Source organism: Dechloromonas sp. ZY10, from assembly GCF_041378895.1.
Taxonomy (GTDB): Bacteria; Pseudomonadota; Gammaproteobacteria; order Burkholderiales; family Rhodocyclaceae; genus Azonexus; species Azonexus aquae.
Genome location: NZ_CP144212.1, coordinates 1 through 55,599 on the forward strand (window position 1 = coordinate 1; position 55,599 = coordinate 55,599).

Below are 55,599 nucleotides of genomic sequence, written 5' to 3' on the forward strand. Positions count from 1 at the left end.
CCCTTCGCACCCTTCCTGGGTTGCTTTAAATCTCTGTATTTTCCTAATAAATCAAATAATTAACCGTTGCCAATCGGCACCGGCCGGAGTCTTTTTTCCTATGGCTGCATTCTGGGAATCCTGTCTCGCACGTTTTGAACAGGAACTGCCAACGCAACAGTTCAACACCTGGATCAAGCCCTTGCGGCTGGAAGGCGAAGCCGCTCCCCAGGAAGAAGGCCTGCGCCTGATCGCGCCCAACAGCTTCATCCTCAAATGGGTGCGCGACCGCTATCTGTCGCGGATCGAGGAATACGCCCGCAGTTTCTACTCGGCGCCGGTCAGCATCGCGCTGGTCATCGGCAACACCAAGCCGCCGGTTGCCCGCAGCGAACAGCCGGCAACGGCAGCCCCCGCAGCCGCTCCCGGAGCCACCGAACCCGCAGCCGGCCCCCTCGCTTCGACCAAGGCCACGCAACGGGCGGTTTCACCGGCGGCCCCGGCTTCCGGCAGCGACAAGCCGCGCGGCCGGATGAGCAACTACGAAAAATCGCGCTTGTTCTCGACCTTCACCTTCGACAATCTGGTCGTCGGCAAGGCCAACGATCTGGCCCGTGCCGCCGCCGTGCAGGTTGCCGGCAACCCGGGCGGTGCCTACAACCCGCTGTTCATCTACGGCGGCGCTGGCCTCGGCAAGACCCACCTGATCCACGCCATCGGCAACGCCATCCTCCGCGAAAATCCGGACAAGGTCGTCCGCTATGTGCATGCCGAAGACTACTACTCCGACGTCGTCCGCGCCTATCAGCAGAAGTCCTTCGACAGCTTCAAGCGCGCCTACCGCACCCTCGACGTGCTGCTGCTCGACGACGTGCAATTCTTCAACGGCAAGAACCGCTCGCAGGAAGAGTTTTTCTTCCTCTTCAACGCACTGATCGAAGCGCGCAAGCAGATTATCCTGACCTGCGACACCTACCCCAAGGACATCAACGGTCTCGACGACCGGCTGGTGACCCGCTTCGACTGGGGCCTGACCGTGCAGATCGAGCCGCCCGAACTTGAAATGCGGGTCGCCATCCTGAAAAAGAAGGCCGAAGCCGAAGACCTGCAGCTGAACGACGAAGTCGCCTTTTTCATCGCCAAGCACCTGCGCTCCAATGTGCGAGAACTGGAAGGGGCGCTGAAGAAAGTTCTGGCCTATTCCTCCTTCCATGGTCGCCCGATTGCCCTCGATCTGGCCAAGGAAGCACTCAAGGACGTAATCGGTGCGGTCCGCAACGTCGGCATGGACTACATCCAGAAGACCGTTGCCGACTATTACAAGATCAAGGTTGCCGACCTCTTTTCGAAAAAGCGCACGCGCGCGATTGCTCGACCGCGCCAGATCGCGATGTGGCTATGCCGCGAAGTGACCTCACACAGCTTTCCGGAAATCGGTGATGCCTTTGGCGGCCGCGATCACACCACCGTGATCCATGCGGTCAAGACCATCGACTCGCTGCGCACCAAGGAAAACGAACTCAACCACGATCTGCATGTGTTGTTGCAGGTTTTGAAGGGCTGATTTCAGCCGCCGGGTCGAACAAGTCTGGGGAAAAGCTGTCGGCCAACTGGGGAGAGAAGGAGCATTGCCCTGACCGGAAAAAATTGTCCGCAATTCATCCACAGCCAATTCAGTACCTTTCTCAGACCCTTTTTTATCAAACAAGCAACTGAAATAAAAGGGAAAATTTTACTTATCCACAGACTAGTTCCTGACTTATTCCTTATAGTCTTTTTGTATACAGCGTTTATTAAAGAATCAGGGGAAAACCTGAAAACGCTCAAAAAGAGCTGACGTATCGAACAAACGAAGGAAAGGCCGAAAGTTCACCGCCAAGCCGCAGTCATGCAGATTGTTGTAGACAAGTCTGTGAACAAGCTGTCTTTGCATTGGGGATGAAACGACTTAAGCCAGTTTGTGGGAAAATTGTCCCGTTTTCGTCCACAGCCAGTTCAGAGGCTTTTCCAGACCTGAAAATTGATGGCAAGTTACTGATTTTTATTTGAAATTCTGAGTTACCAACAGACTTGTTCCCGATATAGTCTTAGAAGGAATTTTATATATGGTTCTTATTAAAACCTTAAGAGACACGCTCCTCGCGCCTTTGCAGTCTGTGTCGGGGATTGTTGAACGCCGCCATACGCTGCCCATTCTGTCGAACGTGTTGCTGGAAAAACGCGGTGACCAGATGACCTTGCTGGCGACTGACATCGAAATCCAGATCACCAACCACGCTACCGGTGTCGGTGGCGACGGTGAAGGCGCTGTCACGGTTGGCGCCCGCAAATTGCAGGACATCCTGCGCTCGCTGCCGGACAGTACCGAAATCAGCCTGGTACTCGAGGACAAGCGTTTGCAGGTGCGTGCCGGCAAGAGTCGCTTCAGTCTGCAAACCCTGCCGGCTGACGATTTTCCCCGGATGACGCTGACCGAGGACGAAACCAGGCAATTCACCATTCCCCAAAAGGCCTTCCGCCAGTTGATCGGCAAGACCCAGTACGCAATGGCGGCACAGGATGTGCGTTATTACCTGAACGGCCTGCTACTGCTGGTCGAAGGTAACGAACTCCGTGCAGTGGCCACCGATGGTCACCGTCTGGCATTTGCCAGCGTCGGGATCGAAGCTGACCTGGCCCGTCAGGAAATGATCCTGCCGCGCAAGACGGTGCTTGAACTCAACCGCCTGCTTTCCGATAACGAAGAGCCGTTGACCGTGACTCTGGCCAGCAACCAGGTGCGTTTTTCCTTTGGTTCCATCGTTCTCGTGTCCAAGCTGATCGACGGCAAATTCCCCGACTACGAACGGGTGATTCCGCAGAGCCTGCGCAACCACATGACCGTTTCCCGCCAGACGCTGATGCAGGCGATGCAGCGTGCCGCGATCCTGACCAATGAAAAATTCCGTGGCGTGCGCGTCGTCCTCGCGGATAATGCGCTCAAGCTGATCGCTGCCAACGCCGAGCAGGAAGAAGCGCAGGAAGAAATCGAAGTCGCTTACGGCGGCGAAGCCATCGACGTTGGTTTCAACGTCAGCTACCTGCTCGACGTGCTCAACAACGTGCATGCCGACGAAGTGCAGTGGAGCTTCAACGACGCCAACTCCAGCGCCCTGGTCACCCTGCCCGGCAACGACCGCTTCAAGTACGTCGTGATGCCGATGCGCATCTGATCCCTGCCCGTCCCCACCCGAAGACCCGTTTCACCTGGAACAGCAAGCAATGAGCGAAGAAAGCCAACAGAACAACAGCCCGCAGGAAGCACCCGCCTACGGCGAATCCAGCATCCAGATCCTTGAAGGCCTGGAGGCGGTCCGCAAGCGGCCGGGCATGTACATCGGCGATACTTCGGACGGCACCGGCTTGCACCATCTGGTCTTCGAGGTGGTCGACAACTCGATTGACGAGGCCCTTGCCGGTCACTGCGACGACATCATTGTCACCATCCACACCGACAACTCGATTTCGGTGATCGACAACGGTCGCGGTATCCCGACTGGCGTCAAGATGGACGACAAGCACGAGCCCAAGCGCTCGGCGGCCGAAATCGCGCTGACCGAACTGCACGCCGGCGGCAAGTTCAACCAGAACTCGTACAAGGTCTCGGGCGGCCTGCACGGCGTCGGCGTTTCCTGCGTCAATGCCCTGTCCAAATGGCTGCGCCTGACCATCCGCCGGGATGGCAAGAAGCACTTCATGGAGTTTTGCCGCGGGGTGCCGGTCGACCGTGTCATCGAGCAGCGTGACGGGGTCGAGATTTCACCGCTCAAGGTGCTGGGCGATACCGAAAAACGCGGGACCGAAGTGCATTTTCTGGCCGATGAAGAAATCTTTGGCCACGTCGAATTCCACTACGAAATCCTCGCCAAGCGCCTGCGCGAACTCTCCTTCCTCAACAACGGCGTCAGCATCAAGCTGGTCGACCAGCGTTCCGGCAAGGAGGAACTGTTTGCCTTTGCTGGCGGTGTGCAGAGCTTCGTTGAATACGTCAATCGCACCAAGAGCGTGCTGCACCCGAAAATCTTTTACTCAGCCGGCGAAGCCAAGGTCGGCGGCGACGGCGTCACCATCGGCGTCGAAGTGGCGATGCAGTGGAACGATTCCTACCAGGAACAGGTACTCTGCTTCACCAACAACATCCCGCAGTCCGACGGCGGTACCCACCTGACCGGCCTGCGCGCGGCGATGACGCGGGTGATCAACAAGTACATCGACGAGAACGAGATCGCCAAGAAGGCCAAGGTCGATATTTCCGGCGACGACATGCGCGAAGGCCTGGCCTGCGTGCTCTCGGTCAAGATGCCCGACCCCAAGTTTGCCTCGCAGACCAAGATGAAGCTGGTTTCCTCGGAAGCCCGTCCGGCGGTCGAAGAAGTCGTCGCCCAGAAACTGGCTGATTTCCTGCTGGAAAACCCGATTGACGCCAAAACCATCTGCGGCAAGATCGTCGAAGCTTCGCGTGCCCGCGAAGCTGCCCGCAAGGCCCGCGAAATGACCCGCCGTAAAGGCGTGCTCGACGGCGTTGGACTGCCCGGCAAGCTCGCCGACTGCCAGGAAAAAGACCCGGCCCTGTGCGAAATCTACATCGTCGAGGGTGATTCCGCCGGCGGCTCGGCCAAGCAAGGGCGCGACCGCAAGTTCCAGGCGATCCTGCCGCTGCGCGGCAAGGTACTCAACGTCGAAAAGGCCCGCTTCGACAAGCTGATTTCTTCCGAGCAGATCGTGACTCTGATCACTGCGCTCGGCACTGGCATCGGCAAGGACGAATTCAAGATCGACAAGCTGCGCTATCACCGCATCATCATCATGACCGATGCCGACGTTGACGGCGCCCACATCCGCACCCTGTTGCTGACCCTGCTCTACCGCCAGATGCCGGAACTGATCGAGCGCGGCTACGTGTATATCGCCCAGCCGCCGCTGTACAAGGTCAAGCACGGCAAGACCGAGCGTTACCTCAAGGACGATCAGGAATACCACCAATTCCTGCTCAACATGGCGCTCGACGAAGCCGTGCTGACGCCGCAAACCGGCGCCGAGCCGATCAGCGGCAGCGCGTTGGAAAACCTCGCTCGTTCGTGGCTGGCCACCGAAGCGGTGATCGAGCGAATCGCCCACCTGATCAACCCGGACGTACTGCACGCCATCGTCCGTCACAATCTCACGGTCAACCTCGAAAACGAGCAAAAAGCCCAGGAAAGCGGCGAACAGATCGCTGCCCACGTTGGCAACGGCATCCGCATCGTGCCGCGCTTCGACGACATCCAGGAACGCTGGACCCTGCGCGTCGAACGCATGCACCACGGCAACCTCAAGGTCGGCCTGATCGACGAAGACCTGCTGCTCTCGGGCGACTTCCTGCAACTCAAGCGCACCGGCGAAACCCTCGCCGGTCTCTTCGGCGCCGGCGCGATCATCGCCCGTGGCGAGAAAAAGGCCGTCATCAGCAACTTTGGTGATGCGATGAAGTGGCTGTTGAACGAAGTCGAACGCGGCATCAACAAGCAGCGCTACAAGGGCCTTGGCGAAATGAACCCCGAGCAACTGTGGGAAACCACCATGGACCCCACCGTCCGCCGCCTGCTCCGGGTCCAGATCGACGACGCGATTGCCGCTGACGAAATCTTTACCACGCTGATGGGAGAAAATGTCGAACCGCGCCGGGAATTCATTGAAAACAATGCGTTGAATGCGAAGATCGATATTTAAATTAAATTTTTATTTTGATATTACACAATTTACTTGATTTTTATAAAAATCTATATTTTGTGATAATTAAAAATACGAAGAGGCCGCTTGCAAAGAGTGGCCTCTTTGTATTGGAGCGTCAAGATTGAATGTAGTTGTTTGTCCAAAGTAGCCAGATAGAGTGCGGATGAGCTACTTCTGAGCGCTTCCCTTAAACAGTGCCACCGGCAATTTGATGAAGGTTAGCATCCGCCGGGATAATCAAATTTTTTCCAGAAATCAGGAAATTGTCATGTTGCGATCCGGACTGCGCCTGTGCGCTGCCCTCACCTTCCTTCCCCTCGCCGCCTGCACCCTGTTCCAGCCCGGCTGGCATTGGGAGAAGGCCGGGGCTTCGGTGGCGGATTACGAGGCGGATTTGCGGTTTTGCAAGAGCCAGACCGGCCAGTACAACGATGGCACGGTGACCGGGGCTTCGGTGCGGCGGATTCAGACCTGTCTCGAGCAGCATGGCTGGCGCAAGCGCCAGGATTGAGCGGGTGGATGCCGGATAAAACAAAGCCCCCCGCCCTGGCTGGGCGGGGGGCTGGGTGATTCAGCGCCTAATTACTTGCTGGCGGGAGCCGGGGCTGCGGCTGCGGGCGCAGCGGGCGCTGCCGGGACGGCCGGCTTGGCTTCGGCCTTGCCGTGTTTCTCGTGCTTTTCGCCCTTGTGCGCGTGTTCCTTGGCCGGCTTGCCGGCAGGCTTGCTGGCTTCGGGCTTGGCGGTTTCTGCCTTGACCTCGGCTTTGGCCGGTTCGGCCGCTCTGACAGCTTCCACCTTCTTTTCGCCGGCTGTTGCGGCCGGGCTGGCGGCGACTGCGGCCTTGGCGGCAGGGGCGGCCTGGGTTGCCGGAGCGACCGGGGCAGTCAGCTTGGCTGCCGGGGCAGCGGCGGCGGCCGGAGTTGCCGGCGTGGCCGGGGCGGCATTGCCCTGGGCGAAGGAGGCGGAAGCGAAGCCGGCGGCAACGGTCAGAGCGACGATCAGTTTGGAAACTTGCATTTTTGTATCTCCTGGATTGGGTAGGTTGTTGGTTCGTTTTCTGGTGCTGACAACCTGATGCAGCGCCATGTGCCGAATAACGCGGGGGGTGACGCGGCCGATGTCAGCAGAAAAGTAATCCTGCGTATCCAAACGTAACCGGCTTGTGGCAAAGCGTTTCCGCCGGGTCCGGCCCGGTCGGTCTTGCCGTGCTCAGTTCGGACATCTCGGCGGCCTGGCTGCGCCGGGCACGGGCTTGCTGCGTAGCGGCCAGATGCTTGCGCACGGCCGCTCTGGCGACGTTGCGTGATCGCGCGGTAACAATTCGTATCTCCGGCGGTGTGCCGTCGGCGGGGGACGCTTGGGGGGCGTTTACACGGTCAACCCTTGTTTTGAGGAAAAAAGCCGTGAAAGCCAGTCGCAAAACCTTGTTGCTCACCCTGTTGCTCGCCGTACAGGCCAGCGCCTGCACCGTGGTGCCGGTCAGCCGGCCGTATTACTACCCGCGTGAAAGCGTTTATGTCGCGCCACCGCCGCGTGTCGAATATGTTGCACCGGCTTACGTTGCGCCGGCGCCAGTGGTCGGCCAGGTGTGGATCGGAAGTGCTCCGGGTTGGGGGCCGGGCTACCGCGATTTCCGGCATCACCGTCACGAGCATCGCCACGAACACCGTGGCTGGCGCTGAGCGTTGCCGGCCGGTTGCTTGCCTACTCGTCGGCCGGCCAGCCGGCTTCGAGCGCCGGGAACAGTTCGCGTTCCTCGAAATGCACGTGGCCGCGCAGCAATTCGCCAAGGCGTTGCAACCTGACGGCATCGTCTGGGCTGGCCAGCAAAGCACTTAATTCCCGGTGTTCGGCCAATAGCCGCCGGTGCAGTTCGGTGAGTTGGTGGGCGGCCAGTTCGGGGAACAACTCTTCTTCTTCGGCGGCGAAGTGGCGCAGCAATTCGGTACGGACGCCGGCGACTTCGGCGGCGACCTCGGCCACCGGCAGGCTGCTACCGGCGGCGCTGGCGTGTTTGGCTAGGCGCAGGGCGAGATGGTGTTCGCGCGAAAAGTGGAGCAGGCGGGGGTGACGGCGCATAAGGGGCGCTAGGCAGCAAAGATGCGAAGCCTGACTATAGAAAGCTGCCGGAGTGGCGTCAATCGGCCGCCGGCAATCTTTGGCAGTACGTATACTGGCCGCATGGATCAATCGTCAGGGAGTGCCAAAATGGCCGGTTTTGAAAACTATGCCCGCGATACAGCCGAGATCGAGGCCGAAATAGTTCGCAAGGGGATTGCCCTCGGGATCGACTGGGGCGACGACGTCGCGCTGCGCCTGCTGGCCCGCGAAGCGCTGGCCTTCAATCCGGCAGATGTTCATTTGTCGGCGAGTGCGGCGCTTGATTACCAGCAACTGGCGCGGATCGAACTGTTTGGCCTGGCGGGGGTAATGCTCAAAACCATGACTGAAAGCGCCGGGCAGGGTCTGGAAACGCATGGCGGGCCGGCCTGGAAGGCTTTTGCCCGGGCCCTGTGGGCGGAAGCCCGGAGTCGCGGTTTGCTGAGTTGAAGGCGGCCAACCTTGCGGATGGCCGCCTTCAAGCTGTTTGCGCTGCTTACAGCAGCGGTGCCAGCCAGCGTTCGGCTTCCTTGAGCGGCATGCCCTTGCGCGCGGCCCAGTCTTCCAACTGGTCGCGGCCGATTTTCGGGATCGCGAAATAGCTGGCGGCCGGGTGGCCGATGTAGAAGCCGGAAACCGCCGCCGCCGGGGTCATCGCGCAGGATTCGGTCAGTGCCATGCCAATCGCCGGGGCGTCGAGCAGCTGGAACAGCTCGCGCTTGGCGGTATGGTCCGGACAGGCCGGGTAGCCGGGGGCCGGGCGGATGCCCTGATACTGTTCGGCGATCAGCGCGTCGTTGTCGAGCTGTTCATCCTTGGCGTAGCCCCAGTACGTGCTGCGTACCTGCTGGTGCAGCCATTCGGCGGCGGCTTCGGCGAGGCGGTCGGCCAAGGCCTTGAGCATGATTGCCGAGTAATCGTCGTGCGCCGCCTCAAAACGGGCGACGTGCGCGTCGATGCCGAGACTGGCGGTGACGGCGAAGGCGCCAGCGTAGTCCTGCTCGCCGACATAGTCGGCCAGCGCCACGTTAAAGCGGCCCTGCGGCTGCTTGTGCTGCTGGCGCAGGCCGACCCAGCGGGCGGCTTCCTGGCGGCGCGACTCGTCGGTGTACAGCACGATGTCTTCGTTCTCGCCGCGCGCCGGGTAGAGCCCGAACACCGCTTTCACGGTCAACCAGCTTTCGGCAACGATTTTGCCCAGCATCGCCTGCGCGTCGGCAAACAGCTGACGCGCAGTTTCGCCGACGGTTTCATTCTGCAGGATGGCCGGGTAGCGCCCGGCCAGGTCCCAGGTCTGGAAGAACGGCGACCAGTCGATGTAGGGCAGCAAATCGGCGAGCGGGATGCTGAGTTCCTGGCGGCCAAGCTGGGCCGGCTTGATCGGGGTATGGGCCGCAGTGAAACGGTTGGCGCGGGCCTCGGCCAGCGTCACCAGCGTCGCCCCCTTGCGCCCGGCGTGTTCGGCGCGCACTGCTTCGTATTCGGCGGCGATTTCGCTGACGTAGCCGGCCTTTTGCTCGGTCGACAGCAGCTTGGTGGCGACGCCGACGGCGCGCGAGGCGTCTGGCACATAAACCACCGGGCTTTCGCTATTCGGCGCGATCTTGATCGCGGTGTGGGCGCGGCTGGTCGTCGCGCCACCGATCAGCAGCGGCTGTTTGAGGCCGAGGCGCTGCATTTCGCTGGCGACGTGCGCCATTTCTTCAAGCGACGGAGTGATCAGCCCGGAGAGGCCGATGATGTCCACCTGATGTTCCTGCGCCGCCTTGAGGATGTTGTCGCAGGACACCATCACGCCGAGGTCGATCACATCGTAGCCGTTACAGCCGAGCACCACGCCGACGATGTTCTTGCCGATGTCGTGCACGTCGCCTTTAACGGTGGCCATCAGGATCTTGCCCTTGGAGCCGAGGCCGGAGCGGGCTTTTTCTTCCTCGATGAACGGGACCAGATGCGCGACCGCCTGCTTCATCACCCGCGCTGACTTGACCACCTGCGGCAGGAACATCTTGCCGGCGCCGAACAGGTCGCCGACGTGGTTCATGCCGTTCATCAACGGCCCTTCGATCACCGCCAGCGGCGGCTTGCCGGCGGCGGCGAGCTGGGCGCGCACTTCTTCGGTGTCGGCGACGACGAAATCGGTGATGCCCTTGATCAGCGCATGTTCCAGCCGCTTTTCCACCGGCTGCTCGCGCCAGGAGAGATCGGGGCCGCTGTCCTTGCTCTTGCCTTCCTTCACCGTCTGCGCAAACTCGACCAGCGCCTCGCCGGCACCGGGGTTTCGGTTCAACACCACGTCCTCGACCTTGGCCCGCAGTTCCGGCTCCAGATCGTCGTACACGCCGAGCATGCCGGCGTTGACGATGCCCATGGTCATGCCGTTTTGGATCGCGTGGTAGAGGAAGACGGTGTGGATCGCCTCGCGCACCGGGTCATTGCCCCGGAAAGAGAACGAGACGTTGGAGACGCCGCCGGAAATGTGCGCGTGCGGCAGGTTCTCCTTGATCCAGCGCACCGACTCGATGAAGTCGACCGCGTAGTTGTCGTGCTCGGGAATGCCGGTGGCGATGGCGAAGATGTTCGGGTCGAAGATGATGTCTTCGGCCGGGAAACCGGCGCCGCCAGCGGCTACCGGCTTGGTCAGCAGTTCGTAGGCGCGGCCGCAGATTTCGGTCTTGCGCGCATAGGTGTCGGCCTGGCCTTTCTCGTCGAAGGCCATCACGATCACGGCGGCACCGTAGCGGCGGGCGAGCTTGGCCTGTTCGAGGAACTTGGCTTCGCCTTCCTTCATCGAGATCGAATTGACGATGCCCTTACCCTGGATGCACTTGAGGCCGGCCTCGATCACTTCCCACTTCGACGAGTCGATCATGATCGGCACCCGCGAAATGTCGGGTTCCGAAGCGATCAGCTTGAGGAACTTGTCCATCGCGGCGAGCGAATCGAGCATCGCCTCGTCCATGTTGATGTCGATCACCTGGGCGCCGTTTTCCACCTGCTGGCGGGCGACGGCCAGTGCGTCGTCGAAGCGGCCTTCGAGAATCATCCGCGCAAAGGCGCGTGAACCGGTGACGTTGGTGCGCTCGCCGACGTTCACGTACAGCGAATCGCGGGTGACGTTGAACGGCTCCAGCCCGGAAAGGCGCAGCGCCGGGGCGATTTTTGGCACTTGACGCGGGTTGACCGTGGCCACGCGCTGCGCGATGGCGGCGATGTGCTCGGGCGAGGTGCCGCAGCAGCCGCCAACGATATTGACGATGCCGGCCTTGGCCCAGCTTTCGATCTCGTCGGCCAGCATCTCGGCGGTTTCGTCGTAGCCGCCAAAGGCATTCGGCAGGCCGGCATTGGGGTGGGCCGAGACGAAGCAGTCGCAAACGCGCGACAGTTCTTCGACGTACTGGCGCAGTTCCTGCGCGCCGAGCGCGCAGTTGAGGCCGAAGGACAGCGGCTGCACGTGGCGCAGCGAGTTCCAGAAGGCTTCGGCGGTTTGCCCGGACAGGGTGCGGCCGGAGGCATCGGTGATGGTGCCGGAAATCATCACCGGCCAGCGGCGGCCGGCAGCGTCGAAAAATTGCTCGATGGCGAACAGCGCCGCCTTGGCGTTGAGCGTATCGAACACGGTTTCAACCAGCAGGATGTCGGCGCCGCCATCGACCAGGCCGCGAATCGCTTCCAGATAATCGCTCACTAGCGCATCGAAAGTCACGTTGCGGTAGCCGGGGTCGTTCACATCCGGCGAGATCGACGCGGTGCGGCTGGTCGGGCCGAGCACGCCGGCAACGAAGCGCGGCTTGGCCGGGTTGGCAGCGGTGAATTCGTCGCACAGCGCGCGTGCCAGCGCGGCGCCTTCCTTGTTCAGCTCGTAAACGATGGCTTCGAGCTTGTAGTCGGCCTGCGAAACGGCGGTCGAGTTGAAGGTACAGGTTTCGAGAATGTCGGCGCCGGCTTCGAGGTACTCGCGGTGGATGCCGCCGATCACGTCCGGGCGGGTCAACACCAGCAGGTCGTTATTGCCCTTGAGGTCGTGCGGGTGATCCTTGAAGCGTTCGCCGCGATAATCGGCCTCCTGCAGTCCGTGGCGCTGGATCATCGTCCCCATCGCGCCGTCGAGCACCAGCAGGCGCTGCGCAAGCAGGGATTGGAGTTCGGCGGTTTTGTCGGAAATTCGGCGATCTGGCTGCATGGCGATGACCTCGGCAAGAGTGCGGGCCGGGAACGCAGACGCCAGACAAAGCAAAACGGCGTCGCAAACCGGCCAATGAAAACAGGGTTTGCGAGCGCCGTTGATCGTTGCCGAGCCTGGCCTGAATCAAGTCAGGTCGCAGCGCTCCTCGGCAGAGGCGCGCAGTTTACCGCCTTGGCCCCTTGCTTGCCAAGCTTCAACTGTTTGTTTTTGCGTGAAAGTTGCGGGTTGACCGTGATTTTTGGCCTGGCTGCGGAATCTCGATGGGGTTGGCCATGGCGGCTGATTTCAGCTGTGCCGGCGCTATCCAGGTATTGAGGCAGGGACCAGTCGACCAATGTGCGAGCTTTAGGAGTGTGACCGGACAGGCGTACTTCAGAGTCTGCCGGTCAATCTATGTAACGTTGGAGTTCAGCGGATGGCAAAAGCGCAGCTTTTCGCGCAGGTCCGGTGGAATGATGGGTTCGGCGTCTCATAGCTGGACTATTGAACAGATGCAGGCCGCTCACGACGAGGCTTGGGTCTTTCGTTGAAATCGTGATCCTTCCTTATTGCTTGGAGAACGCGTTCAACGGCTTGGGTATCTAAGTTGATTGAAGAACGGGAAAATAGCCGGTCAAGGTCAAGAGCGTCGATAGTCGCCACGGCATCAACAGTGATGTTTTTCAGATCACCGAGGCGCGAGGAGTCGTGCGAAAGGACGACCGCCCGATGAACACGACTGACATTGACTCGCTTGGCGAGAAAGGATTGAAGCAAATCTGCGGAGTCGTTGAGTTGCTTGCTGGGGCCGCGTCCGCGTTTGTCAGCGAGAGGCTTGTTTGTCTCGACGAGATTTCCGTACCGGTCGTATTTGTCGCTCCACCAGCGATCTCCGTCACAATGGACGACTCCGTTGATGAACTTGATTTCGATAGCAAAGACTCCTCGCGGGCCAAGAAGCACCTGATCGATTTCGCCTTTCGCATTTCGATACCCAGATACCAATATCCATTCATCTGACAACCGGGAGAGGTAAGCGGCAACCTTTCTTTCGCCCTCGTTGCCACTAGCCCAGACTATCTCTTCTCTGTCGGCTCCACGCTGAACGGGAGCGCGAGGTTTGCCCGATAGATGAGCAATGCCAAGTTGGAAGACGGAAGCCAATGTCGAAAATATCTCTCTGTTGCGCCAAGCTGCCGCAACAGCTTTTCGATGCGATTCGAGATCTGCCTCACGTGCATTCAACGCACTTCGATATGCCTCGGAGGCAGCGATGTATTCTGCTTCTCGCTTAGCAGCAGCGGCAGATGCTTTGTCGGCCGTGTGGTCGGATAGTGTAAGAGTCCTCATGATTCTCGCAAAAGTTGTGGGGGATGAAGCATGTAAGACGCCGAACGTTGAGGTAACCTGCAACCGCGCGGGGCGGCCTGTTCGAAGAGCGCCCCGCTTTCGGTTGTCAGGTTGACCGTAATGTTAGGGAGCGTTTTGTTCATAGCGATGCGGGAGTTACCAAAGAATAGGGTCAACAAGCCTGGATCCCTTTGATGCGCTTGGCCTTGCACCAGGAATTTGTTTGGCCAGCAACTCCCCTTCATTGACAATGTTCTGAAGAAGGTTTGGAAAATACTCTGCGTCATTAGTATTTGCCCGGAGTTTTACAACGGTGCCTCTTGATGGAGTTGCGAGCCAGCTATCGGCCTCCTGGGTTCTATGAAGCATCGCGCCATTGCTAAGAATGGAGAAGCTACCTAGACGCTTTCCAACTTCCGACACTACATAGAGACCAAATCCCGAGTTCTGCCACTTATCGTCATTAACCGGGTCCGTTATTCGGGAGATTCCTGGCATCAAGGCCATTCGTAAGGCGGACCTGGAACTAGTTACGTTGTGCGCTTGGGACAAAGTGTACGGTATGCCGACACCCTCGTCCGCAATAGTGATTTCAGCTAGCCCCGTATTCCATCGCTGAGCCATTACAAAACACTCGCGCGCCTGTGAATGCTCAAACACATTACGAATTATTTCTCGAAGACAGAAAGTGAGCATGTCTGCTCTTGAAAAATCCGCCTCTCTTGGATAAAGGACGGTTGTTAATCGTGCGGAGTGCCGCGTGATTTGTTCCTGAATCACAACCCCGTCTTCGCGAAAGTCCTCGTGTCCTATGCGGGTTATTGGAAGGTAGCTTCTGCTTCCTGGCGCGACACCGATTGGATTTCCTTGGTCTACCCCAATGAACTGGAAGAATCCGAAATGCATTAGATAGGAACAGGCACTTCTTGGCGTCTGATGCCCATTTACATGGGTACCGAGATTGAGGTGTGCTCGTTGCCTCACCATGTCCCGTGCGCCGAGAGCGAGAATTAACGCTCCCGCAGGATAGACAAAGCGCAAGGTGGAGAAATTGAGAACAAGCTCCGGCTCCTCTCTGGCGCGCCAGAACTCGTTTATGTATCTAGCAGCCTGCTCGTCGTCTAGCTGAGCAGGACAATAAATTTGCATTGGCCAAGTCTCCCTAACGTTGAAAATCACCGGACGCAGGCAAGCGCAGCTTGCCGGAGGTCCGGTGGATTGTGATGTTAGGCATTGGTTTCTGCCTCATTTTCGGTTGGGTACACCGACAGACATAGAGAAATGCCGGCCTGACCTGACAACGACAACAACGCAGGTGGAAATGTGAATGAGGACCAACCAGGCGGATATATTTCAGCCCCGAAATCAAGAACCAACCACTCAACACCAGGGAACAAACTCAGGCGTTTTAGGTTTTCAAGGTTGCTTTGAAGGAACGAAATTACATCTTCGATTTGCTGCGGCAATTCAGAGAGGCTGGCTTCGCTGGCCACAATTCGAATGCCCGAGGATTCATTGATTTGTTCGTTTGTAGTGCTATTCGGGAAGCGCCTCTCACCCTTGCGCCACATTGAATCAATGAGAAGCGGGACGCTAGCGATGAAGCCGTCCGCATTGAAATTTGTGCCACCGGCTCGGAGCATGCAACTCATAGATGCCTAACGTGCAAGGTAAGGGGCGGCCCGCTTGCGGGACGTCCCAGCGGCCGAAGGCCGCGCCTTGACCGGAATGTTAGGTTTTTTATTCATTCGGATTGCACACAACTATATCGGGCCACTCTTTTTTCCAAGCATCACTTTCGTCTTGCATGTGTAAATGCCCATAGCTCTCTCCCATTCGGTCCATTTCATCAGCAGCTGCCATGAGGAATTGAGCAACAGCACGAACCGTTTTGGAGTCTGCGGAGAGCGAGATCTCATTTAGCTCAAGCAATCCGTACTCGTTGAGCGGTTCACCCGTTGGGTATGCGTATGCCTTCATGGAAAGAACCTAACGTAAAGTCGATGGCGGAATCGCCAAACATTCTGGAATGCCGCCATCCATGCTCGATAGGGTGTCCGCTTGAAAGCCGCAGCCTGTGCTGCGTTGGACTGGGGAGGACATATTATTTCCGGGAATGGATGGCGGTGAAACATGGCGCGGAGCCGGGATACGCGGCGCGAGCACCATGTATCCCGGCTTTGCGCCGTTTACGCTGGCGAATAGGGTGCCTCCAAAGGTTCTTGTCATAAGTAAAACACGATATGCTGTGTTTATATACAGTCAATTTTCGTTGGCAGGTACGGCATGAAAATAAGCCAATCCTCGACCTTGCTTGGGCGCGTTCGGGAAGCGATTCGCTATAAACACTACAGCATAAGGACTGAACGTTTTTATGTCGAGTGGCTGAAATAATTGGAAGCACAGACCACGATTGATTTTGAGGGCCGTCGATCAGGCCCTTTCTACGGTCCACCGCGCCATTCGGGCCATTTTCAGCGCGATCAGGCCCAACTGTTGCCGGCCGCCGCCCGCCCCTACGGGCAAGGTGGCGGCCGGGCAAGCCTGCTTTCACCGTCCGCGCCGGGTTTCTCCCTGCGGCAGCAGCACAAAGCGGGTTGCCGAAACGCCGTGCTGGGTGCGGGCTAGCGCTAGGTCGGTGGCCGCTTGGTGTACCGGCTCCGAGGTGAGCGGGAAGCTGCCCCAGTGAATGCCGAAGCTCCACGGCTGGCCGAGGTCACGATGCATATGCACGGCGTCGTCGGGGTTGACGTGTTGCTGGACCATGAACCAGCGCGGTTCGTAAGCACCGATGGGTAGCGCGGCGACGTCGAAGGGGCCGTAACGGCGGGCGATTTCCTTGAGTTGGGCGGCGTAGGCCGGGCTGTAGCCGGTGTCGCCGGCAAAGAACAGGCTGAAGCCGGGGGCGGTGGCTGGCTGGTGGCTCGCCGCCGCTGGCGAAGCGGGGGCGGCGTGGGGCATGGCCGGCGATTTGGCCGCTGTCCTTGTCGTCATGCGCCGGATCACCCAGCCGCCCCATAGCGTGGCCAAGGTGTCGGTCAGCGCCCGTTTGCTCCAGTGCTGGGCCGGGACGAAGGCGAATTGCGTCTCGCCGCTATGCCAGCTGCCCCACCAGTCGAGCGCCTTGACCCGCGTTGCCGGAATGCCTTGCTCGGCAAACCAGCGTTCGACGCCGAGCGGCACCAGGTAAATCGGTTGGCCGGCTTGCTCCAGCGCGGCGATGCTGGCGCGGTCGAGGTGGTCGTAGTGGTTGTGCGAGATCAGCACATAGTCGATGGCCGGCAATTCGGCGATGCTCAGTGCTGGCGGTAGCAGGCGCTTGGGGCCGAGCCAGGGGAGCGGTGAGGCGCGTTCGGAAAAGATCGGGTCGGTGAGGATGTTGAGGCCGCCGGTTTGTACCAGCAGGGTCGCGTGGCCGAGCCAGGTGACGCTGTCCTCGCTACGGTTGGCGTGCAGGAAATCGCGGTCCGGTTCGGCGCGCGGCACCTGCGACAGATCGTGTACCACGTCCGGGCCAAGCCAGCGTTCGAGATTCCAGCGGATCAGGTCGCTGAGCGGCGGCAGGGAAAACTCGGCGCTGGCATTGCGGAAGCCGGTCGGGGTGTGGTGCGCCAGTCCGGCATCGTAGTGCGGGTTGAGGCTGCTGCAGCCGGCGAGCAGGCCGGTGATCAGGGCGAGTCCGGCGGGCAGCGGGCGCCTCAGGCAATCAGGCAGCTTGGTCGGCATCTTGCGGTTTCCAGAGCAGGCAAAACAGGGCAATCCAGACGGCGTTGAACATCGGGAAGGCGGAATGCGACCAGCTGACGTTGCCGGTGAGGGTGTGGAACAGGCCGGCACTGAGGTCGATCAACTGGATGTAGCCCATCAGGCGGATCCACAGCAGGTGTCGGGCCGGATCGCGGCTGATCAGCCACAGGCCGGCACCATAAACCAGAAAGCGGGCAGCGAGCATCGCGAACGGATAGGCCAGATCGGGCGGCAGCGGGCTGTGGCCCATGCGGGCGAGGAAGGCGGCGGGGGCGAAGGCATAAGCCAGACCGAGCACAATCTGGATCACGGCGACCAGGCGGAGGAAGAAGCGGAACATCGAAAACCTCGGTGAGTGGATGGAATGCGCGGCACTATAGGCGCTATACTTCACTTTATGAAGTAGTTACCAAAAGTGAAGTTTGAAGTGAAATTTAAAGGCCGGTCTGGGCGGCATGGGGCCGGCCGCCGGGCAACCAGCAGGGGCAGCCGTGCCTGCGCCCGGTAGCTCGGACCATGGCGACGCCGGCCGCAGATGACCCCGGACCGACCGATCAGGAGAAATAGCGCATGCACACCGAGCCACTGACGCCGGAACTGGAAACTGAATCAAGGCCGGAACTGGCACCGGAACTGAATACCGCGATTGCCGGTGAGTGCCCCGGCGCTTGTCCGGTACGGCGTACTGCTGAGTTGATCGAGGGCAAATGGACGACGCTGATCATCCGCGACCTGATCGGCGGCAAAAAGCGCTATTCCGAATTGCAGCGCAGCCTGAGCGGAATCAGCCCGCGCCTGCTCGCCGACCGCCTGCGCCTGCTGGAACAGCGCGGGTTGGTGACGCGCACGCAATATCCGACCGTGCCGCCGACCACCGAGTACGCGCTGACTGCGCTCGGGCTGGAATTGCTCGACGTGATTGCGGCGATGGCCAAGTTTGGCCTGCGTCTGGCCGAGCAGGAGGCGGCCGCCGCCAGCAGCGGTGAGGCAAAGGAACCGTCACCGGTTTGAGCCTTGCTGCCCGCCACGGGGGCGTATTCCAGAGCTTGGTCGCTACTGGCGGGGTCGGGTGGGCCGGTTGCTCGGCGCTGACCGGGTTGCCACGGTCAACCCGGAAAAACGGCCAATTTACTCAATCGGCTCGCAGCGCAGCCAGACGGTGAAACAGGCGCCCTGGCCGGGCGGGCTGGCGGCGGTGAGGCGGCCGCCGTAGCGTTCGATCAGGGTTTTGCTGACCCACAGGCCAAGGCCGTTGCCGCCGGGCTTTTTGGCGGTGAAGAAGGGCTGGAACAGGCGTTCGAGGTCCTTGGCCGGGATGCCGGAACCGCTGTCGCTGACCGACAGACGCAGGCCGACCGGCATGTCGGCTTCGTCCCAGTCCTCGGCGGCGAGCTTGAGCAGGCCGCCGCTCGGCATCGCTTCGATGGCATTGACCAGCAGGTTGATGATCACCTGCTGCACCTCGCTCTTGTTGCACAGAATCTGGCGGCTGCTGTCGAGTTGCTGCTCGATGGCGATGTGGCCCTTCTTGAGCAGGTGGCGGACCAACAGCAGGCTGTCCTGCACCAGTTGCGGCGCGTTGACCGGCTCCAGATAGCCGGCGTAGTCGTGCGGGCGGGCAAATTGCAGCAGCTTGGTGACGATCAGCCGGATGCGGTGCACCTGTTCGTGGATCAGCTTGATCTCCGGCTCGACCGGCTCGGCCTGCGGCCCGAGCAGCGCGCGCAGGACTTCGAGGTTGCCCTGGATCACCGCAATCGGGTTGTTGATTTCGTGGGCGACGCCGGCAGTGAGCTGGCCGATGGCGGCGAGTTTTTCGTTCTTGACCAGTTGCGATTGCGCCGCCTTGAGATTGGTCACCGCCTGTTCCAGTTCGGCGGTGCGTTCGGCGACCTTGCCGTCGAGCGAGTCGCCCCAGCGCTTCAGCGAATCGGTCTGTGCCTGCAACTGGTCGAGCAGGCGGTCGAAATGGGCGGCGACGATGCCCAGTTCGTCGGCGCTGCCGACCGCGCCGACGCGGGCATGCGCGTCGCCGCGCTCGATCGCGTGCATCGCCGCGTGCATCCGCTCGACCGGGCGGAAGACCCGCCGCGCCCACAGTGCGGCCAGGGTGCCGGCAACCAGCATGACCAGCCCGAAGAGCAGCGCAATGCCGGCAAACACCTGGCGCCGGGCGCCGCTGAACGGGCCTTCGAGAAAGCCGACGTAGAGCATGCCAATCCGTTCGCCAGCGCCGCTGACCAGCGGTTCGTAGGCCGAGACATACCAGTCGCTGACGACGAAAGCGCGGTCCAGCCAGGTCTTGCCATCGCCGAGCACGGCGCCATGCACGGCGTTGGAAACGCGGGTGCCGATGGCGCGGTCGCCGGCAAACAGGCGGACATTGGTGGCCACCCGCACATCGCCGAGGAACAGCGTGGCGGTGCCGGCGCTGCCGAAAGGCAAGGCACCTTCGGGGTAGACGATGGCGTTGAGGCGGTCGATGAAATCGAGGTTCTTGTTGAGCAGCACACCGCCTTCAAGCACCCCGACGATCTTGCCGGCCGCGTCGCGGACCGGCGCGGCGGCATGGATCACCAGCCCCCGGTTTTCGCTGGCGCGATTGTCGGGGCGGGCGTTGGCGGTGGCGATCAAGGGCGTTTGCGCGCGCTGCGCGAGCTCCGGCGAGAGCGCCGCGAGTTCTTCCGGCGAAAAAACCTCGCTGCTGGTCAGCGGGCTGCCGGCAAGGGCCGAGGCAATCGCCGGTCGCTGCGGTTTTTCGCGATTTTCACGGTCGACCGTGACAAAGTGCAAAAAATCGAGCCGCTGCTCGCCGCGAATCGACAGCAACAGGTCGTTGATTGCCCGGTCGCGCGCGGCCGGGCTCAGGCGCAGGCTGCGCGCCAGGCGTTCGGATTCGGCCAGCGCTGCCAGCGAGCGGCCGGTTCCATCGCTGACCCGCTCGAAATAGCCGTGCGCCACCGCCAGGTCGGAACGCACCTTGGTCACCAGCAAGCGGTCGAAATAGTCGCCGCCCCACCAGCCGAGCACCGCGACCAGCAAAGGCAGCACGACACCGAGCGGCAACAGCGCCAGCAACAGCAGCCGGGTGCGCAGCGAACGGCGGGCCGACGGCTGGGTGTCGGCCGACGGCGTCAGATGCCCCAGGCCTGGCATTTGCGGTCCATGGTCTTGCGTGAAATGCCCAGCCGCCGGCTGGCTTCCGATTTATTGCCGTCGCAGGCGGCGAGCACGGCGAGAATATGGCGCTTTTCGACCGCCTCCAGGGTTTCGTCGAGCGAAGCGACGCTTGCCGGGACGCCGATTTCCGGCTCCGGGCCGATGTCGAACCAGCCGAGGATCAGCGAACGTTCGACCAGATTGCGCAATTCGCGGACATTGCCCGGCCAGTCGTAGTCGTCCATCCGCGCCAGGGTGCGGCCATCCAGGACCAGCGGCGGCATGCCCAGGCTGGGTGCCAGTTGGGCCATGAAATGGGCGACCAGCGGCGCAATGTCTGCCGGCCGCTCGCGCAGCGGCGGCAAGGTCACTTCCAGCACCTGCAGCCGGTAATACAGATCCTGGCGGAAGCGTTGTGCCGCGACCTCGGCCTTGAGGTCGCGGTTGCTGGCGGCGATCACCCGCACATCGACCTCGACCTCCTGCTCCGAGCCGACCGGGCGGATGCGCCGTTCTTCGAGGGCGCGCAATAGCTTGGCTTGCGCCGCAGCCGGCATTTCCGAGACTTCGTCGAGGAAGAGCGTGCCACCGCGCGCGTAGTAGAAAAGACCTTCGCGGCTTTGCTGGGCGCCGGTGTAGGCGCCTTTGACGTGGCCGAACAGCTCGGATTCGAGCAGTTCGCCGGCAATCGCCGCGCAATTCACCGGCACGAACGGCCCGCTGCGCCCGCTCATGCGGTGCACCGCCCGCGCCGCGACTTCCTTGCCGGTGCCCGATTCGCCGGTCAGCAGCACGGTCGCCGGGGTCGGCGCGATGCGTTTCAGGCGGTCGCAGACCTTGAGCATCGCCTCCGACTGGCCGATGATGCCCTGCACGTCCGAGGCGTGGCTGCTGACCTCCCGGCGCAGCACGAAGTTTTCGCTGGCCAGTTGCGCGCGCTCGAAACAACGCTGGATCGCGTTCAGGGCCAGCGCCAGCGAAAAAGGCTTGAGCAGAAAATCGGCAGCGCCGGCGCGCAGCGCGCCAATCGCGGTATCGAGGTCGGCGTAGGCGGTCATCAGGATCACGTCGCCGGCGTAGCCGTCGGCACGCAACTCGTGCAGCCAGTCGATTCCCGAGCAGCCGGGCAGCGCGATGTCGAGCACGATCAGGTCGTAACGCCGGCGTTCGAGCAGCGGTCGCGCGGCTTCAACGCTGCCGGCGCAATCGACCGCCGCGCAGCGCGGGCTCAGCGCCCGCTGCAAAAAGCTCTGCATCCCGGGCTCGTCGTCGACGATCAATACCGAATTCTGCTGCCAGGACGCCTCGCGCCCGCTGCCGGTGTTATCTGCCATCTGTCTTCTGCGGTGTGCTGTCGTTTATCGGCGAATTGTCGCATGTTCGCTGCCAGCGGCGCGGTGGCGACGCTGCGCTGCGGTTTACGCTAAGGTGGCCGTTTCGGGCCGCCGGCCTGTTTTTATGGAGATCGCCCATGCAGAACATCCTGATCATCATCCACGCCGGCCCCTACGGCAGCGAGCGTTGCCTTTCCGGCCTGCGTCTGGCAACCGCGCTGATCGGCCATGAAGCGGCACCGCAGCTGCGCATTTTCCTGATGTCGGACGCCACCGTGCTCGCCCTGCCCAACCAGATCGACGGCGCGAGCAACGGCCTGCAGGGGATGGTCGAAACCCTGGTCGGCCACGGCGTCGATATCCGTGCCTGCCGCACCTGTGCGCTGGCGCGTGGCCTCGGCGAACTGCCGCTGATCCCCGGCGTGGTGATCGGCACGCTGGCGGAACTGGCGCAGGCGACGCTGGACGCCGACAAGGTGGTGACTTTCTGAGTTTTTCACGGTCGACCGGCTAAAATCGCGGTTTTTCGCCGCATCCTGCGGCGCTTGATGGGTTTTCCGATGACTTTTGCCGAACTCGGCCTCACCGCGCCGCTGCTGCAGACTCTGGCCGAACGCGGCTACGACACCCCGACGCCGATCCAGGAAAAGGCGATCCCGGTCATTCTCGCCGGCCGCGACCTGATCGCCGCCGCCGAAACCGGCACCGGCAAGACCGCCGCCTTCGCCCTGCCCTTGCTGCAAATCCTTGCCCAGGGCGAGCCGGCGCCGGTCGCCGCAACCCAGGTGCGGGCGGTGGTTCTGGTGCCGACCCGCGAACTCGCCGAACAGGTGCTGGCCAGCCTGCAGGCTTACAGCGCCGGCCTCGGTCTGAGCAGCTACGCGGCTTACGGCGGGGTCAGCCTCAATCCGCAGCAAAGCCGGCTGGCGCAGGGCGTCGATGTGCTGGTGGCGACGCCGGGGCGGCTGGTCGACCTGTTCACCAAGGGGGCGGTGCGCTTTCGCGAATTGCGCCTGCTGGTCCTCGACGAAGCCGACCGCATGCTCGATCTCGGCTTTGCCGAAGAATTGTCGATCCTGTTCTCGGCCTTTCCGCGCCAGCGCCAGACTCTGCTCTTTTCGGCAACCTTCCCCGACGCGGTGCGCGGCCTCACCCGCAGTCGCCTGCGCGACCCGCGCAGCGTCGAAGCCGGCCCGCGCAACGCCGCCGCCCGCACCGTCGAACAGGCGCTGATCCCGGTCGACCGGGCGCGCAAGCGCGAATTGCTGCTGGCGCTTTACCAGCGGCGCGGCTGGCAGCAGTTGCTGGTCTTCGCCAAGACCAAGAAAGGCTGCGACGAACTCGCCGCCGCGCTGGCCGCCGCTGGCATCGCCGCCGACTGCATCCATGCCGACCGGCCGCAGGCCGCGCGCAGCAAGGCGCTGGCCGGGTTCAAGGCAGGTTCGGTCAAGGTGCTGGTGGCGACCGACATCGCCGCGCGTGGCCTTGATATCGGCGGTCTGCCGCAAGTGCTCAATTTCGACCTGCCCTTGCAGGCCGAGGATTACATCCACCGGATTGGCCGCACTGGCCGCGCCGGCCAGCCGGGCACCGCGATTTCGCTGGTCGCCGCCGATGAAATGCCGCAACTGTGCGCCATCGAAGCCCTGCTCAAGGCGCCGCTGCCGCGTATCGACGAGCCGGATTTCGCACCGCAAAGCGCCCTGCCCGGCGCCGCTGCGAGTGCTCCGGCGCCCGCCGCAGCGCCCACCAAAAGCAGTAGCGGCGGGCGCAACAAAGCACCCAGCCACTGGGAAGGCCTCGACGATTTTCCCGATGATTCCTCTGCCAAAACGTCGCGCCGCCGGGGCGGCCGGCGCGGGCGGGGCTAAGGAACCGGCATGCGCAAAACCACCATTTTCACCACGCCGCTGCTCAACAGCGTTTTGCACCATCTGGCCCGCGTCTGGCTGCGCCTGCTTGGCTGGCGCATCGTCGGCACGCCGCCGGACGTGCCGCGCTACGTGCTGATCGGCGCGCCGCACACCAGCAACTGGGATTTTTTCTACATGTTGCTGGTCTGCTTCAGCCTGCGCCTGCCGGTGTACTGGATGGGTAAGGACAGCCTCTTTCCGTGGCCAGTCGGCGGGCTGATGCGCTGGCTCGGCGGCATCCCGGTTGATCGCGCCAAGCCCGGCGGCCTGGTGCAGGACACCATCGACGCCTTCGCCCGCGAAGAACGCCTGATCGTGGTCATCCCGCCGGAAGGCACGCGCTCCCGCGTCCGCCAGTGGAAAACCGGCTTCTACCGCATCGCCAGCGGCGCCGGCGTCCCGATTGCCCTCGGCTACCTCGACTTCCGCAAAAAGGAAGCCGGGCTGGCGACCTTGTTCACCCCCAGCGGCGACCTCGACGCCGACATGGTCAAGATCCGCAGCTTCTACAGCGGCGTGGTCGGGCGCAACCCGGAGCTGTTTTCGGCGGATTGAGTCCGGAAGTCGAACAAAAAGCCCGTGGTTCACGGTCGACCGTGAACCACGGGCTTTTTCTCGTGCCGTGCCGGCAGCGGCTTACTTTTCGGCGCTGAGCAGGCGTTCGCAGTAGCGGGCGATCAGGTCGACTTCGAGATTGACCTGGGCGCCGGGCTGCAGGTACTGCAGGGTGGTGTTTTCCAGCGTGTGCGGGATCAGGTTGATGGTGAAGTCGGTGCCGTCGACGTCGTTGGTGGTCAGGCTGGTGCCGTTGACCGTGATCGAGCCCTTGCGCGCGATGTACTTGGCCAGGGCTTGCGGGGCGCGGATGGCGAGCAGGCGGTTGTCGCCGATCGGGTCGAAGCGCAGCACTTCGCCGACGCCGTCGACGTGGCCGGAAACCAGGTGGCCGCCGAGGCGGTCGGCGAGGCGCAGCGCCTTTTCCAGATTGACCGGGCCGGGGGCGGCGAGGCCGACGGTGCAGGACAGGGTTTCCGGCGAGACGTCGACCATGAAGCAATTGCCTTCCTTGGCGACGACGGTCAGGCAGACGCCGTTGTGGGCAATCGAGTCGCCGAGCGCGACGTCGTCGAGGCCCAGCGTGGCGGCATCGACGGTGAGGCGGAAACCGGCTTCGCGCGGGGTGATTTGGGTGATGCGGCCGACCGCCGCGATGATTCCGGAAAACATGGCTGCAACCTGTGGGGCAAAAAGAGAAACTCTAGCATGGGGCCGCCTTTCCCGGGCTTTGCCGGGGGGCGCTTGCAAAGATCGTAGTGTTTTTTGCTGCGTCCCCGGCTTTGGAGTAACCTACGGGGTTTTCCCTCATTGCCGAGATCCGAGGAGTTTTCGTGGAAAAGGATTTGCGCGAAGCCGCACTTGAATATCATCGCTGGCCCACCCCGGGCAAGATTTCCGTCCGCCCGACCAAGGGGCTGACCAACCAGCGCGACCTGGCGCTGGCCTATTCGCCGGGCGTGGCTGCGGCTTGTGATGCAATTGTCGAGGACGAAGCGACCGCTGCGCTGTACACCTCGCGCGCCAACCTGGTCGGCGTGGTCACCAACGGGACCGCCGTGCTCGGCCTGGGCAATATCGGCCCGCTCGCCGCCAAGCCGGTGATGGAAGGCAAGGGCTGCCTGTTCAAGAAATTCGCCGGGATCGACGTCTTCGATATCGAACTGGCCGAGAACGACCCGGACAAGCTGATCGACATGATCGCCGCGCTCGAACCGACGCTCGGCGGCATCAACCTGGAAGACATCAAGGCACCGGAGTGCTTCTACATCGAGCAGAAGCTGAAGGAACGGATGAACATCCCCGTCTTCCACGACGACCAGCACGGCACCGCGATCATCTCTGCGGCCGCGATGTTGAATGGCCTGAAGATCGTCGGCAAGAAGATCGACGAGATCAAGGTGGTCTGTTCCGGTGCCGGCGCCGCCGCGATCTCCTGTCTCAACTTGTGGTGCGATCTCGGCGTCAAGCGCGAGAACATCACCGTTTGTGATTCCAAGGGCGTGATCTATGTCGGCCGTCCCGGCGGCATGGACGAGACCAAGGCCCGCTACGCGCAGGAAACCGACCAGCGCACGCTGGCCGATGCGATGGTTGGCGCCGACGTTTTCCTCGGCCTGTCGACTGCAGGCGTGGTCAAGCAGGAAATGATCAAGACCATGGCTGCCAAGCCGATGATCTTCGCGCTGGCCAATCCGACCCCGGAAATCATGCCGGAACTGGTCAAGGAAGTCTGCCCCGAGGCGATCATCGCCACCGGCCGTTCCGACTACCCGAACCAGGTCAACAACGTCCTCTGCTTCCCCTTCATCTTCCGTGGCGCGCTCGATGTCGGTGCTACCCGCATCACCGAAGAAATGAAGATGGCCTCGGTGCGCGCGATTGCCGAACTGGCCGAAGCCGAAGTCACCGACGAAGTGGCGATGGCCTACCCCGGCCATGACCTCAACTTCGGTCCGGAATACCTGATTCCCAAGCCTTTCGACCCGCGCCTGATCGTCAAGATCGCACCGGCGGTGGCTCAGGCCGCGATTGATTCGGGGGTTGCCACCCGCCCGATTACCGATTGGGACGCCTACCGCGCCAAGCTCTCCGAGTTTGTTTATCACACCGGCGTTGGCATGCGCGCAATCTTCCAGGCTGCGCGTCAGGCCAAGGGCAAGCGCATCATCTTCGCCGAAGGCGAGGAAGAGCGCGTGCTGCGCGCCGCACAGGTGGTGATCGAGGAAAAATTCGCGCGTCCGATCCTGATCGGTCGCCCGGAAGTGATCGCCCACCGCCTCGAAAAGGCCAAGCTGCGGATCAAGCCGGGCGTCGATTTCGACGTCGTCAATCCCGAATCCGACGAACGCTATCGCGAGTGCTGGACCGCCTATCACAAGCTGATGGCGCGCCGTGGCGTGACGCCGGCGATTGCCAAGGAGGCCCTGCGCAAGAAGCCGACCGTGATCGGTGCGATGCTGCTCAAGCTCGGCTACGCCGACGGCCTGATCTGCGGCATGAGCGGCCAGTACAGCCACCATCTGGGCGTGGTCAGCCAGATCATCGGCAAGCGCCCGGGCGTGAATACCCTGGCGGCGATGAACTACCTGATGCTGCCCGGCCGTTCGTTGTTCATTTGCGATACGCACGTGAACGAGAACCCGAATGCCGAAGAAATCGCGGAAATGACGCTGATGGCGGCCGAGCAGGTCAAGCGCTTCGGCAGCCAGCCGAAGGTGGCGCTGCTGTCGCACTCCAATTTCGGCTCCGGCAGTTCCGAGTCCTCGCGCAAGATGAGCGCTGCTGCGCAGCTGGTGGCCGCCCGTGCCAGCGGCGAACTGGAAGTCGATGGCGAAATGCACGGCGACTCCGCGCTGTCCGAAGTCATCCGTCAGGAAGCCAACCCGGATTCGCCGCTCAAGGGCGAAGCTAACCTGCTGGTGATGCCGAATATCGACGCCGCCAACATCAGCTACAACCTGCTCAAGATGACCGGCGGCGAAGGCGTGACCATCGGCCCGATCCTGCTCGGTGCCGCCCGTCCGGTGCATGTGCTGACCTCGACCGCCACCGTGCGCCGCCTGGTCAACATGACCGCGCTGGCCGTGGTCGAGTCGATGGAGCGCTGATCGCGTTCCCGGTCTTTCAAGGCCAGAAGCCGGCTCCGCAATGGGCCGGCTTTTTTATACCCGGCGCTTGCCGGGGGCGGACGAACGGTGGTGGATCGGGCGGATTTTCACGGTCGACCGTGAATTTGTGAAAAATCCGTAATCAGGGATTTTCCTGCTGCAATTGCTGCAGATCGGCGACGATATCGGCTATTTTGGCGTTGTCGGCGATGAGAAGGCGGAGTTTTCCCCGTCGGTCGAAGACATAGGCGCCGCTGCTGTGGTCGAGGCTGTAGCCGATTCCGCCGCCGACCTCCTGGCGGATTGCGGTGACCCGGAACTGCCGGGCAACGGCGGCAATCGCCTCCGGGCTGCCGTGCAGGCCGAGCAAGCTGGCGTCAAACCAGCGCAGGTAGTCGGCCAGTCGGGCTGGGGTGTCGCGCTCGGGATCAAGCGTGATGAAAACCACTTGAACCTGGTCCGGCCCCAGGCCAGGCTGGCGCAGCAATTCAGTGTATTTGGCGAGGGCGGTCGGGCAGATGTCCGGGCAACTGGTGTAGCCGAAGAAGAAGATCACCAGCTTGCCGCGAAAATCGGCCAATTTCCACGGTCGACCGTGGAAATCGCGGATTTCTGCCGGCAACTCCCCGGAAATCCGGCTTTCCCCGAGGTCGGTGGCATGAAAGCGCGGGGCGCTTGGCCGACAGCCGCCGAGCAGGCCGCTGGCCCAGGCCATGCCACCCGCCAGCAGTAAACGTCTTTGCATGCGGGTCTAGCCGGCGAGCGCCACCAGCAGCTTCCCGTGGATGCCACCGAAGCCGCCGTTGCTCATCACCAGCACATGATCGCCGGGGCGGGCGGCGGCGGCGACGCGGGCGACCAGCTGGGCGAGGTCGGTGTCGACCTGCGCCCGCTCGCCCATCGGTGCCAGCGCTTCGTCGGCATCCCAGCCGAGATTGGCGCCGTAGCAGAAGGCAAGGTCCACGTCGGCCAGGCTGGCGGGCAGCTGGCTTTTCATCGTGCCCAGCTTCATGGTGTTCGAACGCGGTTCGAAGACGGCAAGAATGCGGGCGTTGCCGACTTTTCGCCGCAAACCGGCGACCGTTGTCGCAATTGCGGTCGGATGGTGGGCAAAATCGTCGTAAACCGTAATGCCGTTGGCCACCCCGCGTACCTCCATCCGCCGCTTGACGTTTTCAAAGCGGCTTAGGGCTTCCAGCCCCTTGTCGAACGGTACGCCGACATGGCGGGCGGCGAGCAGGGCGGCACAGGCGTTGGCGCGGTTATGGTCGCCGGTCAAGGTCCAGCGGCAACGGCCGATTTCGCCGTCGGCGCCGTGCAGGATCAGTTCGCCGCTGGCATCGTCGCCGCTGACCCGGTAGCCAGCCGGGTCATTGAAACGCTGTACCTCGCTCCAGCAACCGCGCTGCAGTACCCGTTCCAGGCTGGGTTCGGCGGCATTGCTGACGATCAGCCCGGATCCCGGGAGGGTGCGTACCAGGTGGTGGAATTGCGTCTCGATTGCTGCCAGATCGGCGAAGATGTCCGCGTGATCGAATTCAAGGTTGTTGAGGATCGCAGTTCGCGGGCGGTAATGGATGAACTTCGACCGCTTGTCGCAGAAGGCGGTGTCGTATTCATCGGCTTCGATCACGAAGAACGGGGTGTCGCCGAGTCGGGCCGAGACGCCGAAGTTGAGCGGCACGCCGCCGATCAGGAAGCCCGGGGCCATGTTCGCGTCTTCAAGGATCCAGGCCAGCATCGAGCTGGTGGTGGTCTTGCCGTGAGTGCCGGCAACCCCGAGCACCCAGCGCCCCTGCAGGACATGGTCGGCCAGCCACTGCGGCCCCGAGACATACGGGAGGCCCCGGTCGAGGAGGGCTTCAAGCAGCGGGTTGCCGCGCGAGATGGCGTTGCCGATGACAAACATGTCGGGCGCCAGTGCCAGCTGTTCGACGCCGTAGCCTTCGATCAACTCGATGCCCGCAGCGCGCAGCTGGTCGCTCATTGGTGGATAGACGTTGGCATCGCAGCCGGTAACCTTGTGTCCGGCGGCGACAGCGAGTTGCGCAATACCGCCCATGAAGGTGCCGCAAATCCCGAGAATATGTATATGCATGTTTCGATCCTGGCCGGCGGCAAGCACCGCCGTCCTGTCCGGAACTCGTCGCCGCCCGCTCGGCGGGAGCGGGATGCAAGCTCCGGGATGGTTGAAAAACTTCGTGCGGCGTGGGCACCTCGGCCTGTCATCCGGCTGCCGCACGCTTTCGCGTAGAATCGAAGAGGATTTTAACCCGAGCCTTTGATCATGCATCGCCCCGACCGCACCCGCGCCGACTTGCGCGCCAGCATCGCCAGCGCCGCTGCCCGTCTGATGGCCGAGGACGGCATCGTCGATTACCGGCAGGCAAAAAAGAAGGCCCTGCGCCAGCTGGGGCTGCCCGAGCATACCGCGTTGCCCGACAACGCCGAGGTCGAAGCCGAGTTGCGGGCCTGGCGCAGCCTGTATCAGGGCGAGGAGCATGCTGAATTGCTGTTCGAATTGCGCCAGACGGCACTCGATCTGCTCGAGTTCCTGGAACGTTTCCATCCCTACCTGACCGGCTCGGTGCTCGAAGGCACGGCCGGTGAGCATTCGCGTATCGACATCCTGCTATTTCCGGATAGCGCCAAGGAGGTTGAGATTTTTCTGCTCAACCACAACCTGAATTTTGCCCACGGTGAGCCGCGCGGCGAAAAGGTCGAAGCGGTGCTGATCCTGGAGACCGATACTGCCGACGCCAACCTGATTGTCCTGCCGCCGCAGCTGGAACGGGTTGCGCTCAAATATCGCGACGGGCGGCCGCGCGAGCGGGCTCGCGCCGAGGCGGTGCGCGACTTGCTCGAACACGGTGAGTTGCCGCGATCTGGCGAATAACTGGTTGCCAACATCCGGGTTTTTACCAGGCTTGGCAGGGGTAAGTACTTGTCTCGCTGGACAACTTGCTGCGAAATGCGGCAAACTTGCAGGGATGAAAGAGCAAGAAATCCCTGTCGGATCGGCGCAAAGTCGGCAAACCGGGCCGCAGATTCTGGTTTTGCACGGCCCCAACCTGAATCTGCTGGGCACGCGCGAACCCGCAACTTACGGCCACACCACCCTGGCCGACATCGACGCTGCCCTGCTGGCGCAAGCCAAGGCCGCCGGTGTCGAACTGGCATGCTTCCAGAGCAACCACGAAGGGGCTTTGGTCGAGCGCATTCATGCGGCGCGCTGCGAGGGCGTCAAGGCGATCATCATCAATCCCGCTGCCTACACCCATACCAGTGTCGCGATTCGCGATGCATTGGCCGGTGTCGCGATCCCCTTTGTCGAAGTGCATCTGTCGAACGTGCATGCGCGCGAACCTTTCCGCCATCACTCGTATTTTTCCGATCTCGCCATCGGCGTGATCTGCGGGCTCGGGCATCGCGGCTACCTGCTGGCGCTGGATTTCCTGCTCAACCGAATCAACAACGATTAAGCGGCATCAAGCCGTCTTTTGGCGTCTAACCGACGTGAAAGGGAAGAACTCATGGATTTGCGCAAACTCAAGAAACTGATCGACCTGGTCCAGGAATCCGGAATCTCCGAACTGGAAGTCACCGAGGGTGAGGAAAAGGTCCGTATCGCCAAGCATTACGGCGTTGCCGCCGCCGCGCCGGTGCAGCACTACGCGATGCCGGCGCCGATGCCGGTGGCCGGTAGTGGCGGGGTTTCCTCGGTCAACCTCGACGACGAGGACGACCTGCCGGAAGGGCATGTGGTCAAGGCGCCGATGGTCGGCACCTTCTACCGCGCTGCTTCGCCGGGCGCCGATGCTTTTGTGCAGATCGGCAGCACGGTGAAGAAGGGCGACACGCTGTGCATCATCGAAGCGATGAAGCTGCTGAACGAAATCGAAGCCGACGCCGACGGCGTGGTCAAGGCGATTCTGCTGGAAAACGGCGAGCCGGTCGAATACGGCGAGCCGTTGTTTGTTATCGGTTGATCGTAGCAAGATCGCTGCTTTTTCCCGCTGATTCGCGGTGAAAAACCGGCGGGTGGCAGGTTGACCGTGAAACATCGGCCGCTTGCCATCCTGCTGCTGGAGAAATCCCATGTTTGAAAAAATTCTGATCGCCAATCGCGGCGACCAGGCGCCGGCAGGCGCCGCAGCGGCGAAGCCAAATTGCGCTGCAGCCGCAGGCTGCCTGGGCGGTTTTGCCGCGGGAGAGACAAATGTTTGAGAAGATTCTGATCGCCAATCGCGGCGAAATCGCGCTGCGCATCCAGCGTGCCTGCCGTGAACTGGGTATCAAGACCGTGGTCGTGCACTCCGAGGCCGACCGCGATGCGAAGTACGTCAAGCTGGCCGACGAGTCGGTGTGTATCGGCCCGGCGCCGTCCGCGCAAAGCTATCTGAACATTCCGGCGATCATTTCCGCTGCCGAAGTGACCGATGCCCAGGCGATCCACCCCGGCTATGGCTTCCTCTCCGAGAATGCTGACTTTGCCGAGCGCGTTGAAACCTCGGGCTTCGTCTTCATCGGCCCGCGCGCCGAAACCATCCGCCTGATGGGTGACAAGGTTTCGGCCAAGGACGCAATGAAGGCAGCCGGCGTTCCCTGCGTCCCCGGTTCCGAAGGCGCCCTGCCCGACGATCCCAAGGAGATTATCGCCACTGCCCGCCAGATCGGCTATCCGGTGATCATCAAGGCTGCCGGTGGCGGTGGTGGTCGCGGTATGCGCGTGGTGCATACCGAGGCGGCCCTGGTCAACGCGGTGCAGATGACCCGGCAGGAAGCCCAGACGGCTTTCGGCAATCCGACCGTGTACATGGAAAAATTCCTGGAAAATCCGCGCCACGTCGAAATCCAGGTGCTGGCCGACCAGCACAAGAACGCGATCTACCTCGGTGAGCGTGATTGCTCGATGCAGCGCCGCCACCAGAAGGTGATCGAGGAAGCGCCAGCGCCGCATATCCCGGCCCGCCTGATCGCCCGCATCGGCGAGCGTTGCGCCGATGCCTGCCGCAAGATCGGGTATCGCGGTGCCGGTACCTTTGAATTCCTCTACGAAAACGGCGAGTTCTACTTCATCGAGATGAACACCCGGGTTCAGGTCGAGCACCCGGTGACCGAAGCGATCACCGGTGTCGACATCGTTCAGGAGCAGATCCGCGTTGCTTTTGGCGAAAAGCTGCGGCTCAAGCAGCGTGATGTCGAGTTTCGCGGGCATGCAATCGAATGCCGTATTAACGCCGAAGATCCCTTCACTTTCGTGCCTTCTCCAGGCAAGATCGAGTTTTATCACCCGCCCGGCGGCCCCGGGATTCGGGTCGACTCGCACATCTACCAGGGGTACAAGGTGCCGTCGCATTACGATTCGATGGTCGCCAAGGTCATCGCCTACGGCGATACCCGCGAGCAGGCAATCCGGCGGATGCGCATCGCGCTGTCCGAGATGTCCATTCAGGGGATCAAGACCAATATTGCGCTACACCAGGAGTTGATGCTCGACGCCCGTTTCGTTGAAGGCGGCACCAGCATCCATTATCTGGAGCACAAGCTGGCGGCCAAGAACGAAGTGAAGCAATAAGATGGCCTGGCAAAACGTCACCCTGCTTTCCGACGCCGAGCACGCCGACCCGTTGTGCGATGCGCTGATGGAGGCCGGCGCACTGTCGGCCTCGATCGAGGATGCCGATGCCGGCACGCCGGACGAACAGCCGCAGTTCGGTGAACCGGGTTCGGTGACGACGCCCGGCTGGCAGCGTTCACGAATCGTCGCGCTGTTCGAGCCGGACGCCGATGTGGCAGCGATCGTCGGCGAAGCAGCTGCCAACATCGGGTTGGCAGCGGTCCCAGAATGGCGGAGCGAGCCCTTGGAAGAACAGAACTGGGTGCAATTGACGCAATCCCAGTTTGACCCGATCCGGGTTTCCGGGCGTTTGTGGATCGTGCCCTCGTGGCATGAATCGCCCGATCCGGCGGCGATCAACCTGATTCTCGATCCGGGCATGGCCTTTGGCACCGGTTCGCACCCGACCACCCGTCTCTGCCTTGAGTGGTTGGAGCGCGAGGTGCAGCCGGGCGACAGCCTGCTCGATTATGGCTGCGGCTCAGGGATTCTCGCGATTGCCGGAGCCCGTCTCGGTGCCGCCCGCGTCGCCGGGGTCGATATTGACCCGCAGGCGGTCCAGGCTGCCCGCGACAACGCCGAGCGTAATGGGGTTACGGCACTGTTTGCCGACTCGGCAGAACCGGTCGCCGGGGAGTATGATCTCGTCGTGGCCAATATTCTCTCCAACCCGCTCCGTGTCCTGGCCCCCGCCATCTGTGCGCATGTGCGCTCGGGCGGGCGTCTGGCGCTGTCCGGAATTCTCCGCGAGCAGGCCGAGGAAATCATTGGCATCTACGCCAGCTGGCTGCCGCTGGCAATTGCCGACGTGCGCGAGGATTGGGTATGTCTGGCAGGTCGCAAGCCCTGATGCGGACCCGCTGTCCGGTGTGTGGCACGATTTTTCGTGTCACCTCCGAGCAGCTGCGCCTGAAGGCCGGCAAGGTTCGTTGCGGACATTGCCAGGCGCTGTTCAACGCCTTCGATTCGTTGATGCCGGATGAAACGCCGGCGCCAGTGCCTGCGACCCTGCCGGAAATCAACGATGAACTGGTCCTGCGTTCGCAAGCTGCGACGCTGATCGGGCGGGCCGTGCCCGATGAACTGCTGCCGGTACCGAGTGTCGAGGCCATTGCCGACGCCTGGCACGCCGCCGGGCTGGCTTCGCTGGCGCCGGAGAACGAAGCGCCGCCGGAATTGCATGCTGACCCGGAGGAGGTGCAGGCAGAATGCTCGGAGCAGGCCGCAACCGCTGCAGCCAGTGCTGCGGTTGGGGGGGGCGAGGCGTTGTCACGGTCAACCGCCGCGCAGGACGATTTTCCGGAGGCGTCCCGCTTGCCCGAGGCGCTGCCAGCAGATGTGAGCGATCCGCTGCGCCTTGAGCCGCAGTTGCTGTCAGCCCCGGAAGCCGCCGAAGCATCGCTGGAGCCGACCTTCGAACCTGCGCTGGCATCCGATATGCCGGCTGCGGCGACACTGGAAACGCCGGCCGAGATGTCGGGTGAGACGCCGGAACAAAGCACTCAAGCGGCGCGCGATGCCGGCTTGGTCGCCGCGCGCGAACTAAGCGATACGCCAGCCTTCAACCGCTGGGCTGCCGGTACGCTGGCGAATGATGGCTATGGCGGTTTCGCGCCGGAGTCCGCGCGTCCGCAATGGCCTTTTGTGGTCATGGGGCTGGTTTTGCTGCTGCTGTTGCTGGCTCAGGCGGGGCATCATTTCCGTAGCGAAATTGCCCGTAAATGGCCGGAAACGGAAGCGATCTATACGGCTCTGGGCGTGGTCGTCCCCTTGCCGCGCAATGCTGACCTGGTCGCGATTGAAACCTCTGACCTGCAGTCGGATGCCCAGCGCGGATTGTTCGTACTGCAGGCCACGCTGAAAAACCGCGCCGCCTTCCGCCAGGCCTGGCCGTCGCTGGAACTGACACTGACCGATACCCTCGACGGGGTGGTTACCCGGCGGGTTCTGGCGCCGGTCGAATATCTGCCGCCCGGGACTGCAGCCGAGTTTTTTGCCGCCGACAGCGAAATCGGCATCCGCCTGTGGCTGGAGTCGAGCGGCGCGGCTGCGGCTGGCTACCGGCTCTATCTTTTCTATCCCTGATTTTCGAGATTCCTTCATGCGCACGCTGATCTGCGGCTCGCTCGCCTTCGACAACATCATGGTCTTTCCGGACCGTTTCAAGAACCACATCCTGCCGGAACAGATCCACATCCTGAACGTTGCCTTCCTGGTCCCGGAAATGCGCCGCGAATTTGGCGGCTGTGCCGGCAACATCGCTTACAACTTGATGCTGCTCGGTGGTGATGCGCAGATCATGGCCACTGTCGGTGACGATGCCGCACCTTATCTTGCCCGCCTCGACCAGCTCGGTCTGTCGCGTCAGCACGTCCGCCAGGTACCGGGCAGCTTTACCGCGCAGGCCTTCATCACCACCGACCTCGACGACAACCAGATCACCGCCTTTCATCCTGGTGCGATGAGCTTCTCGCACCTCAACAAGGTAGCCGAGGCCGGTGCGCAACTGGGGATCGTCGCGCCTGACGGTCGCGACGGCATGCTGCAGCACGCCCGCGATTTCGCTGCCGCCGGGGTGTCTTTCATCTTCGATCCGGGCCAGGGCCTGCCGATGTTCAGCGGCGACGACTTGCTCGATTTCATCGGCTTGGCCGACTACGCCTGCTTCAACGACTACGAAGCCCGGCTCGCCTGCGACCGCACCGGTCGCAGCCTCGAACAGCTGGCCGGCGAACTGAAAGCGCTGATCGTTACCCGGGGTGGCGAGGGGTCAGAAATCTACGCCGACGGTCAACGCTACGTGATTCCGTGCGTTGAAGCAGATCAGGTGATCGACCCCACCGGCTGCGGTGATGCTTACCGCGCCGGCCTGCTCTACGGCATTGCTCACGGTTATGACTGGGAAAAGACCGGACGGCTGGCGGCGGTGATGGGCGCGATCAAGATCGCGCATCGCGGCGGCCAGAATCATCAGCCGTCCCGCGAAGAAATCGCAGCTCGTTATCAACGCGCCTTTGGCGCCCTGCCCTGGTAAGAAGCGCATATGAAAACTGCCCTGATCCTGCTGTCGACCGTAGCATTGCTGGCCGGCTGCGCCAGCAGCAAGTCCGGTGATGTCTATACCCGCGACCAGGCTCGTTACGAGCATACGGTGCGGGTTGGCTCGGTCGAAGCGGTGCGCGAGGTGCAACTCGAAGGCACCAAGACCCCGGTTGGCGGCCTGGCCGGCGCGGCAATTGGCGGGATTGCCGGCAGTACTGTCGGTGGCGGCAAAGGTTCGGCGATTGCTGCGGTGGTTGGCGCAGTCGCCGGCGGCTTGCTTGGCGGCAATATCGAGGAAAGCGCGACGCGCAAACCGGCGCTGGAAATCACCGTCAAGCTCGACAACGGCCAGCTGGTGTCGATCGTGCAGGAGGGCCACGCCGCTGAATTCCGCCCCGGTGACCGGGTGCGCGTGCTGTCCGGACGTGGCGAGTCGCGCGTCAGCCGTTATTGAAATTTTTCCGTAAAACGCCGGCAATCGGCGTGTAACCTGCGGCCGCCAGACTCTCCTTGCACATCCAAGGAGAGTCAAATGGAACAGAAACAGGCCGGAGTTGAGCGCCGGCGTAGCCCCCGGCCGGCACTGAGCGTCGGCTTTGCCCGCACGGCGGGCGATATTCTCGAAGCGCAGCGTTTGCGCCACCGTATTTTTGCCGGCGAAATGGGGGCTCGTCTGCCCAGCCGTACGCCCGGCGTCGATCACGACATTTACGATCCCTATTGCGAACACCTGGTCGTGCGCGATGCGCAAAGCGGCGAAATCGTCGGCACCTATCGCATCCTGCCGCCAGAAAACGCCCGCCAGATCGGCTATTACTCGGAAAACGAATTCGATCTGACCCGCCTGCATCACCTGCGTCCGCGCCTGGTCGAGATCGGCCGCTCCTGCGTTCATCCCGACTACCGGACCGGGGCGACGATCACCCTGCTCTGGTCGGGCCTGGCGCAGTACATGCTCGAAGGTGGCTACGACTATCTGATGGGTTGTGCGTCGATCAGCATGGCCGATGGCGGACATGCGGCGGCCAGCCTGTATACTCGCCTCGCCGAGGAACATCTCGGGCCGGCCGAATACCGCGTCTTTCCGCGCTGCCCGCTGCCGTTGGCCGCCTTGCGGCGCGATCAGGCAGCCGAAATCCCGCCGCTGATCAAGGGTTACCTGCGGGCTGGGGCGTGGATTTGCGGCGAGCCGGCTTGGGATCCCGATTTCAATACCGCCGATCTGCCGATCCTGATGCCGATGTCGCGGATTTCAGACCGTTACGCGAAACACTACCTGGGATAAATTCTGGATAACTCGACCTCTTCCTGGCAGCGGGCCTGGCGCCTGCTGTGTCTGGGGCTCCTGCTCTTGGCTGGGGCCCTTGCTGCTTTATTGCTCTTCCCGTGCTGTGCCGAGCGCCGGCGTCTGGCGCTCAAGGCGCGCTGGTCGAAAGCACTGCTGGCGGCGCTCGGGGTCGAGATTGATGCCGACCTGGAGCACGCCGCCGCCGGGGTGATGCTGGTCGCCAACCATATCTCGTGGATCGACATTTTCGTGCTCAACGCCGTGCTCCCTGCCGCCTTTGTCGCCAAGGAAGAGGTTCGGCGCTGGCCGTTGATCGGCTGGCTGGCGGCGAAGAACGACACCGTCTTCCTGCGCCGGGGCAGCCGTGGCCACGCGAAAATTATCAATGGCGAAATTGCCGCAATCCTCGCCGCCGGCAAGCTGGTTGCGGTTTTTCCCGAAGGTACGACCACCGACGGTACTCATCTGCTGCATTTTCACGCCGCCTTGCTGCAGCCGGCGCTGAGTGCCGGACGCCCGATTTTGCCGGTGGCTCTTTCCTACTGGGAGCCGACAGGTGAGCGCAGCCTGGCGCCGCGGTACGATGGCGAGATTTCGCTGGGACAATGCACGCAGGCGATTCTGGCGCGACGCCGGATCATCGCTCGTTTGCGGACCACTCCCCTGCTCGGGCAGCAAGGCGAAGACCGGCGGGCAGTCGCGCTGGCCGCGCGTCGGGCCATCCTGGCGGCCTGTTCCTTGCCGGTCGAACCTGAGTCGCAGCAGGATGCAGCTGCGGGCCCAATTGCAGCCTAAGGGTTTACCCGTAGACGCGGTACCCGGCCGAGCATTGATGCGCGTGCTAGACTCGCGCCCCTGAACAACGTTTTTATCGGGGGTCCAATGCGTAGCAAGCTGTCCTTGGCGGTTCTCGCCGCCCTTTCCACGCTTTCTTCGGCCGTGCTGGCCGAGATCAATGTCGGGGTTTCCGTTTCGGCAACCGGTCCGGCGGCCTCGCTGGGGATTCCCGAGAAAAACACGATTGCCCTGCTGCCCACCACCATTGGCGGCCAGAAGGTTAATTACATCGTTCTCGACGACGCCACCGATCCGACGGCCGCGACCAAGAACATCAAGAAGCTGATTACCGAGAACAAGGTCGATGTGGTGATCGGTTCGACCACCACGCCGAATTCGCTGGCGATGATGGATGTTGCGGTCGACAACGAAACGCCGCTGATTTCGATGGCCGGTTCGGCAATCGTTGTCGAACCGATGGATGCCAAGCGCCAGTGGGTGTTCAAGACCGCCCAGAACGATGCGCACATGGCGACCGCGATCGTCCAGCACATGACCGACAAGAACGTCCAGAGCGTTGCCTTCATCGGCTTTGCCGATGCTTACGGTGAAGGCTGGTTCAAGGAATTTGCCAAGATCGCCGAAGCCCGCAAGCTGAAGATCGTCGCCAGCGAGCGTTATCAACGTAACGATACTTCGGTGACCGGCCAGATCCTCAAGATCATTGCCGCCAAGCCGGATGCCGTGCTGGTTGGCGGTGCCGGTACGCCGGCTGTGCTGCCGCAGAAGGCGCTCAAGGAAAAAGGTTACAAGGGTCTGATCTACCAGACCCACGGTGTGGCCAACAACGATTTCCTGCGCGTTGGCGGCAAGGATGTCGAAGGTGCTTTCCTGCCGGTCGGTCCGATGGTCGTTGCTGCGCAATTGCCGGCTGACAACCCGGTCAAGAAGTCGGCGCTCGAATACGTCACCAAGTACGAAGCTGCCAACGGCAAAGGCAGCGTTTCCTCCTTCGGCGGCCACGCCTGGGATGCCGGCGTACTGCTCGGCGCGGCGATTCCGCAGGCGCTCAAGAAGGCCAAGCCGGGTACTGTCGAGTTCCGCCGTGCCCTGCGTGAGGCGCTCGAAGGGGTCAAGAACGTACCCGGAGCACACGGTATCTTCAATCTGTCGGCCAGCGATCATCAGGGCTTCGATCAGCGCGCCCGAGTGATGGTGACGATTGAAAACAATGCCTGGAAGTTGCTGAAGTAAGTCCGGCCGGGAGGATTCCCGGCTGCCGCCTCGCCCGGTCGGGTTTTGTATCGACCGGGCGCTTTGTTTTTTCCCTCCGTTTTCCGGGAGCCCGGCTCCCCTGCTCCGCATGGATCTGCAGATACTTCTCCTGCTCGGCCAGGACGGCATCACCAACGGTGCCATCTATGCCTTGCTCGCCTTGGCGCTGGTACTGGTCTTTGCCGTCACCCGCATCATTTTCATCCCCCAGGGCGAATTCGTCGCCTACGGTGCGCTGACCTTGGCCAGCCTGCAAGCCGGCAAGGTCCCGGGCACAGTCTGGTTGCTGCTGGCGCTCGGCCTGGTGGTGATCGTCCTCGATGGCATCCAGATGTTGCGCGAAGGGCGTTACGGCAGGCTGCCGTCGTTGCTGATTTTCAACCTTGGCTGGCCACTGCTCTGCGCTGCCGTGCTCTTTGCCTTGCCGCCGGGTGATCTGCCGCTGGCGGTGCAGGTGCTGCTTTCCCTGCTGCTGGTGGTGCCGCTCGGACCGATGGTCTATCGCGTCGCTTACCAGCCGCTGGCCGGCGCTTCGGTGCTGGTGTTGCTGATCGTTTCGGTGGCCGTGCATGTGGCGATGATCGGGCTCGGGCTGTTGTTCTTCGGCGCCGAAGGCTCGCGCACGCCGGCGTTCACCGAGGTCAGTTTCGAACTCGCCGGGGCGCCGCTGCAGGGCCAGACCCTGCTGGTGGTGGCGGCTTCGGCAGCGCTGATCGTCGGCCTCTATTTCTTCTTCGAGCGCACCCTGTATGGCAAGGCGTTGCGCGCTACTGCGATGAACCGTACCGGTGCCCGCCTGATGGGCATTGCGCCGGCTCTGGCCGGCAAGCTCTGCTTCACGCTGGCGGCGGCGATTGGCGTCTTCTCCGGCATCCTGATCGCGCCGATCACCACCATCTACTACGACTCGGGCTTCCTGATCGGTCTCAAGGGCTTTGTCGGTGCGATCATCGGCGGCCTCGCCTCGTATCCGGTGGCGGCGCTCGGCGCCGTGCTGGTCGGCCTGCTTGAATCGTATTCGTCGTTCTGGGCCAGCGCCTACAAGGAGGTGATCGTGTTCACCATGATCATCCCGGTGCTGCTGTGGCGGTCGCTGACTACCCGCCACGTCGAGGAGGAAGAAGAATGACGCGCCACCTGCCCCTGATCGTTTTTGTTGCGCTGTTGGGCGCCGGGCCGCTGCTGTTGCCCGAATTTACCGTCACTTTGCTCAACTATATCGGCCTCTATGCCATCGTCGCGGTCGGTCTGGTGCTGCTGACCGGCGTCGGCGGCCTGACTTCCTTCGGCCAGGCCGCCTTTGTCGGCCTCGGCGCTTACACCACGGCCTGGCTGACCACCGTGCACGGCGTGTCGCCGTGGCTGACGCTGTTGATCGGCATCGCGCTGACGGCGGCGGTGGCTTTGTGCCTGGGGTTCATTACCCTGCGCATGGGCGGCCACTATTTGCCGCTGGGGACGATTGCCTGGGGGATCAGCCTCTACTTCCTGTTCGGCAACGTCGAGTTTCTCGGCGGCCATACCGGGATCACCGGGATTCCGACGGTATCGCTGTTCGGCTGGGAATTGAAGTCCGGGCGCGAGTTTTATTACCTGATCTGGCTGGTCGTGCTGCTGGCGATGTTGAGCGTGCGCAATCTGCTTGATTCGCGGGTCGGCCGTTCGATCCGCGCGCTCAAGGGCGGCGCGGTGATGGCCGAGGCGATGGGGGTGAATACGCCGCAGGCCAAGATCGTGATCTTCCTGATCGCGGCAGTGCTGGCGGCGATCTCGGGTTGGCTCTACGCGCACCTCCAGCGTTTCGTCAATCCGACGCCGTTCTCGATCAATCAGGGCATCGAATACCTGTTCATGGCGGTGATCGGCGGTGTCGGTCACGTCTGGGGCGCGGTGCTCGGCGCTGGGCTGATCACCGTACTCAAGCAGTGGCTGCAGGATTTCCTGCCGCAGTTGCTGGGCCAGAGCGGTAATTTCGAGATCATCGTCTTCGGCATCGCGATGGTGCTGATCCTGCAGCGCGCCCGCGACGGTCTGTGGCCGGTGATCCTGCGCTGGCTGCCGCTGCGCAGTGCTGGCGGGCCGCGTCAGCTGCTTGCCGCCGAGCCGTTACCGCGCCGCGAAAGGCCGGCGCCGGGTAGCGTTCTGCTCGATGCCAGCGAAGTGACCAAGCGTTTTGGCGGACTGGTTGCCAACAACCGCATGTCGCTGTCGGTCAAGGCTGGCGAGGTGATGGCGCTGATCGGCCCGAACGGCGCCGGCAAGAGCACGATGTTCAACTGCGTTTCTGCGGTCAACCCGGCGACCGAGGGCAAAATTGCCTTCCTGGGCGAGTCGACCGTGAATCTGGTGTCGCGCGACATTGCCAGTCGAGGCATGAGCCGGACCTTCCAGCACGTCAAACTGCTCGGCCAGATGAGCGTGCTCGAAAACGTTGCCATCGGCGCCCATCTGCGTGGCCGGCAAGGGACGCTGGCTGCCGCGCTGCGTCTGGATCGCGGCGAAGAGGCCCGCTTGCTCGCCGAAGCGGCGCAGCAGATCGAACGGGTCGGGCTCAAGGAGCAGATGTTCGAAGCCGCCGGCAGCCTCGCGTTGGGCCAGCAGCGGATCGTCGAAATCGCCCGTGCGCTGGCCTCCGATCCCTGCCTGCTGCTGCTCGACGAGCCGGCCGCCGGCCTCCGTTACATGGAGAAGCAGGCGCTCGCCGACCTGCTGCGCAAGCTGCGCAGCGAAGGCATGGGCATCCTGCTGGTCGAGCACGACATGGAATTCGTCATGGGCCTGGCTGACCGCATCGTGGTCATGGAATTCGGCGAGAAGATCGCCGAAGGCACGCCGGCTGAAATCCAGAGCAATCCGCGCGTTCTTGAAGCCTATCTGGGCGGGGTGGAGTCCGCAGCATGAGTCACGTCATTCCTTCGCATCTGCACGATCACGAAGTCATCCTCGATGTCCGCGATCTGCGTGTCGCCTACGGCAAGGTCGAGGCGCTGCACGGCGTTAGCCTGAGCATCCGCCGCGGCGAGATCGCGACCGTGATCGGCCCCAACGGCGCCGGCAAGACCACGCTCCTGTCGGCCTTGATGGGCCTGCTGCCAGCCAGCGGCGAAATCGTCTATATGGGCCATGCCCAGGGCCGCGAGCGCGAGGTCGAGGCGCTGGTGCGCCAGGGTATGACCCTGGTCCCGGAAAAGCGCGAGCTGTTCGCCGAAATGAGCGTCGAGGACAACCTGCTGCTCGGCGCCTTCGACCGCTATCGCACTGGCCACCGCGACCATCTGGAAACCCTCGACGAGGTTTTCGAGTGGTTCCCGCGTCTGGAAGAGCGACGCGGCCAGCTGGCCGGCACCTTGTCCGGCGGTGAGCGGCAGATGCTGGCGATGGGCCGCGCGCTGATGGCCAAGCCGAAGCTGCTGATGCTCGACGAACCCAGCCTGGGGCTGGCACCGCTGATCATCAAGGAAATCTTCCGCATCATCGGCGAACTGAAAAAAACCGGGGTTGCGATTCTGTTGGTCGAGCAGAACGCGCGCGCTGCGCTGCAGATCGCCGACGTTGGCTACGTGTTGGAAACCGGCGAGGTCACGCTCTCCGGCCCGAGCAGCGAACTGGCCGCCGACCCGCGCGTGGTTGAGGCTTACCTCGGGTTCGGCAAAAAGCACTGAGCGCGCCCCGGCGGGAGGTTTGCCGTGCGCGGCAAGCCGGCCGGTCGGCGCTGCGGGGGCCGCGCACACCGATGGTTCCGTGCTGGTGTGGAGCCCGGCCAACAGGGCCTAGACCGGCTGGTGGGGCGCCGCTGGTGAGCGGTCGGCAACGATCCTCAGCTGGCTCGCCGGAGGCTCGCTGTCCCTGCCTTTGGCAAGGAAAAATCCCGCTTTTTCACGGTCGACCGTGTTTTTCGCCGATTTTCAGGCTTGCCGGACATCGACGCCGTGCTTGCGCGCAGCAGCGCTGCGCAGCAGCCGTGCGGCATTGATCTTGGGGCTTTCCGGGTCTTTCATTTCGGCGCGTTGCAAGTAGTCGTCGGCGCGTGCCGCCAACTCGCTGTTCCAGCCTTCCTGGTCGAGCAGCGAGTAAATCGCCTTGGCGGCGTTGAGCAGGAACTGCAGGTTGGGGGCTTCGTCGGCGGCCTGCATCAGCAGTTCGACCGCGCCGCGCAGGTTGCCGCTGCGGGCGGCGATGATGCCGCGGTTGTTGAGCACGACCATTTCCTTGTCTACCTGAGCGAGCAGGTCGCGGCCGCTGTCGCGATGGCCGGTTTGTTCGAAAACGCGGCGAATTTGCGCCATCAGGTGGCTGTCTTCGTTGTTTTCACTGGCAACTCGGCGCATTACCTGCTCTGCTGTCGCATCCTGTCCGGTGGCGTAGCAGGCTCGGGCGAGATCGACCGCCAGGCGCTGTGACTGCGGCCGGGCGGTCAGCACGTGCTGGCTTTCCTTGTCCAGCGTGGTTTGTAAGGCGAGTGCCTGCTCGACCAGCGGTGCGGCCCGCTCGCTGCGGCCTTCGGCGTGCAGGCACAGGCTTTCGCCGATCAGCACCGCCATTTCTGCCTGCTTGTCATTGCGCCATTCGCGCTGCAGATTGCCGAGCACGCGGCGGGCCGATTCGACGTCGCCGCGCTCGATCAACACCCGCGACAGGTTGGTGAAATCGTCGATGCTGCGCAGGGTTGAGCCCCGGCTGCGCTCAAGCACCGTGCCATAGGCTTTTTCCGCCGCCAGCAGGTCGCCGTTGCGGCTGGCCAGATCGCCGACCTGGCGTTGGCGGCGGGTGTTGTAGGGCGAGCGGTCGGCGGCCACCTGCAGGATTTGCTGGGCGGTCTCCAGGCGGCCGAGTTCGCTCAGCGTGGTTGCGAGAAAATCGTTCACCGCAAGGAAGTCAGGGGCATCGCGCAGCAGTTCGCTGGCCAGCGCCGTTGCATTGTCGGCCTGACCCTGATCGCGCAGCGCGCGGGCCAGGCCCATCTTGGCCCAGGGCTGTTCGCGAGCGGCCAGAACATTGCGGAAGACGCGCTCGGCCTCTTCGGCGCGGCCGATCTGCAGCAGCAGTTCGCCCTTGTAGCGCAGCGCATCGTAAAGAAAATCGCTGTCCTGCTCGGCCAGTTGGTCGCAGGCGTCGATGGCGGCTTCCGGATTGTTGCGTTCCAGTTGCTGCAGGATGTGGCGCAGCTGGTGCTTGCGATAGGCGGCGCGAACCAGGCGCCCGTGCAGGTCGTCCGGGGTGAAGGGGCGCAGCAGGTAGTCGTCGGGCGACAGTTCAGCCAGAGCGACGACGTTGCTGTAGCCGCGTTCGCTGGTAACCACGATGTACACCGTCGAGCGCGGAATCAGATGGGTCAGGCGCATTTCTTCCAGCAGCTGCTGGGCATCGCGTCCGTCTTCGAGGTAGTAGTCGGAGAGGATCAGATCGAAGCGGTGGCTGCGCACCTGGCGCAGCACTTCGGCGGCAGTGCCGACGCCATGGACCGAGATGATGCCGAGTTCGGCGAGCATCAGGCGCAGCGACTCGCGGGCAGCTGGGTGACGGTCTACGATCAGTACGCGCTTTTTGTGCAGCGATTTTTGCAGCGCTGCCAGCATCTTGTCATTATCGGGGTGAGGCATGCGTCATGAACCGAACGGAAAGCAGTGGCCCAAGGTACTTGAGTTCCCGTTTGAGGTAAAGGCAGCTGCGTAAAAACTTCGATTTTTCAGCGCCCTGTCGTAAAATCCGGCACCTTGTGCTGCACTGCGGCAGACCCCGGAATGCCTGAAAGAGAACCTCCGTCCCATGCTTTATCCCACCCGTTTTGATGTCATTGTGATTGGTGGCGGCCACGCCGGTACCGAGGCCGCGCTGGCGGCCGCGCGGATGGGGGCGCAGACGCTGTTGTTGACCCACAATCTCGACACCCTCGGGGCGATGAGTTGCAACCCGTCGATCGGCGGCATCGGCAAGGGCCACCTGGTGCGAGAAGTCGATGCCCTGGGCGGGGCGATGGCGGCGGCGACTGACGAAGCCGGCATCCAGTTCCGCATTCTCAACGCCTCGAAAGGCCCGGCGGTGCGCGCTACCCGCGCCCAAGCCGATCGTGTGCTGTACAAGCAGGCGATCCGTACGCGGCTGGAAAATCAGCCCAATCTGACCATCTTCGCGCAGGCCTGCGACGACCTGATCGTCGAAGGCGAGCGCGTGGTCGGTGCGGTGACGCAACTGGGCATCCGTTTCATGGCCGAGGCGGTGGTACTGACCGCTGGTACCTTCCTCAACGGCAAGATCCACGTCGGGCTGGAAAACTACACCGGTGGGCGCATGGGCGATCCGCCGTCGGTCTCACTGGCGGCCCGTCTGAAGGAATTGAACCTGCCGCAAGGGCGCCTGAAGACCGGCACGCCGCCGCGCCTCGATGGCAAGACCATCGATTTCTCGGTGATGGAAGAGCAGCATTCGGACGATCCGCTGCCGGTGTTTTCCTTCCTCGGCAACGCCGCGCAGCATCCGAAGCAACTGCCGTGCTGGATTACCGAAACCAACGAGAAAACGCACGACATCATCCGCAGTGGCCTCGACCGCTCACCGATGTACACCGGGGTCATCGAGGGCGTCGGCCCGCGTTACTGCCCGTCGATTGAAGACAAGATTCATCGTTTTGCCGACAAGGACAAGCACAACGTCTTCCTCGAACCGGAAGGCCTGACCACGCACGAAATCTACCCCAACGGCGTGTCGACCAGCCTGCCCTTCGACATCCAGCTGGCGCTGGTGCGCTCGATCCGTGGCATGGAAAACGTGCACATTCTGCGCCCCGGTTACGCCATCGAATACGATTTCTATGACCCGCGCGGCCTCAAGGACACGCTGGAAAGCAAGGCGATCAACGGCCTCTTCTTCGCCGGCCAGATTAACGGCACCACCGGCTACGAGGAAGCGGCGGCGCAGGGCCTGCTCGCCGGCCTGAATGCGGTGCGCTACGTACGCAGCGAGGCCGGCTGGTGCCCGAAGCGCAACGAGGCTTACCTCGGCGTGCTGGTCGATGACCTGATCACGCGCGGTGTTTCTGATCCCTACCGGATGTTCACCAGCCGCGCTGAGTACCGCCTGAGCTTGCGCGAGGACAATGCCGACCTGCGCCTGACCGAAGTCGGGCGTGAACTGGGCTTGGTCGATGACCTGCGGTGGGCGGCCTTCTGTCGCAAACGTGATGCGATTGCCGCCGAACAGGAACGTTTGAAAACCACCTGGATCAATCCCAAGATCGTCGTGGCCGAGGAGTGCGAACGGGTGCTGGGCAAGGGGATCGAGCACGAATACAACCTGTTCGAGTTGCTGCGCCGGCCTGAAGTTGGCTACCGCGAGCTGGTGACGATCAAGATTCACGGTCAACCCGAAGAATTGCCGGAAATCGACGATGCGGTGGTCGAGCAGCTGGAGATTTCAGCCAAGTATCAGGGCTACATCGACCGTCAGGCCGACGAGGTGGCGCGTGCGGCGACACTGGAAAACACCGTGCTGCCGGCCGATCTTGATTACTCGACCGTCGCCGGCCTGTCCAACGAGGTCAAGCAGAAGCTGACGCTGCACCGGCCGCAGACCATCGGCCAGGCGTCGCGCATTCAAGGGGTGACGCCGGCGGCGATTTCGCTGCTGCTGATCCATCTCAAGCGCCATGGTGCAACTTCCGGGGCAAAGGCCGGCGCATGAGTGAACTGACCCTTTCTTCCGGCCTCGCTGAACTGGGGCTGGCGCTGTCTCCGGCAACGCAGGCGCAGCTGCTGGCCTTCCGCGACCTGCTGCTGAAGTGGAACAAGACTTACAACCTGACCGCCTTGCGTGATCCGCAACAAGCGCTGTCGCATCACCTGCTTGATTCGCTGGCGATCCTCCCCCATATCGGTTCCGAGCCGTTGCTCGATGTTGGTTCCGGCGGCGGTCTGCCCGGCATTCCGCTGGCGATTGCCCGGCCCGAACTGGCGGTGCGGATGGTTGATACCGTGCAGAAAAAAGCGACTTTCCTGCAGCAGGCGGCGATCCAGCTCGGCTTGAAGAATGTCACGGTCAACCATGCCCGGGTCGAGGAATTGCCCGGGCAATATGCGCAGATCAGTTCGCGCGCTTTTGCCGAACTGAGCCTCTTTGTTGCGCTGACCCGCCATCTGCTGGCGCCGGGTGGGCGCTGGCTGGCGATGAAGGGGGTGCGCCCGGATGCCGAAATCGCGGCCCTGCCGGCGGATATTGTCGTCGAGCGGATCATTCCGCTGCACGTTCCCGGCCTTGATGCCGAAAGACACCTGATCATCCTGAAGGCGGGCACATGAAAGTACTGGCGATCACCAATCAAAAAGGCGGTGTCGGCAAGACCACCACCGCCGTCAACCTGGCGGCCTCGCTCGGCGCTGAAGGCAAGCGAGTGCTGCTGATCGACATGGATCCGCAGGGTAATGCGACGACCGGCGCCGGAATCACCAAGAAGGAGGCGTTGCCGACGGTTTACCAGCTGTTGATCGGTGCCGCGACGCTGGAAGAGGTGTGCTGGCAGACTCCGTTCGCTTTCGACGTGCTGCCGGCCAACCGCGAGCTGGCCGGTGCCGAGGTCGAGCTGGTTGAGCTCGAACAGCGTGAATTCCGGCTCAAGAATGCGCTGCATGCCAATCGCGAACACTACGATTTCGTGCTGATCGACTGCCCGCCGGCACTCAACATGCTCACGGTCAACGCGCTGGTTGCGGCCGATTCGGTGCTGATCCCGATGCAGTGCGAGTACTACGCGCTGGAAGGGCTGTCCGATCTGGTCGAAACCCTGCGCAAGGTCCGGCATCACCTCAACCCCCGTCTTGAGGTCGAGGGGTTGTTGCGGACCATGTTCAATCCGCAGAGCACGCTGACCCAGCAGGTTTCAAGCGAGCTGGAGAGCCACTTCGGCAACAAGGTGTACAAGACCATCGTGCCGCGCAATGTGCGGCTGGCCGAGGCGCCCTCTTATGGCAAGCCGGTACTGGCTTTCGACAAGGGCTCCAAGGGCGCGCAGGCCTACAGCGCGCTGGCCAGGGAAATTCTCGAAAGGCTGGGCCAATGATCAAGATGAAGGGTTTGGGGCGCGGACTGGATGCGCTGTTGGCGGGCGGTGATCGCAGCGGCGGCGACGAGCAGCGCAGTCTGCCGGTGGAGCGTCTGCGGCCGGGCAAGTATCAGCCACGGACGCAGATGGACGAAACCTCGCTGGCCGAATTGGCGGCATCGATCAAGGCACAGGGCATCGTGCAGCCGATCCTGGTCCGGGTGATTGAGCCGACGCCGGGTGCCGAGCGCTACGAGATTGTGGCGGGCGAGCGGCGCTGGCGGGCGTCGCAGATTGCTGGCCTGAGCGAAGTGCCGGTGCTGATTCGCGACATTCCGGACGAGCAGGCGCTGGCGATGGCGTTGATCGAGAACATCCAGCGTGAAAATCTCAATCCGCTGGAAGAGGCGCTCGGCTTGCAGCGCCTGATCGATGAATTTGGTCTGACCCACCAGGAGGCGGCCGATGCGGTCGGCCGTTCACGCCCGGCGGCGTCCAACCTGCTGCGGCTGCTGCAATTGAGCGCGCCGGTGCAGGAGCTGGTGATGGCCGGCAAGCTGGACATGGGTCATGCCCGGGCGCTGTTGCCACTCAATGCCGGGCAGCAGGTTGCCGTGGCGCAGCGGGCGGTGCAAAAGGCGCTGTCGGTACGGGAAGTCGAACGACTGGTCCAGCAAATCCTGACGCCGCCGCAAAAACCTGCGGCCAAGCCGGTTGACCGTGACATTCTGCGCTTGCAGGAAGAATTGTCGGATTCGTTTGGTGCTGCAGTTGAAATCCGCAGCAATAAAAAAGGTGCAGGCAAGATCACCATTGAATTTGGTAGCCTGGACCAACTCGACGGAATCCTGACGCGAATGCGCTAAATTGGTGCAGTGCGGAGTTTCTTTTCCGGTGCGCTTGTGTTAACGGGTTTTCCATTTTTTGGCATTGCGGAAAACCCGTAACTTACATTGACTTAAGGCGCTCAGGTCTTATATAATTTAAGGCTGTGACACAACAGGCTTGACGGTTGCAAGGCACCATGTTTAAAGCAATTTATCTGCAATTTGGTGCGGCGCTTCTGGCGGCAATCGGAGCCTGGGTGATCGTTGGGGAGCGAGGGCTGATTTCGGTGGGGGTCGCAGCAGTCGCTGCAATAGTGCCGAATCTGCTGTTTGCCGTGCGGCTGGCGATGGTCAGCAAGCGTCCGGGAGCCTCGTATGTGGCGAATTTTTTCGCCGGTGAGTTCCTCAAGATCGCGGTCACGATAGGATTACTGGCAATCGCCATCAAGGGGTATCCCGAGATGCACTGGCCCAGTCTGATGATTGGGTTGGCGATTGTTCTGCATGCAGGTTTTATAGCGTTTTGGAAGAAATCCTGACTATGTCTACAGCAGGCCACGAAGCAGCAGCGAACGCGCCGACCGCCGGCGAATACATCGTTCACCACCTTACCCACTTCAATAGCACGGGTCATGCCCAGAAGGACATCATCGACTTCAGCGTTATCAACGTCGATACCCTGTTCTTCTCCATTCTGATGGGTGTGCTGGGTCTTTTTGTCATGTGGCGCGTTGCCAAAAGCGTGACCTCCGGTGTCCCCGGTCGCATGCAGGCTGCCGTCGAGATCGTCCTCGAGATGGTCAATGACCAGGCCAAGAGCATTGTTCATAGTGCCGAATCCCGCAAATTTGTCGGCCCCCTGGCGTTGACCGTGTTCATCTGGATTTTCCTGATGAATTCGATGGACTTCCTGCCGCTCGACGTCTTCCCGAATCTGTGGCAAGCCATTACCGGCGACCACCATGCCTATTTGCGCATCGTGCCGACCGCCGATCTGAACGGCACCCTGGGTATGTCCGTCGGCGTCCTGCTGGTCTGTCTTTACTACAACATCAAGATCAAGGGCTTCGGCGGCTGGATGCATGAGCTCTTCACCGCCCCGTTCGGTAGCCACCCGCTGCTCTACCCGGTCAACTTCGCGATGCAGATGATCGAGTTCTTGGCTAAGACCGTTTCTCACGGCATGCGGTTGTTCGGCAACATGTACGCAGGTGAACTGGTATTCATGCTGATTGCGCTGATGGGTGCTGCCTGGGCTGGTACCGCCACTGGGGTGTTCCTGTTTATCGGCCACGTCATCGCCGGGTCGATCTGGGCCATCTTCCACATCCTGATCGTCGCGCTGCAGGCCTTCATCTTCATGATGCTGACCCTGGTTTACGTTGGTCAGGCGCACGAAGCACACTAAGTACTTGCAGTAGTTTCGAAGTTTTCGTTTTACCTTTGTTTTTACCTTTACTTTTCAAGGAGTTGTCATGGAACACGTTCTCGGTTTTGTTGCTCTGGCTGCTGGCCTGATCATTGGTCTGGGCGCTATCGGTGCCTGTATCGGTATCGGCCTGATGGGTGGCAAGTACATCGAAGCATCTGCTCGCCAGCCCGAACTGATGAACGCCCTGCAGACCAAGATGTTCCTGCTGGCCGGTCTGATCGACGCCGCCTTCCTGATCGGTGTTGGTATCGCCATGATGTTCGCCTTCGCCAACCCGTTCAAGCTGGTTTAATTCTCCTCTGATCGATCAACCTTTTAAGAGGAATTAAACCGTGAATCTGAACGCAACGTTGTTTGCACAGCTCGTTGTGTTCTTCATTCTGGCGTGGTTCACGATGCAATTCGTGTGGCCCCCCATTGTGAAGGCGCTCGACGAGCGTGCGAAGAAGATCGCGGATGGACTGGCTGCTGCCGAACGTGGCAAGCAGGACCTCGAACTGGCTACCAAGCGTTCTACGGATGCTCTCCGTGAAGGCAAGGAAAAAGCCTCCGAGCTGATCGCCAACGCAGAAAAACGCGCTGCTCAACTGATCGAAGAAGCCAAGGCTGCGGCCAAGGCTGAAGCTGACCGCATCGTCGCCGGTGCCAAGGCCGAGATCGAACAGGAAGCCGTGCGTGCGAAGGAGCAGCTGCGTGAGCAGATGTCCGTTCTGGTTGTTTCCGGTGCAGAAAAAATTCTGCGTCGTGAAATCAATGCCCAGGCCCATGCCGATATTCTGGCTACGATCAAACAGGATCTGTAAAGCTTATGGCTGAATCCGTCACCATCGCTCGTCCCTACGCTGAAGCCGTGTTCCGCATGGCCAAGGAAGCGGGGACGCAGGGCCTCTGGTCCGAGCGCCTCGCGCGCTTGGGCGCCATCGCCCAGGACGGGGACATGGCTGCGGTCATGGGCAATCCCCGACTCTCCGTCGAGCAGGTTGCCGATTTGTTCATTTCGTTGTCCGGTGACAACGATGCCACTTTCGGCAACTTCATTCGTACCCTCGCAGAAAACCGGCGTCTCGCACTCCTGCCGGAGGTTTCCCGGCTTTTCGAACTGGCCAAGAGCCAGGAAGAAGGGGTCAGGGAGGCGGTGGTGTACTCCGCATTTCCCATCGACGACACCCAGGTGGCCGCCTTGTTGCAACAACTGGAAGGTCACTTCAATACCCGTCTGACCGGTCGTGTCGTGGTTGATCCCGAGCTGATCGGTGGTGTGCGCGTCGCCGTCGGTGACCAGGTGCTGGATGCTTCAGTCCGCGGCAAGCTTGATGCGATGGCCGTGGCGCTGAACAACTAGGAGAATTTCATGCAGTTGAATCCTTCCGAAATTTCTGAACTGATCAAGAGCAAGATCCAGAACCTGCAAGGCGCATCGGAAGTGCGCACGCAGGGCACCGTGGTTTCCGTCACTGACGGTATCTGCCGCGTGCATGGCTTGCAGGACGTCATGCAAGGTGAAATGCTGGAATTCCCCGGCAACACCATCGGTATGGCGCTTAACCTCGAACGTGACTCCGTCGGCGCCGTTATCCTCGGCGAATACAATCACATTTCCGAAGGCGACGTGGTCAAGACCACCGGTCGCATTCTGGAAGTGCCGGTTGGTCCCGAGTTGCTGGGCCGCGTGGTCAACACTCTCGGCCAGCCGATCGACGGCAAGGGTCCGATCAATGCCAAGGTGACCGACAAGCTGGAAAAGGTTGCCCCGGGCGTGATCTGGCGTCAGTCCGTTTCTCAGCCGGTGCAGACCGGCCTGAAGTGTGTGGACTCCATGGTTCCGGTTGGTCGTGGTCAGCGTGAACTGGTCATCGGTGACCGTCAGACCGGCAAGACCGCTGTTGCTGTCGATGCGATCATCAACCAGAAGGGCAAGAACCTGTTCTGCGTTTATGTCGCCGTCGGTCAAAAGGCTTCCACCATTGCCAACGTCGTGCGCAAGCTCGAAGAGCATGGCGCGCTGGAATACACCATCGTTGTCGCTGCCTCCGCTTCCGAATCCGCCGCGCTGCAGTACCTGGCTCCTTACGCCGGCTGCACCATGGGTGAATACTTCCGTGACCGCGGTCAAGACGCGCTGATCATTTATGATGATCTGACCAAGCAGGCTTGGGGCTACCGTCAGGTTTCCCTGCTGCTGCGTCGTCCGCCGGGTCGTGAAGCTTATCCGGGCGACGTGTTCTATCTCCACTCCCGCCTGCTGGAGCGTGCTGCTCGCGTATCCGCTGACTGGGTCGAGAAGTTCACCAATGGCGAAATCAAGGGCCAGACCGGTTCTCTGACCGCTCTGCCAGTGATCGAAACCCAGGCTGGTGACGTTTCCGCTTTCGTTCCGACCAACGTAATCTCGATTACCGACGGTCAGATCTTCCTGGAAACGGACCTCTTCAACGCCGGTATCCGTCCCGCGATCAACGCCGGTATTTCGGTGTCCCGCGTCGGTGGCGCCGCTCAGACCAAGCTGATCAAGAAGCTCGGTGGTGGTGTTCGTCTGGCTCTCGCCCAGTATCGCGAACTTGCTGCGTTTGCCCAGTTTGCTTCCGATCTCGACGAAGCGACCCGCAAGCAGCTGGAGCGTGGCCGTCTGGTGACCGAACTGATGAAGCAGCCGCAGTACGCTCCGATGAGCATCTCCGAAATGGCCGTTACGCTGTACGCAGCTGACAAGGGCTATTTTGATGATGTCGAAGTCAAGCGTGCTCTCGAATGCGAAAAGGCGATGATCAGCTACCTCAAGGCCAACTGTGCCGACGTCATGAATACCATGGAGTCGTCTGCAGACCTCAGCGCTGACACCGAAAAGGCACTCGCCGCCGGTATCCAGGCCTTCAAGAACACCTGGGCCTGATCAGCTAGGAGAATTGCATGGCTAGCGGTAAGGAAATTCGCAACAAGATCAAGAGCGTAGAAAATACGCGCAAGATCACCAAGGCCATGGAAATGGTGGCCGCATCCAAAATGCGCAAGGCGCAGGACCGGATGCGTGCTGCCCGTCCCTATGGTGAGAAAATCCGTCGCGTTGCAGCTAACCTGTCGCACGCCCTGACCGAATACAAGCATCCGTTCTTGACCAAGCGCGAGCAAGCCAATGTTGGCGTGATCGTCGTGACGTCCGACAAGGGCTTGTGCGGTGGTTTGAACTCCAACCTGTTGCGCCTTCTGGTCAGCAAAATGAAGGAGTTCGATACCCAGGGGCAGAAGCTTCAGGCAACCTGCATCGGCAACAAAGGCTTGGGCTTCATGCAACGCGCTGGCGCCAAGGTCGTTTCGCAAGTGACGGCCCTCGGCGATACGCCGCATCTGGAAAAACTGATCGGGCCGGTCAAGGTGCAACTCGATGCCTATATGAACGGCGAAATCGATGCACTTTATATTGGCTATACCCGCTTCATCAACACGATGAAGCAGGAGCCGGTGTTCGAAAAACTGCTCCCGCTGGCGGGCGAAGACATGAAGTCTGCGCATCAGCCGGGTTGGGACTATGTCTACGAACCCGATGCCAAGGCCGTGATCGACGATCTGCTGATCCGTTATGTTGAAGCTTTGATTTATCAGGCAGTGGCCGAAAACATGGCCTCCGAGCAATCTGCACGTATGGTTGCGATGAAGTCTGCCTCCGATAACGCCAAGAACGTTATCGGTGAATTGAAGCTGGTCTATAACAAGGCCCGTCAGGCCGCGATTACGAAGGAACTTTCGGAAATCGTGAGCGGCGCCGCAGCCGTCTGACGCAAGCGCGAAGCTTTTAATTATTGGGGATTTGAATATGAGTCAAGGTACCATCGTTCAATGTATCGGCGCCGTTGTGGACATCCACTTCCCGCGCGATGCCATGCCGAAGGTCTACGACGCGCTGAAACTCGATGCCTCTGAATCCAATGGCATGGCCGAAGACGGCCTGACCTTTGAGGTTCAGCAGCAATTGGGTGACGGTGTTGTTCGTACCATCGCCATGGGTTCGTCCGACGGCCTGCGCCGTGGGATGAAGGTCAACAATACCGGTGCCGGTATTTCCGTTCCGGTCGGTATGGGCACGCTGGGTCGTATTATGGACGTGCTTGGCCGTCCGATCGACGAAGCTGGCCCGATTGACTGCAACGAGCTGCGTGAAATTCACCAGCCCGCTCCGAAGTTTGACGAACTGTCTTCTTCCGTTGATCTGCTGGAAACCGGCATCAAGGTTATCGACTTGATCTGCCCGTTCGCCAAGGGCGGCAAGGTCGGTCTGTTCGGTGGCGCCGGCGTCGGCAAGACCGTCAACATGATGGAACTGATCAACAACATCGCAAAGCAGCACTCCGGTCTGTCCGTGTTTGCTGGCGTGGGTGAGCGTACCCGTGAAGGTAACGACTTCTACCACGAAATGAAGGACTCCAACGTTCTCGACAAGGTGGCGATGGTGTTCGGTCAGATGAACGAACCCCCAGGCAACCGTCTGCGCGTCGCGCTGACCGGTCTGACCATGGCCGAGCGTTTCCGTGACGACGGTCGTGACATCCTGTTCTTCGTCGACAACATCTACCGTTATACCCTGGCCGGTACCGAAGTGTCCGCGCTGCTGGGCCGTATGCCTTCCGCCGTGGGCTACCAGCCGACGCTGGCTGAAGAAATGGGCCGACTGCAAGAGCGTATCACCTCGACCAAGGTTGGTTCGATCACCTCCATTCAGGCCGTTTACGTGCCTGCCGATGACTTGACCGACCCGTCGCCTGCCACCACCTTCCTGCACCTTGACTCCACGGTCGTGCTGTCGCGTGACATCGCCTCGCTGGGTATCTACCCGGCTGTCGATCCGCTCGACTCCACCTCCCGTCAGCTCGATCCGCAGATCGTTGGTGAAGAGCACTACTCGGTTGCTCGTGCCGTGCAGATGACCCTGCAGCGCTATAAGGAACTGCGTGACATCATCGCGATTCTGGGTATGGACGAACTGTCTCCGGAAGACAAACTCGCTGTGTCCCGTGCGCGTAAGATTCAGCGTTTCCTGTCTCAGCCCTTCCACGTTGCTGAGGTCTTTACCGGATCGCCCGGCAAGTTTGTTCCGCTCAAGGAGACCATCAAGGGCTTCAAGGGCATTTGCGCAGGTGAATACGATCATCTGC

53 protein-coding genes and 1 riboswitch (1 of these 54 only partly in view) are annotated in these 55,599 nt (G+C 61.9%); of the genes, 38 read left to right on the top strand and 15 right to left on the bottom strand.

Features of this window, described 5'->3' with window-relative positions:
- The first annotated feature begins 100 nt into the window (after window positions 1-100).
- From dnaA to VX159_RS00020, 4 genes are all read left to right on the top strand, one after another.
- On the top strand, window positions 101-1,543 hold the full coding sequence (gene dnaA / locus VX159_RS00005) for a chromosomal replication initiator protein DnaA (RefSeq protein WP_371323948.1): 1,443 nt from the start codon (window positions 101-103) through the stop codon (window positions 1,541-1,543).
- Between the two features lie 541 nt (window positions 1,544-2,084).
- The gene (gene dnaN / locus VX159_RS00010) at window positions 2,085-3,191 is read left to right on the top strand and encodes a DNA polymerase III subunit beta (RefSeq protein WP_371323949.1); all 1,107 of its coding nucleotides are present in this window, start codon (window positions 2,085-2,087) and stop codon (window positions 3,189-3,191) included.
- A 49-nt stretch (window positions 3,192-3,240) separates the two neighbouring features.
- A complete protein-coding gene (gene gyrB, locus VX159_RS00015) occupies window positions 3,241-5,727 on the top strand; it encodes a DNA topoisomerase (ATP-hydrolyzing) subunit B (RefSeq protein WP_371323950.1) in 2,487 nt (828 codons plus the stop codon).
- Window positions 5,728-5,998: 271 nt separating this feature from the next.
- Window positions 5,999-6,241, top strand: a complete 243-nt coding sequence (locus VX159_RS00020) for a hypothetical protein (RefSeq protein WP_371323951.1) — start codon at window positions 5,999-6,001, stop codon at window positions 6,239-6,241.
- Window positions 6,242-6,312: 71 nt separating this feature from the next.
- Here the strand turns inward: VX159_RS00020 and VX159_RS00025 are convergent, their stop codons facing one another.
- Window positions 6,313-6,747, bottom strand: a complete 435-nt coding sequence (locus tag VX159_RS00025; RefSeq protein WP_371323952.1) for an amine oxidase — start codon at window positions 6,745-6,747, stop codon at window positions 6,313-6,315.
- Window positions 6,748-7,133: 386 nt separating this feature from the next.
- Here VX159_RS00025 and VX159_RS00030 point away from each other — a divergent pair, with 386 nt between their 5' ends.
- Window positions 7,134-7,412 carry a hypothetical protein gene (locus VX159_RS00030; RefSeq protein WP_371323953.1) on the top strand — a complete coding sequence of 93 codons (279 nt, stop codon included), beginning with the start codon at window positions 7,134-7,136 and terminating at the stop codon, window positions 7,410-7,412.
- A gap of 22 nt (window positions 7,413-7,434) precedes the next feature.
- Here the strand turns inward: VX159_RS00030 and VX159_RS00035 are convergent, their stop codons facing one another.
- The gene (locus VX159_RS00035) at window positions 7,435-7,809 is read right to left on the bottom strand and encodes a hemerythrin domain-containing protein (protein WP_371323954.1); all 375 of its coding nucleotides are present in this window, start codon (window positions 7,807-7,809) and stop codon (window positions 7,435-7,437) included.
- Window positions 7,810-7,938: 129 nt separating this feature from the next.
- Between VX159_RS00035 and VX159_RS00040 the strand changes: the two genes are divergently transcribed.
- Window positions 7,939-8,280 carry a hypothetical protein gene (locus VX159_RS00040; RefSeq protein ID WP_371323955.1) on the top strand — a complete coding sequence of 114 codons (342 nt, stop codon included), beginning with the start codon at window positions 7,939-7,941 and terminating at the stop codon, window positions 8,278-8,280.
- A 46-nt stretch (window positions 8,281-8,326) separates the two neighbouring features.
- On the opposite strand, the gene metH is transcribed toward VX159_RS00040, so the two are convergent.
- The 7 genes from metH to VX159_RS00075 all read right to left on the bottom strand — a co-directional run bounded on the left by metH (window position 8,327) and on the right by VX159_RS00075 (window position 17,432).
- A complete protein-coding gene (metH, locus tag VX159_RS00045) occupies window positions 8,327-12,013 on the bottom strand; it encodes a methionine synthase (protein WP_371323956.1) in 3,687 nt (1,228 codons plus the stop codon).
- 85 nt (window positions 12,014-12,098) lie between these two features.
- Window positions 12,099-12,169: riboswitch (S-adenosyl-L-homocysteine riboswitch) on the bottom strand.
- A 327-nt stretch (window positions 12,170-12,496) separates the two neighbouring features.
- Window positions 12,497-13,345, bottom strand: coding sequence for a nuclease-related domain-containing protein (locus VX159_RS00050; RefSeq protein ID WP_371323957.1), 849 nt, complete (start codon window positions 13,343-13,345; stop codon window positions 12,497-12,499).
- Window positions 13,346-13,501: 156 nt separating this feature from the next.
- Window positions 13,502-14,494, bottom strand: coding sequence for an ATP-binding protein (locus VX159_RS00055; RefSeq protein WP_371323958.1), 993 nt, complete (start codon window positions 14,492-14,494; stop codon window positions 13,502-13,504).
- A 77-nt stretch (window positions 14,495-14,571) separates the two neighbouring features.
- Entirely contained in the window at window positions 14,572-14,988 is a 417-nt protein-coding gene (locus tag VX159_RS00060; RefSeq protein WP_371323959.1) for a hypothetical protein, read from the bottom strand.
- Window positions 14,989-15,085: 97 nt separating this feature from the next.
- Window positions 15,086-15,325 (bottom strand): hypothetical protein, encoded by a 240-nt coding sequence (locus tag VX159_RS00065; RefSeq protein WP_371323960.1) that lies wholly within the window; start codon window positions 15,323-15,325, stop codon window positions 15,086-15,088.
- A gap of 570 nt (window positions 15,326-15,895) precedes the next feature.
- A complete protein-coding gene (locus VX159_RS00070) occupies window positions 15,896-17,071 on the bottom strand; it encodes an MBL fold metallo-hydrolase (RefSeq protein WP_371323961.1) in 1,176 nt (391 codons plus the stop codon).
- Complete coding sequence (locus VX159_RS00075; RefSeq protein ID WP_371323962.1) at window positions 17,052-17,432, bottom strand: hypothetical protein; 381 nt, start codon at window positions 17,430-17,432, stop codon at window positions 17,052-17,054. The genes VX159_RS00070 and VX159_RS00075 overlap by 20 nt, the downstream gene beginning before the upstream one ends.
- 230 nt (window positions 17,433-17,662) lie before the next feature.
- Here VX159_RS00075 and VX159_RS00080 point away from each other — a divergent pair, with 230 nt between their 5' ends.
- Window positions 17,663-18,103, top strand: a complete 441-nt coding sequence (locus VX159_RS00080) for a winged helix-turn-helix transcriptional regulator (RefSeq protein ID WP_371323963.1) — start codon at window positions 17,663-17,665, stop codon at window positions 18,101-18,103.
- Between the two features lie 117 nt (window positions 18,104-18,220).
- Here the strand turns inward: VX159_RS00080 and VX159_RS00085 are convergent, their stop codons facing one another.
- Window positions 18,221-20,248 carry a cache domain-containing protein gene (locus VX159_RS00085; RefSeq protein ID WP_371323964.1) on the bottom strand — a complete coding sequence of 676 codons (2,028 nt, stop codon included), beginning with the start codon at window positions 20,246-20,248 and terminating at the stop codon, window positions 18,221-18,223.
- Window positions 20,227-21,585, bottom strand: coding sequence for a sigma-54-dependent transcriptional regulator (locus VX159_RS00090; protein ID WP_371323965.1), 1,359 nt, complete (start codon window positions 21,583-21,585; stop codon window positions 20,227-20,229). Before VX159_RS00090 ends, VX159_RS00085 begins: the two co-directional genes overlap by 22 nt.
- Window positions 21,586-21,722: 137 nt before the next feature.
- Between VX159_RS00090 and VX159_RS00095 the strand changes: the two genes are divergently transcribed.
- From VX159_RS00095 to VX159_RS00105, 3 genes are all read left to right on the top strand, one after another.
- Entirely contained in the window at window positions 21,723-22,076 is a 354-nt protein-coding gene (locus VX159_RS00095) for a DsrE/DsrF/TusD sulfur relay family protein (protein ID WP_371323966.1), read from the top strand.
- 69 nt (window positions 22,077-22,145) lie between these two features.
- Entirely contained in the window at window positions 22,146-23,456 is a 1,311-nt protein-coding gene (locus VX159_RS00100) for a DEAD/DEAH box helicase (RefSeq protein WP_371323967.1), read from the top strand.
- Window positions 23,457-23,465: 9 nt separating this feature from the next.
- On the top strand, window positions 23,466-24,053 hold the full coding sequence (locus VX159_RS00105; RefSeq protein ID WP_371323968.1) for a lysophospholipid acyltransferase family protein: 588 nt from the start codon (window positions 23,466-23,468) through the stop codon (window positions 24,051-24,053).
- Window positions 24,054-24,134: 81 nt separating this feature from the next.
- Here the strand turns inward: VX159_RS00105 and VX159_RS00110 are convergent, their stop codons facing one another.
- Window positions 24,135-24,725, bottom strand: a complete 591-nt coding sequence (locus VX159_RS00110; protein WP_371323969.1) for a riboflavin synthase — start codon at window positions 24,723-24,725, stop codon at window positions 24,135-24,137.
- A 161-nt stretch (window positions 24,726-24,886) separates the two neighbouring features.
- Between VX159_RS00110 and VX159_RS00115 the strand changes: the two genes are divergently transcribed.
- Window positions 24,887-27,163, top strand: a complete 2,277-nt coding sequence (locus tag VX159_RS00115; RefSeq protein ID WP_371323970.1) for an NADP-dependent malic enzyme — start codon at window positions 24,887-24,889, stop codon at window positions 27,161-27,163.
- A 142-nt stretch (window positions 27,164-27,305) separates the two neighbouring features.
- Here VX159_RS00115 and VX159_RS00120 read toward each other — a convergent pair whose 3' ends face one another.
- Together VX159_RS00120 and mpl are read right to left on the bottom strand one after the other, a co-directional pair.
- Window positions 27,306-27,908: an SCO family protein gene (locus VX159_RS00120; protein WP_371323971.1), complete on the bottom strand. Its 603-nt coding sequence runs from the start codon at window positions 27,906-27,908 to the stop codon at window positions 27,306-27,308.
- 6 nt (window positions 27,909-27,914) lie between these two features.
- Window positions 27,915-29,261: a UDP-N-acetylmuramate:L-alanyl-gamma-D-glutamyl-meso-diaminopimelate ligase gene (mpl, locus tag VX159_RS00125; RefSeq protein ID WP_371323972.1), complete on the bottom strand. Its 1,347-nt coding sequence runs from the start codon at window positions 29,259-29,261 to the stop codon at window positions 27,915-27,917.
- 189 nt (window positions 29,262-29,450) lie between these two features.
- Between mpl and VX159_RS00130 the strand changes: the two genes are divergently transcribed.
- From VX159_RS00130 to VX159_RS00200, 15 genes are all read left to right on the top strand, one after another.
- Entirely contained in the window at window positions 29,451-30,059 is a 609-nt protein-coding gene (locus tag VX159_RS00130) for a hypothetical protein (protein ID WP_371323973.1), read from the top strand.
- Window positions 30,060-30,153: 94 nt separating this feature from the next.
- Window positions 30,154-30,645, top strand: a complete 492-nt coding sequence (aroQ, locus tag VX159_RS00135) for a type II 3-dehydroquinate dehydratase (protein ID WP_371323974.1) — start codon at window positions 30,154-30,156, stop codon at window positions 30,643-30,645.
- Window positions 30,646-30,696: 51 nt separating this feature from the next.
- On the top strand, window positions 30,697-31,152 hold the full coding sequence (accB, locus tag VX159_RS00140; RefSeq protein ID WP_371323975.1) for an acetyl-CoA carboxylase biotin carboxyl carrier protein: 456 nt from the start codon (window positions 30,697-30,699) through the stop codon (window positions 31,150-31,152).
- Window positions 31,153-31,261: 109 nt separating this feature from the next.
- Window positions 31,262-31,390, top strand: a complete 129-nt coding sequence (locus VX159_RS00145) for a hypothetical protein (RefSeq protein ID WP_371323976.1) — start codon at window positions 31,262-31,264, stop codon at window positions 31,388-31,390.
- The gene (accC, locus tag VX159_RS00150; protein ID WP_371323977.1) at window positions 31,383-32,741 is read left to right on the top strand and encodes an acetyl-CoA carboxylase biotin carboxylase subunit; all 1,359 of its coding nucleotides are present in this window, start codon (window positions 31,383-31,385) and stop codon (window positions 32,739-32,741) included. The genes VX159_RS00145 and accC overlap by 8 nt, the downstream gene beginning before the upstream one ends.
- Before the next feature lies 1 nt (window position 32,742).
- On the top strand, window positions 32,743-33,633 hold the full coding sequence (prmA, locus tag VX159_RS00155) for a 50S ribosomal protein L11 methyltransferase (protein ID WP_371323978.1): 891 nt from the start codon (window positions 32,743-32,745) through the stop codon (window positions 33,631-33,633).
- Window positions 33,609-34,868: a DUF3426 domain-containing protein gene (locus tag VX159_RS00160; protein WP_371323979.1), complete on the top strand. Its 1,260-nt coding sequence runs from the start codon at window positions 33,609-33,611 to the stop codon at window positions 34,866-34,868. Before prmA ends, VX159_RS00160 begins: the two co-directional genes overlap by 25 nt.
- A gap of 16 nt (window positions 34,869-34,884) precedes the next feature.
- A complete protein-coding gene (locus VX159_RS00165) occupies window positions 34,885-35,817 on the top strand; it encodes a carbohydrate kinase family protein (protein WP_371323980.1) in 933 nt (310 codons plus the stop codon).
- A 9-nt stretch (window positions 35,818-35,826) separates the two neighbouring features.
- Complete coding sequence (locus tag VX159_RS00170) at window positions 35,827-36,279, top strand: glycine zipper 2TM domain-containing protein (RefSeq protein WP_371323981.1); 453 nt, start codon at window positions 35,827-35,829, stop codon at window positions 36,277-36,279.
- A gap of 78 nt (window positions 36,280-36,357) precedes the next feature.
- Complete coding sequence (locus VX159_RS00175) at window positions 36,358-37,110, top strand: GNAT family N-acetyltransferase (RefSeq protein WP_371323982.1); 753 nt, start codon at window positions 36,358-36,360, stop codon at window positions 37,108-37,110.
- A gap of 66 nt (window positions 37,111-37,176) precedes the next feature.
- Window positions 37,177-37,908, top strand: coding sequence for a lysophospholipid acyltransferase family protein (locus tag VX159_RS00180; protein WP_371323983.1), 732 nt, complete (start codon window positions 37,177-37,179; stop codon window positions 37,906-37,908).
- A gap of 87 nt (window positions 37,909-37,995) precedes the next feature.
- Entirely contained in the window at window positions 37,996-39,144 is a 1,149-nt protein-coding gene (locus tag VX159_RS00185) for an ABC transporter substrate-binding protein (protein ID WP_371323984.1), read from the top strand.
- Between the two features lie 109 nt (window positions 39,145-39,253).
- The gene (locus tag VX159_RS00190; protein WP_371323985.1) at window positions 39,254-40,294 is read left to right on the top strand and encodes a branched-chain amino acid ABC transporter permease; all 1,041 of its coding nucleotides are present in this window, start codon (window positions 39,254-39,256) and stop codon (window positions 40,292-40,294) included.
- Window positions 40,291-42,066 (top strand): ATP-binding cassette domain-containing protein, encoded by a 1,776-nt coding sequence (locus VX159_RS00195; RefSeq protein ID WP_371323986.1) that lies wholly within the window; start codon window positions 40,291-40,293, stop codon window positions 42,064-42,066. The genes VX159_RS00190 and VX159_RS00195 overlap by 4 nt, the downstream gene beginning before the upstream one ends.
- Complete coding sequence (locus tag VX159_RS00200; RefSeq protein ID WP_371323987.1) at window positions 42,063-42,827, top strand: ABC transporter ATP-binding protein; 765 nt, start codon at window positions 42,063-42,065, stop codon at window positions 42,825-42,827. Before VX159_RS00195 ends, VX159_RS00200 begins: the two co-directional genes overlap by 4 nt.
- A 243-nt stretch (window positions 42,828-43,070) precedes the next feature.
- Here VX159_RS00200 and VX159_RS00205 read toward each other — a convergent pair whose 3' ends face one another.
- Window positions 43,071-44,765 carry a tetratricopeptide repeat protein gene (locus VX159_RS00205; protein WP_371323988.1) on the bottom strand — a complete coding sequence of 565 codons (1,695 nt, stop codon included), beginning with the start codon at window positions 44,763-44,765 and terminating at the stop codon, window positions 43,071-43,073.
- Window positions 44,766-44,931: 166 nt separating this feature from the next.
- Between VX159_RS00205 and mnmG the strand changes: the two genes are divergently transcribed.
- The 12 genes from mnmG to atpD form a co-directional block, all read left to right on the top strand.
- Window positions 44,932-46,842: a tRNA uridine-5-carboxymethylaminomethyl(34) synthesis enzyme MnmG gene (mnmG, locus tag VX159_RS00210; RefSeq protein WP_371323989.1), complete on the top strand. Its 1,911-nt coding sequence runs from the start codon at window positions 44,932-44,934 to the stop codon at window positions 46,840-46,842.
- On the top strand, window positions 46,839-47,456 hold the full coding sequence (gene rsmG / locus VX159_RS00215; RefSeq protein ID WP_371323990.1) for a 16S rRNA (guanine(527)-N(7))-methyltransferase RsmG: 618 nt from the start codon (window positions 46,839-46,841) through the stop codon (window positions 47,454-47,456). The genes mnmG and rsmG overlap by 4 nt, the downstream gene beginning before the upstream one ends.
- Window positions 47,453-48,214, top strand: coding sequence for a ParA family protein (locus tag VX159_RS00220; protein WP_371323991.1), 762 nt, complete (start codon window positions 47,453-47,455; stop codon window positions 48,212-48,214). Before rsmG ends, VX159_RS00220 begins: the two co-directional genes overlap by 4 nt.
- Entirely contained in the window at window positions 48,211-49,062 is an 852-nt protein-coding gene (locus tag VX159_RS00225; protein ID WP_371323992.1) for a ParB/RepB/Spo0J family partition protein, read from the top strand. Before VX159_RS00220 ends, VX159_RS00225 begins: the two co-directional genes overlap by 4 nt.
- A 158-nt stretch (window positions 49,063-49,220) precedes the next feature.
- Window positions 49,221-49,562, top strand: a complete 342-nt coding sequence (locus VX159_RS00230; RefSeq protein WP_371323993.1) for an ATP synthase subunit I — start codon at window positions 49,221-49,223, stop codon at window positions 49,560-49,562.
- Window positions 49,563-49,564: 2 nt separating this feature from the next.
- Entirely contained in the window at window positions 49,565-50,431 is an 867-nt protein-coding gene (gene atpB / locus VX159_RS00235; protein WP_371323994.1) for a F0F1 ATP synthase subunit A, read from the top strand.
- Window positions 50,432-50,498: 67 nt separating this feature from the next.
- Window positions 50,499-50,747 (top strand): F0F1 ATP synthase subunit C, encoded by a 249-nt coding sequence (gene atpE, locus VX159_RS00240; RefSeq protein ID WP_027457100.1) that lies wholly within the window; start codon window positions 50,499-50,501, stop codon window positions 50,745-50,747.
- 40 nt (window positions 50,748-50,787) lie between these two features.
- Complete coding sequence (locus tag VX159_RS00245) at window positions 50,788-51,258, top strand: F0F1 ATP synthase subunit B (protein WP_371323995.1); 471 nt, start codon at window positions 50,788-50,790, stop codon at window positions 51,256-51,258.
- A 5-nt stretch (window positions 51,259-51,263) separates the two neighbouring features.
- A complete protein-coding gene (locus tag VX159_RS00250) occupies window positions 51,264-51,797 on the top strand; it encodes a F0F1 ATP synthase subunit delta (RefSeq protein ID WP_371323996.1) in 534 nt (177 codons plus the stop codon).
- Window positions 51,798-51,806: 9 nt separating this feature from the next.
- Complete coding sequence (atpA, locus tag VX159_RS00255) at window positions 51,807-53,345, top strand: F0F1 ATP synthase subunit alpha (protein ID WP_371323997.1); 1,539 nt, start codon at window positions 51,807-51,809, stop codon at window positions 53,343-53,345.
- 17 nt (window positions 53,346-53,362) lie between these two features.
- Window positions 53,363-54,226, top strand: coding sequence for a F0F1 ATP synthase subunit gamma (gene atpG, locus VX159_RS00260; protein ID WP_371323998.1), 864 nt, complete (start codon window positions 53,363-53,365; stop codon window positions 54,224-54,226).
- Between the two features lie 37 nt (window positions 54,227-54,263).
- On the top strand, window positions 54,264-55,599 hold the 5' portion of the coding sequence (gene atpD, locus VX159_RS00265) for a F0F1 ATP synthase subunit beta (protein WP_371323999.1). Its footprint extends 68 nt past the window's final position; 1,336 of the gene's 1,404 nt are visible here — the first part of the coding sequence; the start codon lies at window positions 54,264-54,266; the stop codon falls past the right edge of the window.

What these genes read in the sequence shown, in the direction of transcription:
- dnaA (WP_371323948.1), top strand. Translation starts at nt 101, where the DNA reads ATGGCTGCATTCTGGGAATCCTGTCTCGCACGTTTTGAACAGGAACTG.
- dnaN (WP_371323949.1), top strand. Translation starts at nt 2,085, where the DNA reads ATGGTTCTTATTAAAACCTTAAGAGACACGCTCCTCGCGCCTTTGCAG.
- gyrB (WP_371323950.1), top strand. Translation starts at nt 3,241, where the DNA reads ATGAGCGAAGAAAGCCAACAGAACAACAGCCCGCAGGAAGCACCCGCC.
- VX159_RS00020 (WP_371323951.1), top strand. Translation starts at nt 5,999, where the DNA reads ATGTTGCGATCCGGACTGCGCCTGTGCGCTGCCCTCACCTTCCTTCCC.
- VX159_RS00025 (WP_371323952.1), bottom strand. Translation starts at nt 6,747, where the DNA reads ATGCAAGTTTCCAAACTGATCGTCGCTCTGACCGTTGCCGCCGGCTTC.
- VX159_RS00035 (WP_371323954.1), bottom strand. Translation starts at nt 7,809, where the DNA reads ATGCGCCGTCACCCCCGCCTGCTCCACTTTTCGCGCGAACACCATCTC.
- VX159_RS00040 (WP_371323955.1), top strand. Translation starts at nt 7,939, where the DNA reads ATGGCCGGTTTTGAAAACTATGCCCGCGATACAGCCGAGATCGAGGCC.
- metH (WP_371323956.1), bottom strand. Translation starts at nt 12,013, where the DNA reads ATGCAGCCAGATCGCCGAATTTCCGACAAAACCGCCGAACTCCAATCC.
- VX159_RS00050 (WP_371323957.1), bottom strand. Translation starts at nt 13,345, where the DNA reads ATGAGGACTCTTACACTATCCGACCACACGGCCGACAAAGCATCTGCC.
- VX159_RS00055 (WP_371323958.1), bottom strand. Translation starts at nt 14,494, where the DNA reads ATGCAAATTTATTGTCCTGCTCAGCTAGACGACGAGCAGGCTGCTAGA.
- VX159_RS00060 (WP_371323959.1), bottom strand. Translation starts at nt 14,988, where the DNA reads ATGCTCCGAGCCGGTGGCACAAATTTCAATGCGGACGGCTTCATCGCT.
- VX159_RS00065 (WP_371323960.1), bottom strand. Translation starts at nt 15,325, where the DNA reads ATGAAGGCATACGCATACCCAACGGGTGAACCGCTCAACGAGTACGGA.
- VX159_RS00070 (WP_371323961.1), bottom strand. Translation starts at nt 17,071, where the DNA reads ATGCCGACCAAGCTGCCTGATTGCCTGAGGCGCCCGCTGCCCGCCGGA.
- VX159_RS00075 (WP_371323962.1), bottom strand. Translation starts at nt 17,432, where the DNA reads ATGTTCCGCTTCTTCCTCCGCCTGGTCGCCGTGATCCAGATTGTGCTC.
- VX159_RS00080 (WP_371323963.1), top strand. Translation starts at nt 17,663, where the DNA reads ATGCACACCGAGCCACTGACGCCGGAACTGGAAACTGAATCAAGGCCG.
- VX159_RS00085 (WP_371323964.1), bottom strand. Translation starts at nt 20,248, where the DNA reads ATGCCAGGCCTGGGGCATCTGACGCCGTCGGCCGACACCCAGCCGTCG.
- VX159_RS00090 (WP_371323965.1), bottom strand. Translation starts at nt 21,585, where the DNA reads ATGGCAGATAACACCGGCAGCGGGCGCGAGGCGTCCTGGCAGCAGAAT.
- VX159_RS00095 (WP_371323966.1), top strand. Translation starts at nt 21,723, where the DNA reads ATGCAGAACATCCTGATCATCATCCACGCCGGCCCCTACGGCAGCGAG.
- VX159_RS00100 (WP_371323967.1), top strand. Translation starts at nt 22,146, where the DNA reads ATGACTTTTGCCGAACTCGGCCTCACCGCGCCGCTGCTGCAGACTCTG.
- VX159_RS00105 (WP_371323968.1), top strand. Translation starts at nt 23,466, where the DNA reads ATGCGCAAAACCACCATTTTCACCACGCCGCTGCTCAACAGCGTTTTG.
- VX159_RS00110 (WP_371323969.1), bottom strand. Translation starts at nt 24,725, where the DNA reads ATGTTTTCCGGAATCATCGCGGCGGTCGGCCGCATCACCCAAATCACC.
- VX159_RS00120 (WP_371323971.1), bottom strand. Translation starts at nt 27,908, where the DNA reads ATGCAAAGACGTTTACTGCTGGCGGGTGGCATGGCCTGGGCCAGCGGC.
- mpl (WP_371323972.1), bottom strand. Translation starts at nt 29,261, where the DNA reads ATGCATATACATATTCTCGGGATTTGCGGCACCTTCATGGGCGGTATT.
- VX159_RS00130 (WP_371323973.1), top strand. Translation starts at nt 29,451, where the DNA reads ATGCATCGCCCCGACCGCACCCGCGCCGACTTGCGCGCCAGCATCGCC.
- aroQ (WP_371323974.1), top strand. Translation starts at nt 30,154, where the DNA reads ATGAAAGAGCAAGAAATCCCTGTCGGATCGGCGCAAAGTCGGCAAACC.
- accB (WP_371323975.1), top strand. Translation starts at nt 30,697, where the DNA reads ATGGATTTGCGCAAACTCAAGAAACTGATCGACCTGGTCCAGGAATCC.
- VX159_RS00145 (WP_371323976.1), top strand. Translation starts at nt 31,262, where the DNA reads ATGTTTGAAAAAATTCTGATCGCCAATCGCGGCGACCAGGCGCCGGCA.
- accC (WP_371323977.1), top strand. Translation starts at nt 31,383, where the DNA reads ATGTTTGAGAAGATTCTGATCGCCAATCGCGGCGAAATCGCGCTGCGC.
- prmA (WP_371323978.1), top strand. Translation starts at nt 32,743, where the DNA reads ATGGCCTGGCAAAACGTCACCCTGCTTTCCGACGCCGAGCACGCCGAC.
- VX159_RS00160 (WP_371323979.1), top strand. Translation starts at nt 33,609, where the DNA reads ATGTCTGGCAGGTCGCAAGCCCTGATGCGGACCCGCTGTCCGGTGTGT.
- VX159_RS00165 (WP_371323980.1), top strand. Translation starts at nt 34,885, where the DNA reads ATGCGCACGCTGATCTGCGGCTCGCTCGCCTTCGACAACATCATGGTC.
- VX159_RS00170 (WP_371323981.1), top strand. Translation starts at nt 35,827, where the DNA reads ATGAAAACTGCCCTGATCCTGCTGTCGACCGTAGCATTGCTGGCCGGC.
- VX159_RS00175 (WP_371323982.1), top strand. Translation starts at nt 36,358, where the DNA reads ATGGAACAGAAACAGGCCGGAGTTGAGCGCCGGCGTAGCCCCCGGCCG.
- VX159_RS00185 (WP_371323984.1), top strand. Translation starts at nt 37,996, where the DNA reads ATGCGTAGCAAGCTGTCCTTGGCGGTTCTCGCCGCCCTTTCCACGCTT.
- VX159_RS00190 (WP_371323985.1), top strand. Translation starts at nt 39,254, where the DNA reads ATGGATCTGCAGATACTTCTCCTGCTCGGCCAGGACGGCATCACCAAC.
- VX159_RS00195 (WP_371323986.1), top strand. Translation starts at nt 40,291, where the DNA reads ATGACGCGCCACCTGCCCCTGATCGTTTTTGTTGCGCTGTTGGGCGCC.
- VX159_RS00200 (WP_371323987.1), top strand. Translation starts at nt 42,063, where the DNA reads ATGAGTCACGTCATTCCTTCGCATCTGCACGATCACGAAGTCATCCTC.
- VX159_RS00205 (WP_371323988.1), bottom strand. Translation starts at nt 44,765, where the DNA reads ATGCCTCACCCCGATAATGACAAGATGCTGGCAGCGCTGCAAAAATCG.
- mnmG (WP_371323989.1), top strand. Translation starts at nt 44,932, where the DNA reads ATGCTTTATCCCACCCGTTTTGATGTCATTGTGATTGGTGGCGGCCAC.
- rsmG (WP_371323990.1), top strand. Translation starts at nt 46,839, where the DNA reads ATGAGTGAACTGACCCTTTCTTCCGGCCTCGCTGAACTGGGGCTGGCG.
- VX159_RS00220 (WP_371323991.1), top strand. Translation starts at nt 47,453, where the DNA reads ATGAAAGTACTGGCGATCACCAATCAAAAAGGCGGTGTCGGCAAGACC.
- VX159_RS00225 (WP_371323992.1), top strand. Translation starts at nt 48,211, where the DNA reads ATGATCAAGATGAAGGGTTTGGGGCGCGGACTGGATGCGCTGTTGGCG.
- VX159_RS00230 (WP_371323993.1), top strand. Translation starts at nt 49,221, where the DNA reads ATGTTTAAAGCAATTTATCTGCAATTTGGTGCGGCGCTTCTGGCGGCA.
- atpB (WP_371323994.1), top strand. Translation starts at nt 49,565, where the DNA reads ATGTCTACAGCAGGCCACGAAGCAGCAGCGAACGCGCCGACCGCCGGC.
- atpE (WP_027457100.1), top strand. Translation starts at nt 50,499, where the DNA reads ATGGAACACGTTCTCGGTTTTGTTGCTCTGGCTGCTGGCCTGATCATT.
- VX159_RS00250 (WP_371323996.1), top strand. Translation starts at nt 51,264, where the DNA reads ATGGCTGAATCCGTCACCATCGCTCGTCCCTACGCTGAAGCCGTGTTC.
- atpA (WP_371323997.1), top strand. Translation starts at nt 51,807, where the DNA reads ATGCAGTTGAATCCTTCCGAAATTTCTGAACTGATCAAGAGCAAGATC.
- atpG (WP_371323998.1), top strand. Translation starts at nt 53,363, where the DNA reads ATGGCTAGCGGTAAGGAAATTCGCAACAAGATCAAGAGCGTAGAAAAT.